General features: G+C 71.5%; 43 protein-coding genes and 1 pseudogene (2 of these 44 only partly in view). 21 read left to right on the top strand and 23 right to left on the bottom strand.

Features of this window, described 5'->3' with window-relative positions; all coding sequences use genetic code 11:
* Positions 1–320: pseudogene (locus ACQP2F_RS21020) on the top strand (IS110 family transposase) (its annotated part extends 553 nt beyond the left edge of the window); the annotation flags it as partial.
* A gap of 115 nt (positions 321–435) precedes the next feature.
* Here ACQP2F_RS21020 and ACQP2F_RS21015 read toward each other — a convergent pair.
* Together ACQP2F_RS21015 and ACQP2F_RS21010 are read right to left on the bottom strand one after the other, a co-directional pair.
* Complete coding sequence (locus ACQP2F_RS21015) at positions 436–4,917, bottom strand: DUF4082 domain-containing protein (RefSeq protein ID WP_433306521.1); 4,482 nt, start codon at positions 4,915–4,917, stop codon at positions 436–438.
* Positions 4,918–4,931: 14 nt separating this feature from the next.
* Positions 4,932–8,141, bottom strand: coding sequence for a N,N-dimethylformamidase beta subunit family domain-containing protein (locus tag ACQP2F_RS21010; protein WP_433306519.1), 3,210 nt, complete (start codon positions 8,139–8,141; stop codon positions 4,932–4,934).
* Between the two features lie 397 nt (positions 8,142–8,538).
* On the opposite strand from ACQP2F_RS21010, the gene ACQP2F_RS21005 reads away from it, so the two are divergent.
* Positions 8,539–9,471, top strand: coding sequence for a glycosyltransferase family 2 protein (locus ACQP2F_RS21005; protein ID WP_433306517.1), 933 nt, complete (start codon positions 8,539–8,541; stop codon positions 9,469–9,471).
* A gap of 61 nt (positions 9,472–9,532) precedes the next feature.
* Here ACQP2F_RS21005 and ACQP2F_RS21000 read toward each other — a convergent pair whose 3' ends face one another.
* From ACQP2F_RS21000 to ACQP2F_RS20990, 3 genes are read right to left on the bottom strand one after another with little or no spacing between them, the layout of a single operon-like run.
* A complete protein-coding gene (locus ACQP2F_RS21000; RefSeq protein WP_433306515.1) occupies positions 9,533–10,186 on the bottom strand; it encodes a polysaccharide deacetylase family protein in 654 nt (217 codons plus the stop codon).
* The gene (locus tag ACQP2F_RS20995; protein ID WP_433306513.1) at positions 10,183–11,049 is read right to left on the bottom strand and encodes a glycosyltransferase; all 867 of its coding nucleotides are present in this window, start codon (positions 11,047–11,049) and stop codon (positions 10,183–10,185) included. The genes ACQP2F_RS21000 and ACQP2F_RS20995 overlap by 4 nt, the downstream gene beginning before the upstream one ends.
* On the bottom strand, positions 11,049–12,329 hold the full coding sequence (locus ACQP2F_RS20990; RefSeq protein ID WP_433306511.1) for a glycosyltransferase family 4 protein: 1,281 nt from the start codon (positions 12,327–12,329) through the stop codon (positions 11,049–11,051). Before ACQP2F_RS20990 ends, ACQP2F_RS20995 begins: the two co-directional genes overlap by 1 nt.
* A gap of 447 nt (positions 12,330–12,776) precedes the next feature.
* On the opposite strand from ACQP2F_RS20990, the gene ACQP2F_RS20985 reads away from it, so the two are divergent.
* The 11 genes from ACQP2F_RS20985 to ACQP2F_RS20935 all read left to right on the top strand — a co-directional run bounded on the left by ACQP2F_RS20985 (position 12,777) and on the right by ACQP2F_RS20935 (position 27,395).
* The gene (locus ACQP2F_RS20985; RefSeq protein WP_433306509.1) at positions 12,777–13,727 is read left to right on the top strand and encodes a hypothetical protein; all 951 of its coding nucleotides are present in this window, start codon (positions 12,777–12,779) and stop codon (positions 13,725–13,727) included.
* The gene (locus ACQP2F_RS20980; protein ID WP_433306507.1) at positions 13,724–15,103 is read left to right on the top strand and encodes an O-antigen ligase family protein; all 1,380 of its coding nucleotides are present in this window, start codon (positions 13,724–13,726) and stop codon (positions 15,101–15,103) included. The genes ACQP2F_RS20985 and ACQP2F_RS20980 overlap by 4 nt, the downstream gene beginning before the upstream one ends.
* Positions 15,104–15,358: 255 nt before the next feature.
* Positions 15,359–16,213: a hypothetical protein gene (locus ACQP2F_RS20975; RefSeq protein WP_433306506.1), complete on the top strand. Its 855-nt coding sequence runs from the start codon at positions 15,359–15,361 to the stop codon at positions 16,211–16,213.
* Between the two features lie 29 nt (positions 16,214–16,242).
* Positions 16,243–17,799 carry an acyl-CoA ligase (AMP-forming), exosortase A system-associated gene (locus ACQP2F_RS20970; RefSeq protein WP_433306505.1) on the top strand — a complete coding sequence of 519 codons (1,557 nt, stop codon included), beginning with the start codon at positions 16,243–16,245 and terminating at the stop codon, positions 17,797–17,799.
* Complete coding sequence (locus ACQP2F_RS20965) at positions 17,796–19,001, top strand: pyridoxal-dependent decarboxylase, exosortase A system-associated (protein ID WP_433306503.1); 1,206 nt, start codon at positions 17,796–17,798, stop codon at positions 18,999–19,001. The genes ACQP2F_RS20970 and ACQP2F_RS20965 overlap by 4 nt, the downstream gene beginning before the upstream one ends.
* Before the next feature lie 20 nt (positions 19,002–19,021).
* The gene (locus ACQP2F_RS20960) at positions 19,022–19,279 is read left to right on the top strand and encodes an acyl carrier protein (protein ID WP_433306501.1); all 258 of its coding nucleotides are present in this window, start codon (positions 19,022–19,024) and stop codon (positions 19,277–19,279) included.
* Positions 19,280–19,463: 184 nt separating this feature from the next.
* On the top strand, positions 19,464–23,171 hold the full coding sequence (locus ACQP2F_RS20955; RefSeq protein WP_433306499.1) for a DUF4082 domain-containing protein: 3,708 nt from the start codon (positions 19,464–19,466) through the stop codon (positions 23,169–23,171).
* Between the two features lie 66 nt (positions 23,172–23,237).
* Entirely contained in the window at positions 23,238–24,350 is a 1,113-nt protein-coding gene (locus tag ACQP2F_RS20950) for a glycosyltransferase family 2 protein (protein ID WP_433306497.1), read from the top strand.
* A complete protein-coding gene (locus tag ACQP2F_RS20945) occupies positions 24,347–25,357 on the top strand; it encodes an ABC transporter ATP-binding protein (protein WP_433306495.1) in 1,011 nt (336 codons plus the stop codon). Before ACQP2F_RS20950 ends, ACQP2F_RS20945 begins: the two co-directional genes overlap by 4 nt.
* Positions 25,354–26,184, top strand: a complete 831-nt coding sequence (locus ACQP2F_RS20940) for an ABC transporter permease (RefSeq protein WP_433306493.1) — start codon at positions 25,354–25,356, stop codon at positions 26,182–26,184. The genes ACQP2F_RS20945 and ACQP2F_RS20940 overlap by 4 nt, the downstream gene beginning before the upstream one ends.
* Entirely contained in the window at positions 26,181–27,395 is a 1,215-nt protein-coding gene (locus ACQP2F_RS20935) for a rhamnosyltransferase WsaF family glycosyltransferase (protein ID WP_433306491.1), read from the top strand. The genes ACQP2F_RS20940 and ACQP2F_RS20935 overlap by 4 nt, the downstream gene beginning before the upstream one ends.
* Before the next feature lie 53 nt (positions 27,396–27,448).
* Here ACQP2F_RS20935 and ACQP2F_RS20930 read toward each other — a convergent pair whose 3' ends face one another.
* From ACQP2F_RS20930 to ACQP2F_RS20885, 10 genes are all read right to left on the bottom strand, one after another.
* Positions 27,449–29,215: a hypothetical protein gene (locus tag ACQP2F_RS20930; RefSeq protein WP_433306489.1), complete on the bottom strand. Its 1,767-nt coding sequence runs from the start codon at positions 29,213–29,215 to the stop codon at positions 27,449–27,451.
* Positions 29,216–29,245: 30 nt separating this feature from the next.
* Complete coding sequence (locus ACQP2F_RS20925) at positions 29,246–30,313, bottom strand: hypothetical protein (protein ID WP_433306487.1); 1,068 nt, start codon at positions 30,311–30,313, stop codon at positions 29,246–29,248.
* 98 nt (positions 30,314–30,411) lie between these two features.
* Entirely contained in the window at positions 30,412–31,434 is a 1,023-nt protein-coding gene (locus ACQP2F_RS20920) for a TolB family protein (protein WP_433306485.1), read from the bottom strand.
* Positions 31,431–32,687 (bottom strand): MFS transporter, encoded by a 1,257-nt coding sequence (locus tag ACQP2F_RS20915; RefSeq protein ID WP_433306483.1) that lies wholly within the window; start codon positions 32,685–32,687, stop codon positions 31,431–31,433. The genes ACQP2F_RS20920 and ACQP2F_RS20915 overlap by 4 nt, the downstream gene beginning before the upstream one ends.
* Before the next feature lie 119 nt (positions 32,688–32,806).
* The gene (locus tag ACQP2F_RS20910; RefSeq protein WP_433306481.1) at positions 32,807–33,913 is read right to left on the bottom strand and encodes an acyltransferase family protein; all 1,107 of its coding nucleotides are present in this window, start codon (positions 33,911–33,913) and stop codon (positions 32,807–32,809) included.
* Between the two features lie 29 nt (positions 33,914–33,942).
* Positions 33,943–35,052 carry a DegT/DnrJ/EryC1/StrS family aminotransferase gene (locus ACQP2F_RS20905; protein ID WP_433306479.1) on the bottom strand — a complete coding sequence of 370 codons (1,110 nt, stop codon included), beginning with the start codon at positions 35,050–35,052 and terminating at the stop codon, positions 33,943–33,945.
* A gap of 5 nt (positions 35,053–35,057) precedes the next feature.
* Positions 35,058–35,711 carry an acetyltransferase gene (locus ACQP2F_RS20900; protein WP_433306478.1) on the bottom strand — a complete coding sequence of 218 codons (654 nt, stop codon included), beginning with the start codon at positions 35,709–35,711 and terminating at the stop codon, positions 35,058–35,060.
* Entirely contained in the window at positions 35,708–36,820 is a 1,113-nt protein-coding gene (locus ACQP2F_RS20895; RefSeq protein WP_433306476.1) for a DegT/DnrJ/EryC1/StrS family aminotransferase, read from the bottom strand. The genes ACQP2F_RS20900 and ACQP2F_RS20895 overlap by 4 nt, the downstream gene beginning before the upstream one ends.
* A 20-nt stretch (positions 36,821–36,840) precedes the next feature.
* Positions 36,841–37,806, bottom strand: coding sequence for an NAD-dependent epimerase/dehydratase family protein (locus ACQP2F_RS20890; protein ID WP_433306474.1), 966 nt, complete (start codon positions 37,804–37,806; stop codon positions 36,841–36,843).
* On the bottom strand, positions 37,803–38,867 hold the full coding sequence (locus ACQP2F_RS20885; RefSeq protein ID WP_433306472.1) for a Gfo/Idh/MocA family protein: 1,065 nt from the start codon (positions 38,865–38,867) through the stop codon (positions 37,803–37,805). The genes ACQP2F_RS20890 and ACQP2F_RS20885 overlap by 4 nt, the downstream gene beginning before the upstream one ends.
* 264 nt (positions 38,868–39,131) lie before the next feature.
* Here ACQP2F_RS20885 and ACQP2F_RS20880 point away from each other — a divergent pair, with 264 nt between their 5' ends.
* Complete coding sequence (locus ACQP2F_RS20880; RefSeq protein ID WP_433306470.1) at positions 39,132–39,725, top strand: acyltransferase; 594 nt, start codon at positions 39,132–39,134, stop codon at positions 39,723–39,725.
* Here the strand turns inward: ACQP2F_RS20880 and ACQP2F_RS20875 are convergent.
* The 5 genes from ACQP2F_RS20875 to ACQP2F_RS20855 all read right to left on the bottom strand — a co-directional run bounded on the left by ACQP2F_RS20875 (position 39,713) and on the right by ACQP2F_RS20855 (position 48,580).
* The gene (locus ACQP2F_RS20875) at positions 39,713–41,305 is read right to left on the bottom strand and encodes a methyl-accepting chemotaxis protein (RefSeq protein ID WP_433306468.1); all 1,593 of its coding nucleotides are present in this window, start codon (positions 41,303–41,305) and stop codon (positions 39,713–39,715) included. The genes ACQP2F_RS20880 and ACQP2F_RS20875 overlap by 13 nt on opposite strands.
* Positions 41,306–41,377: 72 nt before the next feature.
* Positions 41,378–42,580 (bottom strand): MFS transporter, encoded by a 1,203-nt coding sequence (locus ACQP2F_RS20870; RefSeq protein ID WP_433306466.1) that lies wholly within the window; start codon positions 42,578–42,580, stop codon positions 41,378–41,380.
* Positions 42,577–43,125, bottom strand: coding sequence for an ArsR/SmtB family transcription factor (locus ACQP2F_RS20865; protein ID WP_433306465.1), 549 nt, complete (start codon positions 43,123–43,125; stop codon positions 42,577–42,579). The genes ACQP2F_RS20870 and ACQP2F_RS20865 overlap by 4 nt, the downstream gene beginning before the upstream one ends.
* A 67-nt stretch (positions 43,126–43,192) precedes the next feature.
* Positions 43,193–44,917 carry a hypothetical protein gene (locus ACQP2F_RS20860; protein WP_433306463.1) on the bottom strand — a complete coding sequence of 575 codons (1,725 nt, stop codon included), beginning with the start codon at positions 44,915–44,917 and terminating at the stop codon, positions 43,193–43,195.
* 144 nt (positions 44,918–45,061) lie between these two features.
* Positions 45,062–48,580: a choice-of-anchor D domain-containing protein gene (locus ACQP2F_RS20855; protein WP_433306461.1), complete on the bottom strand. Its 3,519-nt coding sequence runs from the start codon at positions 48,578–48,580 to the stop codon at positions 45,062–45,064.
* A 273-nt stretch (positions 48,581–48,853) separates the two neighbouring features.
* Between ACQP2F_RS20855 and ACQP2F_RS20850 the strand changes: the two genes are divergently transcribed.
* Genes ACQP2F_RS20850 through ACQP2F_RS20840 form a run of 3 tightly spaced genes read left to right on the top strand, consistent with a single transcriptional unit; the run spans position 48,854 to position 51,939 of the window.
* Positions 48,854–50,812: a right-handed parallel beta-helix repeat-containing protein gene (locus tag ACQP2F_RS20850; RefSeq protein WP_433306458.1), complete on the top strand. Its 1,959-nt coding sequence runs from the start codon at positions 48,854–48,856 to the stop codon at positions 50,810–50,812.
* Positions 50,813–50,828: 16 nt separating this feature from the next.
* The gene (locus ACQP2F_RS20845; RefSeq protein WP_433306457.1) at positions 50,829–51,572 is read left to right on the top strand and encodes a class I SAM-dependent methyltransferase; all 744 of its coding nucleotides are present in this window, start codon (positions 50,829–50,831) and stop codon (positions 51,570–51,572) included.
* Between the two features lie 52 nt (positions 51,573–51,624).
* Positions 51,625–51,939 (top strand): hypothetical protein, encoded by a 315-nt coding sequence (locus tag ACQP2F_RS20840; RefSeq protein ID WP_433306455.1) that lies wholly within the window; start codon positions 51,625–51,627, stop codon positions 51,937–51,939.
* Here ACQP2F_RS20840 and ACQP2F_RS20835 read toward each other — a convergent pair.
* Positions 51,936–52,079 carry a hypothetical protein gene (locus tag ACQP2F_RS20835; protein WP_433306453.1) on the bottom strand — a complete coding sequence of 48 codons (144 nt, stop codon included), beginning with the start codon at positions 52,077–52,079 and terminating at the stop codon, positions 51,936–51,938. The genes ACQP2F_RS20840 and ACQP2F_RS20835 overlap by 4 nt on opposite strands.
* Positions 52,080–52,127: 48 nt before the next feature.
* Here ACQP2F_RS20835 and ACQP2F_RS20830 point away from each other — a divergent pair, with 48 nt between their 5' ends.
* Together ACQP2F_RS20830 and ACQP2F_RS20825 are read left to right on the top strand one after the other, a co-directional pair.
* Positions 52,128–52,520: a DUF6841 family protein gene (locus ACQP2F_RS20830; RefSeq protein ID WP_433306451.1), complete on the top strand. Its 393-nt coding sequence runs from the start codon at positions 52,128–52,130 to the stop codon at positions 52,518–52,520.
* 96 nt (positions 52,521–52,616) lie between these two features.
* A complete protein-coding gene (locus ACQP2F_RS20825; protein ID WP_433306449.1) occupies positions 52,617–53,378 on the top strand; it encodes an enoyl-CoA hydratase/isomerase family protein in 762 nt (253 codons plus the stop codon).
* A 129-nt stretch (positions 53,379–53,507) separates the two neighbouring features.
* Here the strand turns inward: ACQP2F_RS20825 and ACQP2F_RS20820 are convergent, their stop codons facing one another.
* Positions 53,508–54,449, bottom strand: coding sequence for a helix-turn-helix domain-containing protein (locus ACQP2F_RS20820; protein ID WP_433306447.1), 942 nt, complete (start codon positions 54,447–54,449; stop codon positions 53,508–53,510).
* A gap of 72 nt (positions 54,450–54,521) precedes the next feature.
* Between ACQP2F_RS20820 and ACQP2F_RS20815 the strand changes: the two genes are divergently transcribed.
* Together ACQP2F_RS20815 and ACQP2F_RS20810 are read left to right on the top strand one after the other, a co-directional pair.
* Positions 54,522–55,475, top strand: a complete 954-nt coding sequence (locus ACQP2F_RS20815; protein WP_433306446.1) for a saccharopine dehydrogenase NADP-binding domain-containing protein — start codon at positions 54,522–54,524, stop codon at positions 55,473–55,475.
* A gap of 53 nt (positions 55,476–55,528) precedes the next feature.
* The gene (locus ACQP2F_RS20810) at positions 55,529–56,170 is read left to right on the top strand and encodes a response regulator transcription factor (RefSeq protein ID WP_433306444.1); all 642 of its coding nucleotides are present in this window, start codon (positions 55,529–55,531) and stop codon (positions 56,168–56,170) included.
* Positions 56,171–56,190: 20 nt separating this feature from the next.
* On the opposite strand, the gene ACQP2F_RS20805 is transcribed toward ACQP2F_RS20810, so the two are convergent.
* Positions 56,191–57,671: the 3' portion of an alpha/beta hydrolase gene (locus tag ACQP2F_RS20805; RefSeq protein ID WP_433306442.1), read on the bottom strand. The gene runs 148 nt beyond the window's last position; only the last 1,481 of its 1,629 coding nucleotides appear in the window; its start codon lies beyond the right edge, outside the window; it ends in the stop codon at positions 56,191–56,193.

Raw genomic sequence — 57,671 nt, 5'->3', positions numbered from 1 at the left:
GCGGCGGGCCAGCTGGGCTGCGCAAAGCCGGCCGTTCCAAGCTGCTGGAGATCGCGTCGAAGAACGCCCCACGCATGGGTGAACGCCTTGTCGATCAGATCCTGGCTGTCCTCGACGAGCAGACCGTGACCGTCCCCGGCACAACAGCGGCGGAGAAGATCCTGCCCCGGCTGGCCGACAGCCTCCGCGACATCCTGCAGCAGCCGGATCAGGTCGCGGGTGAGGTCGAAGGAATCCTTGATGCGCACCCTCTTGCCCGGGTGCTGACCTCGATGCCCGGCATCGGCGTCAGGACCGCAGCCCGGATCCTGCTCGAAGTCACCCCCTCGCCGTTTGACGAAACCCATAGGGACACCCCCCCCGCGGCTACCGACCCGCACGCGGAAGCGCCCGCCGCGGCCAGGCCGCGGCGGGCGCTTCTCGTCGTGCTTCGGGCTAGTGCCCGGTCTCGGTCGGGTGGGTGATGAGCTTCCCGTTCGACGTGATGCCCACGCCCTGCAGGACCGGCGTCCGGCCGCCGGCGCCGCCGGTCAGCTCGACCCGGTACTGCACGTAGCGCGAGCTCCCCGAGACGCGTCCGCCCTGGCCCACGGCCGTCCAGGCCGACCAGCTGGCGTCCGCCGCCGAGGTGCTGCCGGTCCGGACGTAGATCCGCACGCCGGCGCCCGCGGGCACGGCCGCCTGGTAGCTCAGCCGGTCCCAGGTGACCATCTGCCCGGCGTCGAGCACCCGGGAGACCAGGCTGCCCGAGCGAGCCCCGGAGGCCAGCCGCAGGCCGTCGGCGGCGACCGCCGTACGGCTGCCCTTGCCGGTGCGCAGGCCCGCCGCCGTGTAGTCGGCCACGCCGGTCGCCGTGGAGACGAACTTCGCCGCCGGCTTGTCGAGCGCCGGCCAGACCGTCACGTTGCCGGACGGGTCGACGCTACGCAGGCGGTAGTAGTACGTCGTCTGCGGCTTCAGGTCGGTCACCACGGCGGTGTGCTGCCTACCGCCGAGGTCGGCCGGCCACAGGGCCAGGCTCGCCGGGCTCGAGCCCACCATCAGCGTCGCCGCCGAGGACTCGTCGGTGGTCCAGCTGATCGCGGCGGTGCCGTCCGGCCGCGGCACGGCGGTCACCGCGGAGGTGCCGGGTGCCCGCCGGTCGACGGCCGGGGTGGTGAGCAGCTTCAGCGACGAGACGGTGGACTTGCCGTTCGGCGCGGTGACCCGCACCCGGTACCAATAGGTGGTGCCGGGCTTGAGGCCGCTGAGCCGCACCGTGCGCTTGGTGGCCTGGGTGCCGTCCACGACCTTCGCGGACAGCGTGCTCGCCGCCGGGCCGTACTCGACGGTGGTCTGGCTGGCGGCACTGCCGGTCAGGGTCACGCTGGCGGCGGTCGACTGCGTCGAGAGCACCGTGGCGCTCACCGCCGGCGCAGCGGCCGAGGCGGCGCCGTACCCGGCCACGTACGCGCCGGGCGCGGCCGTGAACATCGCGTACTCGACGCCCTTGATGGTCGTCTTGGTGAAGCTGACCGGCGTGCCGCCGCGGGTCAACGTGCTCAGCGTCCGGCCGCCGGGGCCGGCCGTCGGCACCATGCCGGTGAGCCCGTTGGCGCCGGTACCCACGTTGACGGTGAACGACAAGTTGTTGCCGGCCCACGAGATGCCCGAGTACGACGAGGCGTTGCGCCCGTCGAGCCAGGTCAGCATCTGCTTGGCGCTGACCAGCGGCACGCCGCGAGCCAGGGCCGAGGACAGGATCTGGTCGCTGGCGAACGTCGTGGCGGCGTCCGTGTGCATGTTGACCGTGAAGGCCCCGTAGTAGCCGGTCGAGCCGAGGGCGTTGTCGAGCAGCGTGTTGATCGTGAACGGCTCGCTCTGGCCGGACTCGTCGGTGATCTGCGTCGCCGCCTGGTACACGTCGATGAGCCCGCCGGTCTTGGTGGAGAACCGCATCGGCATGCCGGAGCCGGTCATGAAGCCGGGCCGGTCGGCGACCCAGGTGTCCGGCCAGTAGTAGTAGTTCGTGTCCAGACGCATGCCGTTGGCGCCCTCGGTGGTGGGCTCCGTCGACCAGTCCGACCACACGATGCAGTGCGTGCGGTTGGTGACCGGGGACGAGAGCCCGGTGTACTTCTGCTTCCACACCGCGAGCTCGTTGGTGATGTAGTCGGACAGCGAGGCGGCGGTCCAGTCGGCGCAGCCGGTGTTGACGTGCAGACCGACCTCGAAACCGCGCGACTGGTACGCCGTCGCCTGGCTGTTGCTCAACGGGGTGTCCGGGAAGATGTACGAGGTGAAGCGGGCGCACTGCCAGTCGTCCACCACGCAGTTCGCCGGGCTGTTCGCGGTGTACTGGTCGAACCGGCCCGTGGTCCCGCCGGTGGCGTGGTCGTCACCGGTGGCCACCACGACCGCCTTGAGGCTCCGCGGGAAGTACCAGAACTTCGGCAGCGGCTTCTTGTCGAGGTCCATCGACCCGATCAGGTTGGCCAGCAGGCGCTGCTGCTCGTCGGCCTGCGGGATGGCGACCTTCGACAGGTTGACCCAGTCGGCGGCCGAGGAGCCACCGAAGTACAGGTCGTCGGACCGCTTCGGCGTCTGGCCGTCGCGCTCCTGGCCGTCCCAGGCCGGGTTGCCCTGGCGCTGGTAGACCAGCGACTGCGGCAGGTCGTAGCTGAACGCCGCGGCCTGGCCGCCGGCGGCGCCCACACTCACCAGCGAGACCGCCGGGCTGGTGGTGGAGGCCGTCGCGGTGGAGTACAGCGAGGCGACCGCCCGCGCGCCGTTGAGCGTGTACCGGTCGGCGGTGCCGTGGTACTGGATCGTCTGGTCGGTGATCCCGGCGCCGGGCGACGCCGTCGTGTCGACCTTGAGGTAGCCCTCGGCCAGCGTGCCGGTGGTCGAGGTCAGCCCGAGCAGGGTCGCCAGCTGCTTGTCCGGCCGGAAGGCGATCAGGTCGCCGCCGCCGTTGACCCAGGTCGTGAACATGCTGACCTGGGCGGCGGTGAGCGGGGTCTGCCCGAGCAGCACCACGTCGTACTGGCTCAGCGTGGTCGCGGTGACCGTCGACAGGTCGGCGGTGGCGAACTCGTTGAGACCCTCGGTGCGCAGCACCTCGGCGAGGAACGGGGTGAAGCCGCTCGCGCCGGTCGCCGTCGACTTAATGACCAGCACCGGCCCGCCGGGGCCCTGGTCGGCCGGCGGCGGTGGCGCCGCGGCCGTGCTGAACGACCAGGTCACCGGCGACATCGTGTTGCCGGCCGCGTCCTTGGCGCCGCTGACGGTCGCGGTGTAGGAGGCCGAGTTCGCCAGGGCGGCGTTCGGGGTGAAGGTCGCGGTGCCGGAGGCGGTGTCGTAGGCGGTGGTTCCCGCGACGGCGCCGGACGGGCCGGTCAGCGACATGGCGACGGTGGAGGCCGTCACCGGCTCGCTGAAGGTGGCCGACACCGTGGTCGAGGTGGCGATGCCGGAGGCGCCCGCGGACGGGGCCTTCGAGGTCACGGTCGGGGCGACGGTGTCGCTGGCCGTGGTGTCGAAGACGACGTCGACCCAGTAGTTGGTCGACTGGTACGTGCCCGACGGGAAGGCGCTCGCACCGTACCGGTAGACGCCGTTGGCGCCGTCGGTGTTGTTGGCCAGGGCGGTGAGCGGGCCCCGCGTCACCGCGGAGGCCAGCCCGTTGGCGTTGGCCGAGTAGAAGCCCGTGTCGGTGTGGTACGAGGCGACGTACGTCGTGTTCGCCGTCACCGCGACCGGGTTCGGCAGCGTGGCGGTCTGCCAACCGGTCGCGCTCTCGCCGCTGAACGTCACGGTGCCCAGCCGGGTGCCGGTGTTCGACCAGAGCGATCCGGTGTGCGTCCCGGTGTTGCCGTTGCCCTTGTAGAACTTGATTCCGGTGATGTAGCCGGACTGGCTGCTGCGGAACCGCACGCCGAGCTCGACCGCGGAGTTGTCGGCGACCGCCGGAGTGGCCGGTGTCGCCGTCGACGCCCAGATCGTGCAGGGACAACCCGATCCGGACGCGGCGCCGGTCGTGAACGACCAGGAGAACGCGGCCATCGTGTTCCCGGCGGTGTCCTTGGCGCCGCTGACGGTGGCGGTGTAGGCGGTGGACGCGGTGAGAGCGGCCGACGGCGTGAACGTGAGGGTACGGGTGCCGGCGTCGTACGCGGTGGCGCCGGAGACCGTCGTGCTGCCGGCCTTGACGGCGATCGCCGCCGTGCCGGTCTGCAGCGCCTCGTTGAACGTCGCGGTCACGGCCGAGCCGGTGGAGACGCCGGTGGCGCCGGCGGCCGGGCTGGTGCTCGTGACGGTCGGTGGCGTGGTGTCGGTCGCGCTCGGGTTGAAGACGACGTCGACCCAGTAGTTCGCCGCTTCCCAGGTGTTGGTGGGGAAGCCGCCGCCGGATCCGTAGCGGTAGACGCCGTTGGAGCCGTCGACGCCGTCCTGCAGCGCGTGCAGCGGCGCGTTGTCGACCCCGGTGCTCTGGAAGTACCGGGTGTCGCCGGCGTAGTGGCCGACCGGCGCGTAGTACGACGCGACGTACGTGGTGTTCGCCGTGATCGCGATCGGGCTGGCGAACGTCGCCGTCTGCCAGCCCGTCGCCGACTCACCGGAGAACGTGACGGTGCCCAGGTTGGCGCCGGCGCTGCTCCACAGGTGACCGACGTGGGTCCCCGTGTTGCCGGCGCCCTTGTAGAAGCGGACGCCGGTCACGAAGCCGTCGGTGTCGGATCGGAACTTGACGCCGACCTCGATGGCGGAGCTCTCGCTGTCGGCCGGGTTGGCCGGCACCGCCGTCGATGGCCAGATCGTGCACGGGCAGGTCGCGGCGGCCGCCGCCTCCGGTGCGGTCAGCAGGCCGGCGACCAGCGCGAGGCATGCCACGACCAGCGGCAGCAGGCGCCGCCTTCGGGTTCTGGTTCGGAACAAAGTCTGCACTCTCCTCAGGCGGCCGGCGCGAACACGACGTCGACCCAGTAGTTGCTCGACTGCCAGGTGTCGGTGGGATAACCACCGCCGGAGCCGTATCGGTAAACGCCGTTGGCGCCGTCCACACCGTTGGCCAGGGCGTGCAGCGGTCCGTTGTCGGCACCGCCCGACGCGAAGTAGCCGTTGTCGGCGGCGTACCGGCCGACCGGGGCGTAGTAGGACACGACGTAGGTGGTGTTCGCGCTCACGGTGATCGGCGTGGCGAACGTGGCGGTCTGCCAGCCGGTGGCCGACTCACCGCTGAAGGTCACCGTGCCGAGGAGGGTTCCCGTGGAGCTCCACAGGTGCCCGACGTGGGTGCCGGTGTTGCCGCTGCCCTTGTAGAACCGGACACCGGTCACCGTCCCGGCCGAGTCGGCCCGGAACTTCATGCCGAGCTCCACCGCGGAGCTGTCCGAGTCGGCCGGTGTCCCCGGCACGGTCGTCGACGACCAGACCGAGTACGTCGTGCCGGTCGGCGGCGTGGTGACGGCCGCCGTGGTGAACGACCAGGACGTGGCGGTCATCGTGTTGCCGGCCAGGTCCTTGGCCCCGCTGACGGTCACGGTGTAGGTGGTGTTCGCGGCGAGCGCGGCGGTCGGCGTGAAGGTCGCCTTGTTCGACGCGGAGTCGTAGGCCACGCTGCCCGCCACCGCGGTGCCGGCCGGGTTCTTGAGGGTCATCGCCACGGTGGCGCTCTGCACCGGCTCGCTGAAGGTGGCGGCGGCCGTGGTGGAGGTCGCGACGCCGGTGGCGCCGGAGGCCGGGGCCCGCGTGGTCACGGTCGGCGCGGTGGTGTCGGGCGGGGCGCTGCCCGGGCTGAAGACCACGTCGACCCAGTAGTTCGCCGACTCCCACGACACCGTCGGGAAGCCCGTTCCGTACCGGTAGACGCCGTTGGTGCCGTCGGCGCCGTCCTGCAGCGCGTGCAGCGGGGCGTTGTCGACGCCCTGGGTGGTGAAGTAGTTGACGTCGCCGGCGTAGTGGCCGTTCGGCGCGTAGTACGACACCACGTAGGTCGTGTTGGCCGCGAGCGTCACCGGTGTGGAGAGGTTGGCCTGCTGCCACCCGGAGGCCGACTCGCCGGAGAAGGTCACGCTGGCCAGCTGCGTGCCGGAGGCCGACCACAGGTGCCCGACGTGCGTGCCGGTGTTGGTGCTGCCCTTGTAGAACCGGATCCCGGTGACCTGGCCGGCGACGTCGCTGCGGAACTTGATGCCGACCTCGGTGCCGCTCCCGTCCGGGTCCGACGGTGTCGCCGGGACGTTGCTGGAGCTCCAGATCGTGCAGGGGCAGCTACGCGCGCCCACCGTGACGGCCACCGACGCCTCCGCGCCGACGTTGCCGCTGTCGTCGGTGGCCCGCGCCTTGATCGTGGTCGCGCCGGTGTTGCCGGGCTTCCAGGTGTAGGTCCAGGTGCCCCGGCCGGTGGCCGGGTGCCAGCTGGCCCCGTTGTCGGTGGAGACCTCGACGCCGCCGACGACCCCGCCGCCGGTGTCCGTCGCCGTACCGCTGACGACGGTCTGCGCGCCGGTCTGCACCGTCGTGCCCGCCGTCGGCGAGGTGATCGTGGCGGTCGGGCCGACGGTGTCGGTGGACGCGGTCGCGGCGGTCAGGCCGGACTGGATCGTCCCCGGCTGCACGCCCATATCGGCGAACAGGTTGACCGTGGCCTGCTTCATCGGGGTGCTCGCCGCGCCCGAACCCCGGTCGTGGGTGCTGTCCAGGCCCCAGGACCACTGCACGGTTCCGGCGCCGAAGACCAGGGCGCCGCTCGGCGCGCGGTACAGCGTCAGGTTGTGGGTGGCGCTGCCCGACGAGTTGTACGTCGAGCCGTAGTCGGTGAGCGTCTCGACGCCGCTCGCGAAGGTGGAGGACAACCGGATCAGGCCCCGTGGCCGGGCGCCGTTGTCGGCGTCCTCGTCCCACTCGTAGCCGACGACCCCGGATCCGATGGTCGCGGTGGCGCCGGCCGCCTGCGTGGCGACCGTGGTGCCGCGCCAGAAGCGCATCTTGCCGTCGGCGGCGGGCACCTGGAGAGCGACGGTGCCGGAGTTGACCTTGAAGCTGGTGCCGGTGAGGCCGTTCTCCGGGCGTCCGCCGTCGGCCGGCGGGCTGAACCGCGGGTCACGCCACGTGCCGGTCCAGGCCGCGGTCGGGTCGATCTTGTCGTTGGCGTGGGTCTCCTTGTAGCAGACCATCGTCCGGTACGCGGTGTTCGAGCCGTCGGTCGAGGCTTCCCAGCGGGTCTTCCAGAACACCTCGTTGCCGCTGAAGAAGGCGAGGTTGACCCCGGCGTCGCGGGCGGCCTCGACGTTCGCCCGCTGAGGCCCCGACCAGTACTCGTCGTGGCCGACGGACAGGAACGCCTTGTGGTTCTTCAGCAATGCGCCGCTGCGGTCGGCGTCGACACCGGCGATGTAGCTGACGTCGTAGCCGTTGGCCTCGAGCCACCGGACCATCGGGTACTCGGCGTTCATCACGTAGTCCTCGGCGCCGGTGCCGCGCGTGGTGATCGGCCGGTTGTAGCTGATCTTGTACGCGCGCCCCGCCGGCGAGCCGACGTAGAGGCTGTTGCCGCCGTACTGGTTGTAGGCCTGCCAGGTCGAGTCGGAGGTCTGGAAGACCATCGCCGAGCGGCTCGCGTCGTTACGCACGACGAACGGGATGTGGCTCGCGCCGGAGGTGCCGTCGGTGCGCACGAGCCGGGCGAAGTAGATGCCGGACACCGCGGTGGTGGGCACCGCCCACGAGGCCGACACCGTCCAGTTGCCGCAGTCGACGAGGCCGGTGCTGGCCTGCGTCAGGCAGCCGTCCTGATCCCTGTTGCTGGCCGGGCTGAACGAGGTGATCAGCCGGGCGCCGTTTCCGCCGTAGTACCCCATCCGGTAGATGTCGACCCGGTATGAGCCCGCGGTGGAGTCAATCTTGAAATTGACCGTCTCGCCCGCGTTCACACTGATCTGTGTGGCGAAGCCCTGCAGCGCCTGACTGCCGGCTCCGGAGACATCCCAGGTGCTCTGAGGTGTGCCGGTCTTGGAGTTCTCACACGCGATCGGATTGATGAGCGGCGTACACGGGTCAGCCGCGGACGCCGGTGACGCGGCAGGCACGAACAGTCCGGCCGCCGCCACGAGACCGAGCACCAGCAGCGAACGCCACCGGAGAGTCCTGGGTTTACGCACGGGAACAACCTCCCCGCCGCGCACGCCCCGCGCGCTGCGGCTGTCGGTGAAAGGTCGGGACGGCCGCCCGGCCCGCGGGTGGCAAGTGCGTGAGCACGCGCACCTGAGCAGATCATCTGAACTAGCCGTGCGCAGTATCTGTCTCCCACCTGACACCGGGAACCAGGGTGGGCGAAGTGCGAAACTAATCAGCCCGGACAGGGGAACTGATCTTGGTCCGCCCGGGTTCCGGACCGGACCGATCAGCCGATGCGCCCGGCCGATCGGTCATCGTCGGGCAGGTCGGGTGCCCCATGCCCGCCGGTTTCCGACACACGCCTCGGCCGTCCGGCCGTACCGGCGCCGCCATGCGGACGGCAGGATGATTTCCGTCCGCGCGACCTGTGGGGGGAACACTTTGGACAGCACGCCCGAGACCGTGGCGGTCGTCGTCGTCACGTACAACAGCGAGCGCCTGTTGCCCGACCTCATCGCCTCGCTCGGGCCCGGATTGGACGGCGTCGACTGGCACCTCACGGTCGCCGACAACGCGTCGGCCGACGACTCGGTGGGTGCGGTGCGCCGGCTCGCGCCGGACGCCACCGTCGTGGAGATGGGCAGGAACGCCGGATATGCCGCCGGAATCAACGCGGCAGTGTCCAAATCGGGCCCGTTCACCGCGGTGCTGGTGCTCAACCCGGACGTCCGGCTCACGCCGGGTTGTATCCGCACGCTGCTGGGCGTTCTGCGCAAGGAGGGCACGGGCATCGCGGTGCCGCTGCTGGTGGACGGCGACGGCGACCTCATCCACACGATGCGCCGCAACCCTTCGGTGCTGCGGGTGCTGGGCGATGCCGCGATGGGCGCGGTGCGAGCCGGGCGTCACCCCGCGCTGGGCGAGATGGTCACCGACGAGCGGCGGTACGCGGCGGAGACCGTCACCGACTGGGCCGAGGGCTCGACGGTGCTGATCAGCGCCGAGTGCTGGGATCGGGTGGCGCCCTGGGACGAGTCGTTCTTCCTGTACTCGGAGGAGACGGACTTCGCGCTGCGCGCCCGCGATGCCGGACTGGTGACCCGATTCACGCCGGCCGCGCGGGCGGTGCACCTGGAGGGCGACTCGAAGGCCTCCCCCGGCCTGTGGGCGCTGTTGACGATGAACAAGGTGCGCCTCTACGGCCGCCGGCACAACAAGGTGGCCACCGCCGCCTTCTGGGCGGCGCTGCTGCTGCGCGAGGCGAGCCGGGCGGCGCTGGGCAAGGCTCCGAGCAAACGGGCGGCGAGGGCCCTGCTGAGCCGGTCCGCGATGCGCGAGATACCCGGCCCGCACACGGTGCACGGCCGGGCGTGACGCCCGTCGGACAAGCGAAAGGCGCCCTCCGCCGGGAGGGCGCCTTCTTCGTCGGAGCCGTCTACCGCAGGCGCTTCACGACGCCGACCGCTTCCAGCTTGAGGCGGCGAAGTGCGCCGGGGCCGTGCAGCGCCTCGGCGCGCAACCCGTGGACGGTGTCGTCGCGGCGCAGGCTGTACCGCGGCTGCAGCCACGATCCGGCCCGGGCCGGGCGGCGGTCGCTGGTGTAGACCCGGGTGTAGCCGAGCCGCTTCATGTGCCCGACCAGCTCGCGGTCGTAGCGGCCGAGCGGGCAGGCGGCGGTGTCGACCGGCACGCCGGCCACCTCGGCCAGCCGCTCGCGGGCGGTGACGAGCTCGGCCTCGCGGGTGTCGGCGTCCATGCCGCGCCACGGCCGGTGCCACATGCCGTGGGTGCCGATGGTCATGCCGGCCTCGTGCAGCTGCCGGACGGCCTTCTCGTCGAGGCTGCCGGCACTCTCCAGGCGTGACGCGAGCACGAAGAAGTCGGCGGTGAGGCCCCGCTCGAGCAGGGCGGGCAGGCCGATCTCGACGTCGGAGGTGTTGCCGTCGTCGAAGCTGATCCGGACCTCCGGCCAGGTGCGGATCTCGTCGAGCACCGCGTGGAACAGCTCCTCGCTGATCCAGTAGCGGTCCTCGCCGGGCTCCATCTCACGCCGCGGCGTGCCGATGCCGTGGAAGCAAATGTTGATCATTGGTTCCGCCCCACTACCTTTTCCTCCGTACGCGAGGACTCGTCCCGTCCCCACGCCGCGCCGCCGTCGCCGGCCCGTTTCGCGGCCACGCCCGCCCACACCGTGATGCCCACGTAGCAGGCGGCAGCCGGGGCGAGCCACGGCTTCGGCAGCACCACATCGCGCAGCCAGGAAAGTCGCGCTGCCGACCGTACCGGAGCCTGGATCTCGCCGTTGGCCGAAGCCGCGCGCATGGCCGCGTTCCCACCGCGGACCCGCACCAGCCGCTTCACCAGGTCACCGGTACGTCGCGGCGTGGCGACCCGGGCGGAGTACGACGTCACGTGCCGTTTCTCCGCCGCCGTGTACTGCGAGTCGAGGAACAGGTCGTCGGCCACCAGCTCGGGGAACCGGTCGAAACGGGCGCGGCCCGCCTCGGAGAGCGCGATCACGCCGCGGCCGAACAGCCCGTCCCGGAAGACCGGCAGCCGGCCGTGCACGCTGAAATAGGCCTTCACCAGCAGGGGACGGCCACCGAGGTCGAGCTGCCGGCCGACCGTGGCGGCGAGCGCGCCGTCCTTCAGCACTTCCACCAGCGACCGCACGGCGGACGTCGTGAGCGTGATGTCGGCGTCCAGGTAGATCCGCGGAAAGCCGACGGCGACCGCATCGCCCTCGTTGAGGGCGTTGGCCTTGCCCGGCTTCGCGAGATCCAGCACGCGCACGCCGTCCCGCTTGCCGGCGACCGCGGCCGTGTCGTCGGTGCAGCCGTTGGCCACGACCGTGATGTCGAACTCCCCGGGCTCGGCGTCGGCGAGCAGCGTGTCGAGGCACCGGCCGATGACCGCGGCCTCGTTGTGGGCCGCGATGACGATGCTGGTCATCACTGCTCCGACGGCGTGGCCGGCTCGGCCTGCTCACTCGCCGGCGCGGTGCGCTGACGCGGGATGACCGGCGTGGCCGGGGTTCCGCGGCCGGCCCGGCGCAGGCGCTTGGCGAGCAGGCGCTCGAAGACCGAGGCGTACGCCGGGGCCTGGTGCTCCCACGACAGCAGCCCCAGGAACCGCTCCCGTCCCAGCTTGCGCATCTGCCGCCGCCGGTCCGGGTCGTCGAGCAGCCCGTCGATCGCCTCGGCGAACTCGGCCGGCGTCCCGTTGGCCACGTACGCGCCGGCGTCGCCCAGGGTGGCCCGGGTCTCGATCAGGTCGGCCGCCACCACCGGGACGCCCCGGCCCACGTATTCGACCGTCTTGGCCATCGTCGAGAGCTGGTTCATCCGGGTCGGCAGGTCGGGCTGGATGGCGACCGTGGCCTCCTGCAGCAGCGCGTCCACCGACGGCCCGTCGAGCCAGCCGGTGAACTCCACGACGTCGTCGAGCCCCTTCTCCGCCGCCAGCTTCCTCAGCGCCGGCATGCTCTCGCCGTCCCCGGCGAGCACCATCTTCCAGCCGCTGCGCCCGCGCCGGCGGGTCAGCTCGTCGGCGGCGAGCACGGCCCCCTCGACGTTGTCCTGGGGCCCGAACACGCCGAGATAGACGACCTTGAGGACTCCGTCGGCCGGTTCGTCACTGTCCGTGTTGTCGACCGCCGCGATCTCATTGATCGACGGGCCGTTGCGGACCACGGTCACCTTGTCCGGGTTCACCCCGCGCCGTACGTCGTTGTCCTTGAACGATTCGTTCGTGGCAATGACCTCGGTCGCCGTACGCAGAGTCATCCACTCGAACGCGGAGAGTACGCGGTGGACCCATTTGTTGGGCGTTCCCACGCGCGATGCGTAAACCTCCGGGCACAGATCGTGGTGGTCGAATACCCACGGCCGCCCGAGGGCCCTGAGCAGCAACGCGAGCGGCCAATAGACGTCCGGCGGATTGCACACCTGAACGGCGTGGGAACGCCCCGCGAATATCTCGCCGACAAGCCTCGTCCCGATGCAGAGAAAGGACCACCCGAATTCGACCGCGAACGAGAACACGCCGCCGCCGGCCACCGGCACCGGGTACGGCTTGAGGCGGGCGTTGCGGCTGCCGGGCAGAGTCTTGAGACGGCGATCCCCGCGCGGCGCGATGATCGTCACGTCGAAGCCCCGGTCCTCGAGCGTGAGGCACTCGCGGATGACACGGCGGTCGCGTTCGGCCGGCAGGTTGGCAATGAGAATGGTCACGTGCGGATTCTTTGGCACCGTCTCGTCCCCCTGGTCGGTGTCGAACTCGGTGGCAAACCTTTCCCGATGCCCGGAGCGCACAGCAATTGGCTGTCCGGGCGAGACACAGTCAGCCGTTCTGCAATGCGCGGATCTTGCCCAACAATGCTAAGAATGCCCGATTTGAGAACTTCTCATGATCCGTTGAGAATGTCCGGAATTGCACGCACGACATTGACACACTTTGCTGGATATCGCGCTTTCTTGTCGGGAATCGGCCCACCGTGAAGGAGCTTGTCGGGTTGGTGACACGCGCCGAGGCGGCAGCCGGTACGGTCCACGAGGCTGGTTGCCAACCGCCCGAATGGCGATGGAAACTGAGCGGGCCGTAGCCGTGTCAACCAGTGCCGTCTCGCACGGGGAGTAATGACGGGCCGCCGCCACGGCCTGTCGACGAGAGGGAAATTCGTGGATCTCTGGGACCTCACCAGGCTGCTTCTGCGCCGGTGGTACTTCGCCGTGCCGATGCTGGTGATCTCGGTTGCGGTGGTGGTCATGGCCGCCAAGACGGTCTCGCCCGACTACAAGTCGACCGGCTACATGCAGCTGATCCCGGCGCCCAGCACCGGCAAGGTGCAGGACCCGAAGGCCAAGCAGCGACCGACGAACCCGTGGAACGACCTCGGCTACGCCGCTCTGGGCAACGCCGCGGTGCTGACCGTCACCGACCAGACGGCCCTCGAGAAGCTCAAGAAGGAAGGCTTCACCGACAGCGTCACGGTCGTCATGGACGAGCGCACGCCGCTGTTCGAGATCGAGGCGGTCGGCAACAGCCCGGTCCAGGCCAGCAGCACCGTGCAGCAGGTCATCAAACTGCTTCAGGCCGACATCGCCGCCAAGCAGAAGCAGTACGGCACGCAGGCCGAGGACACGATCTCGACGCTGGTCATCAACGACGGCACCACGCCGTCAGAGGAGAGCGGCAAGGTCAAGAAGGTGCTCATCGTCGCGGCCGGCCTCGGCATCATCGTGACGACGGCGGCGACCATCGCGCTCGACTACTGGCTCCGCCGCCGCGCCCGGCGCAAGAACGGCGAGGAGGTGCCCGACCTCTCGCCGAAGATCGGCGAGGCCGTGCTCCCCCTCCGCACGACCCTGAACGGCGGCGGCAGCTCGTCCGCACTGCTCGACTCGGCCGAGAAGACCCGGGTGCTGCGCCCGCAGAAGGTGGCGTCCTCCAACGGCAACGTCTATCCCGCCGAGAGGGGCAAGCCCGAGGTCAAGGCCCACACGTCCGCCCGGCCGGTCAACGGCGGCGGCGCACCGCAGGATCCGCCGGTCGACGCCACGGTCGTGCTGCCCACCAACTTCCCGCCCCGGCGTTCGCAGGAGCGGCGCTCGCAAGACAAGAGGCCATGACCGCCTCGACGGTGCACCCGGTCGATCTCGAACCCTCGCTGATCGCCCCTCGCACCTACACGTCCCGGCGCCTGCAGGTCCGGTTGGACGTCGCCACCGCCGTCTGCCTGATGGTCTGCCTGCTGTACATGTTCCCGGCGGCGCTCATCGTGCCGGGCCTGACCTTCGCCGGACGGCCGGCTCTGCTGGTGGCGCTGGGCCTGTTCGCCTGGTGGCTGATCGCCCGGCTCAGCCCGTCGCTGTTCATGGTCGGCCCCCAGCCGATGCGCTGGGCCTGCCTGTTCTACATGGTCTCGATGCTGCTCTCGTACGTGGCCGGGCTGATGCGGGGCCTGCCCACGCTCGAGGCCAACCGGCAGAACTTCACGCTGCTGGTGACGTTCGAGTTCATCGGCCTGGTGCTGATGACGGCCGACGGCATCGCGAACTGGGACCGGCTGCGCCGGGTGCTGCAGGTGCTCGTCTGGGCGGCGGCCTTCATGGCGGTGATCGGCCTCATTCAGTCGATCTTCGCGTACGACGTCGCCCAGCACCTGATCATCCCGGGCCTCGAGGTCAAGACCGACCTGGCCGACTTCCAGAAGCGCGGCGACGGCCTGTTCCGGGTGGCCGGCACGGCGAGCCACTACATCGAGTTCAGCACCGTGCTGGCCATGGCGGTGCCGTACGGGCTGCACTTCGCCCGGTTCTCGGCGACCAAGCGCGGCCGGCGCCTCTTCGGTTTCCTCACGCTGCTGATCGCCATGGCCGTCCCGGTCGCCATCTCCCGCACCGGCGTGCTGGCGGTCGCGATCGCGATGCTGGTGATGTTCGTCGCCGCCTGGAACTGGCGCATCCGCTACAACATGGCGCTCATCAGCATCGCGGTGCTCGGCGCGCTGATGGTCGTGCGGCCCGGCCTGCTCGGCACGCTGAAGTCGATGTTCCTGCTGGCCGACGAGGATCCCAGCATCAGCGGCCGCACCGACGACTACACCCAGGTCGGCCACTGGTTCTCGCAGCGGCCGTGGCTGGGCCGCGGACCGGGCACGCTGATCCCGGACCTGTACATCGTCCTCGACAACCAGTGGCTGCTGACGCTTGTCACCTGCGGCATCATCGGCGTCCTCGCGCTGGCGGTCCTGCACATCACGGCCATCAGCCAGTCCGTCATCGCCCTGCGGCGCTCGGCGACCGAGGAGGACCGGCACCTGTGCGCCGCCCTGCTCTCCACCCAGCTCGTCGCCATGCTCGTCGGCGCCACCTTCGACTCGTTCAACTTCACCACGTTCGCCTTCACGCTGGCACTGACGACCGGGCTCTCCGGGGCGGTCTGGCGATTGACCCATCCCACCCGGATGATCCGCACCTCCACTGTCAAGCGGCTGTTCGAATGAGGCTCGGCCGACACACGGACCGACGCCTCATCCGGTCCGCAGTGCGGCCGGGGACAGTCGGTTCGGACCTATGACAATTAGCGTCACAACGGCAGCGCGGCGACATCGCGACGGGATATCGTCTCCGCGATCCGCGAGACCGCCTGGGAGACAGGCGAATCCGACGCCGCCGTCGGACGACCGCACGGGACAAGTCAGGGAGCACACGATGGCCGAGACGTTCGACGCCGCCCGCTGCCTTCGACCGGGTGCGTGATGGCGATCCGGGTCGAGCCCATCACCACCGCCGACGTGCCGGCGGTGTCGCGGTTCCTGCACGCCAACCTCAACGCGAAGGTCACCGCCGAGGCGTGGGAGGCCGCCGTCGCGGTGCCGTGGAAGGTCTCCGCGCCCAACCACGGCTTCCTGCTGCGGGCCGGCGACGGCGAGGTCGTCGGGGTCTATCTGGCGTTCTACTCCGAGCGCACCGTCGGCGGCGAGACGCGCCGGTTCTGCAACCTCGGCGCCTGGTGTGTGCTTCCCGAGCAGCGCTTCCACAGCCTCAAGCTGCTCAAGGCGCTGCTCGCCCAGGAGGGCTACGTCTTCACCGACCTCTCCCCCAGCGGCAATGTGGTGCCGATGAACGAGCGGCTCGGCTTCACCCACCTCGACACGGCCACCGCCGTCGCGCCCAACTTGCCGTGGCTTCCGGTGCGCGGGCGGCTCACCACCGACCCGGCGACGATCGAGGACCGGCTGACCGGCGCCGACCTGCAGATCTACCGCGACCACGCCGGCACGGCGGCGGCCCGGCACGTCGTGCTGAGCCGTGGCGGACGGCACTGCTACGTCGTCTACCGCACCGACCGGCGCAAGGACCTGCCGTTCTTCGCCTCGGTGCTGTACGTCAGCGACCCCCGGCTGTTCCGCACGATGCGCCGGCGCTTCCAGGCCCATCTGCTGACCCGGCACGGGATCCTGGCCCTGCTGGCCGAGCCGCGCGTGACCGGGCACCGGCCGCGGCTGTCGCGGATGCTCGGCGCCCCGCGCCGCAAGATGTTCCGCGGCGACGGCGTGACCGAGCACGACATCGACTATCTCTACAGCGAGCTGACCTGCCTCAGCTGGTGAGACCGACCCCGCAACAGAAGGTAGACCAGATGCGCATCCGCCTGCACGACCTGCTGGCCGAGGCGGCCGGCCGATCCGGCGACGCCCCGGCGCTGACGTTCCGGGACGACACCCGCACCTACGCCGAGCTGTGGCGTGACGTGCGGGCGGCCGGGGCGGGGCTCGGCCTCGCGCGCGGCGAGCGGGTCGCGGTCTACCTCGACAAGCGCCTCGAGACGGTCACCGCCATCTTCGCCACGTCGGCGGCCGGCGGCGTCTTCGTCCCGGTCAACCCGGTGCTGCGGGCGCGCCAGGTGGCGTACATCCTCGCCGATTGTGACGTGAAGGTCCTGGTCACGACGCCGGAACGGCTGGCGGCCCTGCGCGAGGAACTCGAGCAGGTGAAGTCGCTGGAGCGGGTCGTCCTGGTCGGTGGCACCGCCGACGCGCCCGCCGACGGCCGCTGGAGCGTCTCCTCCTGGGAGGAGGTGGCCGGCGGCACCGGCCGCGAGCTTCCGCCCAGCCCGGCGATCGACGTCGACATGGCGGCGATCCTCTACACCTCGGGCAGCACCGGCAAGCCCAAGGGCGTCGTGCTCTCCCACCGGAACCTGCTGGCCGGCGCCGAGAGCGTCAGCACGTACCTGCGGATGACCGCCGACGACGTGGTCCTCTCCGCGCTGCCGCTGAGCTTCGACGCCGGCTTCAGCCAGCTGACCACCTCGTTCGCGGTCGGCGCGCACGTCGTCCTGGTCAACTACCTGCTGCCGCGCGACGTGGTGAAGCTCTGCACCAAGCACGGCGTGACCGGCCTGACCTGTGTCCCGCCACTGTGGATCCAGCTGGTCGAGCAGCAGTGGCCGGAGGAGACCGGCCGCAAGCTGCGCTACTTCGCCAACACCGGCGGCCGCATGCCCAAGACCACGCTCGATCGGCTGCGGGCCGTCTTCCCCGAGGCGCTGCCCTTCCTGATGTACGGGTTGACGGAAGCCTTCCGCTCGACCTATCTGGACCCGGCCGAGGTCGACCGGCGGCCGGACTCGATCGGCAAGGCCATCCCGAACGCGGAGATCCTGGTGCTGCGGCCGGACGGCACCGAGACCGACCCGGGCGAGGAGGGCGAGCTGGTGCACCGCGGCGCCCTGGTCGCGATGGGCTACTGGAACGACCCGAAGCGCACCGCCGAGCGGTTCAAGCCGCTGCCGGGCGGCGAGGGCGCCCTGCACACCGAGCTGGCCGTCTTCTCCGGCGACTCGGTGGTGCGCGACGAAGAGGGCTTCCTCTACTTCGTCGGCCGGGCCGACGAGATGATCAAGACGTCCGGCTACCGGGTGAGCCCGACCGAGGTCGAGGAGGTGGCGTACGCGACCGGCCTGGTCCGGGACGCGGTCGCGCTCGGCCTGCCCGACCCCCAGCTGGGCCAGAAGATCGTGCTGATCGTGGCGCCGGCCGGCGACGAGCTCGACCCGGCCGCGCTCAAGTCCGCGCTCAAGAAGGAGCTGCCGCTCTACATGGTGCCCAAGGACGTGCTGGTGCGGCCGGAGCTGCCGCGCTCACCCAACGGCAAGTTCGACCGGAACCTGCTGCGCCAGGAGGTGGGGGCGTGACCGGCTTCGCCGAGATCGACGGCGAGCTCGCGGTCGGCGGTGTCCCGGTGAGCCGTCTCGCCGAGCGCGTCGGGAGCACACCCTTCTTCGCGTACGACCGGGGGCTGCTCACCGATCGGGTCCGGCTGCTGCGCGCGACCCTGCCGGCCGATCTGCAGCTGAAGTACGCCATCAAGGCCAACCCGATGCCGGCCGTCGTGCAGCATCTGAGCGGCCTGGTCGACGCGCTCGACGTGGCCTCGGCACTGGAGATGCGGGTCGCCCTCGACACCCCGATGCCGCCGGAGAAGGTCAGCTTCGCCGGCCCCGGCAAGACCGACGCCGAGCTGCGCCAGGCGGTCGCCGCCGGCGTCACCATCGAGCTCGAGTCGGAGAACGAGGCGGCCCGGATCGCGGCGACCGGCGCCGCGCTCGGCATCCGGCCGCGGGTCGCGGTGCGGGTCAACCCCGACTTCGCGGTCAAGGGCTCGGGCATGCGCATGGGCGGCGGCCCGCAGCAGTTCGGTGTCGACGCCGAGCGCGTGCCGGCGCTGCTCAAGGAGCTCGCCGCCACCGACCTCGACGTGCTCGGCTTCCACGTCTTCGCCGGGTCGCAGAACCTGCGCGCCGACATCATCGGCGAGGCCCAGCGGCGCACGGTGGAGCTGTTGCTGCGGCTGGCCGGCGAGGCGCACGACCCGGTGCGGTACCTGAACCTCGGCGGCGGCTTCGGCATCCCGTACACGGAGAAGGATGTCGCCCTTGATCTCGCCCCGATCGGCGCGAACCTGGGCGAGCTGATGGACGAGATCAGGCCGCGGCTGCCCGAGGCGCAGGTCGTCATCGAGCTCGGGCGGTACCTGGTGGGCGAGGCCGGGGTCTACGTGACCCGGGTCGTCGACCGCAAGGAGTCGCGCGGCAAGACCTACCTGGTGGTCGACGGCGGCATGCACCACCAGCTCGCTGCGTCCGGCAACTTCGGCCAGGTGATCCGCCGCAACTACCCGATCGCGGTCGCCAACCGGATCGCCGAGGAGCCGGCCGAGCAGGTGACCGTGGTCGGCTGCCTGTGCACGCCGCTCGACCTGCTCGGCGACAACGTCACGCTGCCCTCGGCCGAGGTCGGCGACCTCGTCGTGCTCTACCAGGCCGGCGCGTACGGCCTGACCGCCAGTCCCACCGCTTTCCTGAGCCACCCGGCGCCCGCCGAGGTGCTGCTGTGAACCCTTCCGGAGGTAACGCCATGGACCAGACCACGACGACGACCGAGGACGTCAAGGCGGTCCTGGTGTCCGTGCTCGGCATCGAGGACCGCGCCGCGTCGATCGACGCCGACACCGAGCTGCTGGGCAGCCTGCCCGAGCTCGACTCGATGGCGGTGCTCGAGCTGGTGGCGGCGCTGGAGGAGCGTTTCGCCATTTCCATCGACGACGATGACGTCACCGCCGAGGTTTTCGAGAACCTGAACACGCTTGCCGCGCTGGTCGACGAGAAGCGCTGACCGCACCGCGGGCGCATAGCGAACACGGGGTTGGCCGAACGGCTGAGTTCCGGCCGCTGACCGTCGTTTCATTCCGGGTCGATGTGGCTTGCGTCCGGATCATGAACGGCATTACCGTCGGGCCGCTATTTAAGGAAGCCATAAACTTTCGTCCCGATCTCGTGCGGCCTGGGGAGTAACTGCGTTGAGGTTCTTGGAAGCGCTGCGGCGGGTTCCCGTCCGGCGGACACTGCATCGCCGCTGGCGGCCGCTGGTCGCGGGCGGGGCGTCGCTGGCCCTGCTGGTCACCGGCGCGATCCTGACGACCCCGGTGTTCGCCTCGACCGATCCCTGCTCGGCCCCGGTCAACCCGATCGCCTGCGAGAACAGCAAGCCGGGCACCCCGGCCGCGGAGTGGGACGACGTCTGGGGCGCCGGCGACGACGCGATCCAGGGCTTCACGACCGACATCAGCGTCAACGCCGGCCAGACCGTCAGCTTCAAAATCAAGGCCGCGTCGGCGTATCAGATCGACATTTATCGACTCGGTTACTACGGCGGTGACGGCGCCCGTAAGTTCGACACGCTTAATCCGCCGCTGGGTGCCGCCCAGCCCGACTGTGTGACGAATGCCTCGACCGAGATCTACGACTGCGGGAACTGGTCGGTCTCGGCGACCTGGACCGTTCCGTCGGATGCGGTCTCCGGCGTCTTCATGGCCAAGCTCTCGCTCAAGAACACCCACGCCACCAGCCAGATCCCGTTCGTCGTGCGCAACGACAGCAGCACGTCGAAACTGTTCTTCAAGACGTCCGACGCGACCTGGCAGGCGTACAACGCGTTCGGCGGCTCGAACTTCTACAACGGCGGCCCGCTCGGCCGCGCCCTGAAGGTCAGCTACAACCGGCCGTTCGCGACCCGCCAGGTCGGCAACGGCCGCGACTTCCTGTTCAGCAACGAGATCGCGATGATCCGGTTCCTCGAGCGCAACGGGTACGACGTCAGCTACACCACCGACGTCGACTCCGACCGCCGTGGTCAGCTGATCAAGAACCACAAGACGTTCCTGTCCGTCGGCCACGACGAGTACTGGTCGGGCAACGAGCGTACGCAGGTCGAGGCGGCCCGCGACGCCGGCGTGAACCTCGCCTTCTTCAGCGGCAACGAGGTCTACTGGAAGACCCGCTGGGAGAACAGCCAGGACGGCTCGAACACCCCGTACCGCACCCTCGTATGCTACAAGGAGACCTGGGCGGGCTCGAAGATCGACCCGTCCTCGGAGTGGACCGGCACGTGGCGTGACCCGCAGTTCTCGCCGCCGTCGAACGGCAACCGGCCGGAGAACGCGCTGAGCGGCACGATGTACATGTCGAACAACACCGATCTGGCCATCCAGGTGCCGGCGGAACAGGGCAAGAACCGCTTCTGGCGCAACACCTCGGTGGCCGGCCTGGCCGCCGGTGACACCGCCACGCTCGCACCGCACACGGTCGGCTACGAGTCGGACGAGGACGTCGACAACGGCTTCCGCCCGGCCGGCCTGATCAAGCTGTCGACCACGACCGGCCCGACCCCCGAGTACCTGCGCGACTTCGGCCTGGTGGTGACGCCGGGCACGACGACGCACAACATGACGTTGTACCGGGCCGCCAGCGGCGCGCTGGTCTTCGGGGCCGGAACGATCCAGTGGGCGTGGGGCCTCGACGAGAACCACGACGGCACGCAGTCCCCGGCCGACCCGGCCATGCAGCAGGCGACCATCAACATCCTCGCCGACATGGGCGCCCAGCCGGCCACGCTGATGAGCGGCATGACCGCGGCGACGGCCTCGACCGACACGGTCGCGCCGGACACCACGATCACCTCGCCGGCCGACGGCAGCAAGGTGACCAACGGCGCCCCGGTGACGGTCAAGGGCACCGCCACCGACGCCGGCGGCGGCCGCGTCGCCGGGGTCGAGGTCTCCACCGACGGCGGCGACACCTGGCACCCGGCCACCGGCACCGCGTCGTGGAGCTACACCTTCATCAGCAACGGCACCGCCGCTCAGGTCGTCAAGGTCCGCGCGGTGGACGACAGCGCCAACATCGAGACGAGCCCGGCGAGCGTGACGCTCGACCTCAGCGGGGCCAGCTCGCTGTTCGGCCAGGCCGTGCCGAAGTCGCCGTCCACCGACGACAGCTCCGACGTCACGCTGGGCGTGAAGTTCACGCCGCAGACCGACGGCACCGTCACCGGTGTCCGCTTCTACAAGGGCGACGGCAACACCGGCACGCACACCGGGGCGATCTGGTCGGCGAGCGGCGATCAGCTGCGCACCGGCACGTTCGTCAACGAGACCGCCTCCGGCTGGCAGACGCTGAAGTTCTCGAAGCCGCTGTCGGTCACCAAGAACACGACCTACATCGCGTCGTACTTCGCCCCGAACGGCCACTACGCCGCGGACGACCGGGTCTTCGCGTCCCTGCCGTACAAGGCCTTCCCGCTGACCGCGCCGCGCAGCACCACCAGCGGCGGCAACGGCGTCTACCGGGTCCACGACGGCTTTCCGGCCGAGAACTCGCCGACGGCCGCGAACTACTACGTCGACGTGACGTTCGTCGACTCCGACAGCTCGGCGCCGTCCGTCCTGAGCACCACCCCGGACGACGGCGACCAGGGTGTCGAGCTGGACGTCAAGCCCACCGTCCTGTTCAGCAAGGCGGTCACGAGCTCGAGCGTCCAGTTCACCGTGAAGAACGCGGCCGGCACGACGATCGCGGGCTTGGCCTCCTATGACAGCGCGACCCGTACCGCGACCTTCAACCCGACGTCCGACCTGGCCGGCAACACGACCTACACGGTGACGGTCACGGCCCAGGACAGCCAGGGCAAGTCGATGGCCGAGCCGTACAGCTGGTCGTTCGGCACGGCCGCGTACACGAACGTCCACACCCTGCTCCCGGCCGGCGGGCTGCCGCAGAACCCGTCCTCGGGCGACCCCGACTCGGTGACCCTGGGCGTGAAGTTCACGCCCCAGGTCGGCGGCAAGGTCGTCGGCATCCGCTACTACCAGGGCCAGGGCAACTCCGGCACGCACACCGGCACCCTGTACTCCGAAGGCGGCGACCAGCTGGCCAAGGTGACGTTCCCGGTCAGCGGCGACACCGGCTGGCAGTCGGCGTTCTTCTCCCAGCCGGTCACCGTGACGGCCGGCACCACCTACGTCGCCGCGTACTGGGCGTCGCACGGCAACTACTCGTACAACAGCGGGTTCTTCAACCAGGCCTACTCCGACGACGACGGCTACCTGAAGGCCCCGGCCGGCGCCAACGGCGTGTTCGCGTACGGCGGTGACCTGTTTCCGGCGAACAGCTACGGCTCGACCAGCTACTGGGTCGACCCGCTGTACGTGCCGTCCGGCCCGCCGCCCTCGGCGCCCACCCAGCCCGCTCCCCCGGTCGGCGCCGCGACCATCCTCGGCAGCTCGACGCCCGCGGTCTCCGCGTTCAGCGACGCCTCGGCCCTCGAGGTCGGCGTCAAGTTCCGGTCGAGCACCGCCGGCACCGTCAAGGGGCTGCGGTTCTACAAGGGCACCGGGAACACCGGCACGCACACCGGAACGCTGTGGTCGGCCGACCAACAGAAGCTGGCCACCGGCACGTTCGTGGACGAATCGGCAACCGGTTGGCAGACAATCCTGTTCGACACGCCGGTCACCATCCAGGCGAACACCGATTACGTTGCGTCGTATCACACGAACACCGGCTTCTACGCGGTCAACGTCAACCAGTTCGCCGACGGGCTGACCAACGGCGCGCTGTCCGTGTCGTCCGGCGGGGGTCTGTACCACTACGGCGCCTCGGCCTTCCCGGACGGGACGACGAACCACAACTTCTGGATCGACGTCTATTTCTTCCCGTCCGGTAGCTGATACCCACCCGGGCGCCGGCCCGGCATATTGACGGTGCCGGCGTCCGAGACCGAGAGAGGTGAGCAGGTGGCCAGGAAGGTGTCACCCCGACCGCTGGAGAGCAGACCACGGGTCACGGTCGTGATCCCCTGCTACAACTACGGCCGATTCCTGGCCCCCTGCCTCGCGAGCTTCATCGACTCCGAGGGGCTCGACGTCGACGTCATCATCGTCGACGACGCGTCGCCCGACGGCAGCGCCGCCGTCGCCCACGAGATCGCCGCCCGGGACCCCCGCGTGCGGGTCATCGAGCACAGCACCAACATGCGGCACATCGCCACCTACAACGAGGGGCTGGCGGCGGCCGAGGGCGAGTACGTCATGCTGCTCTCGGCCGACGACCTGCTCGCGCCGGGCGCGCTGACCCGGTCGGCCGCCCTGCTGCAGGCCCAGCCCGAGGTCGGCATGGTCTACGGCTTCTCCCGGCGTTTCACCGACGGGATCCCGCCGCAGCCCCGCACCGCCCTGAAGTCCTGGTCGATCTGGGACGGCCCGGAGTGGGTGGCCAAGGTCTGCCGCACGGTCAGCAACCCGATCTACACCCCCGAGGTGCTCATGCGCACCTCGGTGATGCGGGAGCTGGTCGGCTACGACGCCCGGCTTCCCCACGCCGCGGACTTCCACCTGTGGCTGCGCGCCGGCACGCGCGCCGGCATCGGCCGGGTCAACGGCGTCGACCAGGCCTTCTACCGGGTCCACGGCGCGAACATGCACACCGAGCAGTACTCGGGTGCGGTCCGCGACATCCAGGAGCGCCACCTGACCCTGCAGATCCTCTTCGACGAGGACGGGCATCTGCTGCCGGACGCGGAGACCCTGCGCGCCGACTCCCTGCGGGCACTGGCCCGGGAGGCGTTGGTGCTCGCCTGCCGGCCGTACGAGCACGGCATGCCGGTGGCGGAGCTGAACCGCCAGGCCGATCAGCTGGACCAGCTCGCCGCCCTGGCGGCCGAGATCTGGCCCGATGCGAAGGAGAGCAAGCTGAGCCGCAAGTATCAGCGTCACGTGGCGCGGGTCCGCGAGGGCAAGGGGCCGGTGGCGACCGCCCCGGTCACCGCTTTCCGCGACCGCGCGGTCGCCCACCTCGGCTGGCGCCGCTGGCGCCGGTCCGGCATCTCCCCCGCGGTGGGTTCCCTGTGACCGACAACCTGACTCCGGGCCCGGACGACATCATCACCCTGTCCGGGCTGACCAAGCTGTACGAGCCGACGCCGCACTGGATGCGGGTCTTCGCCCGGTCGCACATGACCGAGCCGGTCCGCGCGCTGGACGGCGTCGACCTGGTGGTCCGGGCCGGCGAGATCTGTGCGATCGTCGGGCCGAACGGCGCCGGCAAGACCACCATGTTCCGCATCCTGGTCGGGCTCACCACGGCCACCGGCGGCCGGGCGACGGTGCTCGGCTTCGACGCCGAACGCGACTCCGAGCAGGTCCGCCAGGTGGTGGGCTGGATGCCGTCGGAGGACCGGAGCCTGCTCATGCGGGCCACCGCCAAGGAGAACCTGCAGCTGCACGGCCGGCTTCAGGGCATGCCGCGCAAGGAGCTGGCGGAGCGGATCCCGTACGTGCTGGAGACCGTCAACCTCAGCGCACAGACCGAGTCGGTCGTCGCCGGCCTCTCGGCCGGCATGCGCGCCCGGCTGCGGCTGGCCCGCGCCCTGCTGCCGGGCCCCAAGGCGCTGATCCTGGACGAGCCGACCGGCGCCGTGGACCCGATCGCCGCGCACGGGCTGCTCACCCTGATCATGGATCTGGTCAAGCAGGAGCAGCTGGCGGTGCTCATCTCCTCGCACCGCCTGGAGGAGATCGAGGCGCTCCAGTCGCAGGCGCTGCTGATGGACAAGGGCCGGGTGAAGTACTCCGGCGACCTGGACAGCCTGCGCCGCGAGTGGGAGCGGCCCGAGGTGGAGTTCGTCCTCGACAACCCGGCGACCGCGAACCAGCTCGCGGAGAACCTGATCGGGCAGGGCCTGGACGTGACCGTCGACGGCGAGAGCGTGCGCTGCCGGCCGAACAACGCCGAGCCGGTCGGCGCGGTGCTGTCCCGGCTCGGCGACCTGACCGGCGCGGTCCGGCACGTCCGGGAGATCCCGATGCCGTTGCGCGACCTGATCGCCCAGGTCTACAAGCAAGGAGAGTCGCGATGAGCCTGGCCTACCCGAGCGCGGTGCACCGCCGCAGCCGCGCCCGGAAGGTGCGCGACACCTTCGAGGGCTACATCCGCATCGACCTCGTCGAGGAGCGGATGTTCCCGGCCTCGACGATCCTGCGATACCTCGCCGTGGCCTTCCCGGTCTTCCTGTACTACTTCCAGAGCCTGTTCCTGAACATCAGCGACGACCTGTTCATGACGATGCTCATCGGCACGGCGGTCATCGCCGGCCTGCAGGACGCGCTCACCGGCCTCACCAGCCGGCTGAGCTTCGCGATGGAACGCGGCACGCTGGAGACGTACCTGGTCGAGCCCGTCCCGTGGGCGCTGATCCCGGTGGCGATGAACATCTGGCGCAGCTTCACCGGCGCGCTGCTCGCCTGTGCGATGGTCGGCCTCGGCTGCCTGCTGGGCGGCACGATCGCGGTGTCGGCCATCCCGGCCGCCCTGCTCGTGCTGTTCCTCGGCATCGCGGCCTGCAACGCGCTCGGCTCGTTCGCCGCCGCTTTCATCCTGCTCTTCAAGCGGGGCGAGCCGGTCGTGGCGCTCTACAGCCTCGCGGCCTCGGTCCTCGGTGGCGCCCTGTTCCCGATCTCGACGCTCCCGGTCTGGATCCGCTGGGCCAGCTACCTGGTGCCGCACACCTACGTCATCGACGCCGAGCGCCAGCTTCTCATGGGCGACGCCGCCACCGGTCACATGGCACCCAGCCTCGCGATCGGCATCCTGGCCGGGTTCACCCTGGTCGCCTTCGTCGCCGGCCTCTTCGTGTTCGACCGCGCGCTGCGGCTCGCCCGGCGACTGGGGATCCTCAGCATATGAGCTCCATGTTCTCGGCCTCGCGCCGCCGCGAGGCGATCCGCGTCCTGCGCAGCACCGGTCCGCGCGGCCTGGCCCAGCGGGCCGTCCGGGCCGCCTACGACCGGCTCGGCGCGTCCGAGCTGAACGCGAAGCTCGACCTCGACCTCATCACCGACTCCCGCCGCCTGAACCTTCCGGTGCCGGCCCAGCGGCCGGCCCGCGGCACCCCACTCACCGTCGGCTGGATCTGCACGCCGCCGGCCGCGGGCTCCGGCGGGCACACGACCATGTTCCGGATGGTCGAGGGGATGGAGGCGGCCGGTCACAAGTGCGTCCTCTACACCCACGACGTGTACGGCGGTGAGCTCGCCCGGCACGAGCAGGTGATCCGGGACAACTGGCCGGGGATGAAGGCCGAGGTCCGCTCGGTGTCCGACGGGCTCGGCCCGCTCGACGCCTACGTGGCCTCCGGCTGGGAGACCGCGCACGTGCTGGCGTCGCAGACCGGCCTGGCGACCCGGCGGCTCTACTTCATCCAGGACTTCGAGCCGCTGTTCTACCCGGCCGGCTCGCATTACGTGCTCGCCGAGGACACGTACCGGTTCGGCTTCCGCTCGATCGTGGTCGGCCCCATGCTGGCCGACCTGCTGCGGGACAAGTTCGGCATCGAGGCGGCCATCGCCGAGTTCGGCTGCGACACCTCGGTGTACCGGCTGACCAACCCCGAGCCGCGCAACGGCGTCGTCTTCTACGCCAAGCGCGACTACGCCCGCCGCGGCTTCATCGTGGGGGCGCTGGCCCTGCGCGAGTTCCACCGGCGCCACCCCGACCAGGAGATCCACCTGTTCGGCGACTCGACGGCCTCGGTGCCCTTCCCGCACACCAACCACGGGACCTTGCGCCCGGCGCAGCTCAGCGAGCTGTACAACCGCTGCGCGGCCGGCATCGCCATGTCCTTCACCAACCTGTCGCTGGTGCCGGACGAGATGCTGGCTTGCGGCGTGGTGCCGGTGGTCGGCGAGAACGACTACGCCAAGGCCAGCATGGACAACCCGTACGTCCGGTGGGTGCCGCCGACCGGGTCGGCGATCGCCGACGCGCTCAGCGACATCGTCTCCGGCAGTGGCCCGGCACCGGCTCAGGTCGCCGCGAACATCCGGCAGACGCCGTGGGAGGTGGCCAAGCGGGTGACGCGGGAGACGATCGAGGACGAGGTGTACGGGCCGGCCTGACCGGCCCCGGGTTTCGTCGAGGGCGGATGGCCGTGGCCATCCGCCCTCTCGCGTTACGCGGGTTCGCCGACGGCGAGCAGGTTGATGAGGAACGCGACGGTCGTGGCGTCGGCGCCGTGCCCGCCACCGAGGAGACCGTCGAGCCACTCGTGTCGCAGCACCGGCACCGAGTACAGGGCGGCGCAGGCCTTCGGCTCGGCTCGCCAGTGTGTCAGCACCAGCTCGGCGTACTCGCTGGCGCCGAGCTGCGGGCGCCGCCCGCGGGTCAGGCGCTGCCCGACCTTGCGAACGATCTTGCGGGCCTCGACGGTCCGGGTCTGTACCCGGCCGCGCAGCGACCGGGTGCCGAGCTGGGCCGGGACCAGCCCGGTGTCCAGCGGAATCGCGGCGAGCTCGGGGTCGAGCCGGCTCATCAGCCGGCCGAGCAGCTGGGAGTCGCGCTTGTCGGCCGGGGCCACGGCAAGCGCGAGCTCGATGAAGCGCCGATCGAACATCGGGTTGACCAGGTATCGGCGGACCGCCGCCACCGTGCCGTGCACGGCGGCCCACCGGTGCATGCGGTGCAGCAGGTAGAACTCGTCGGTGGCCCGCAGCCAGTCACCGGGGGCGAAATAGTCGTTGAGCCGGCGCAGCGTCGACTCCCGGGCCGCCTCGAGCACGGCCGGGTCGAGCGCCTCCGGTGCCACCGCCTCGTTGCTGAACAGCCGCCAGCGGGCCAGCCGCTCGACGAGGTGCGGCGACGTGGTGGCATGGGTCGGCTGACCGGCGTAGTAGAAGCCGCGGGCCACCTCGCCGCCCAGGCCGGAGAGCCGGTGTCCCTGCTCGAGGTGGCTCTCGGCGAGCAGCAGCGGCGCGAGGGCGAGCGGACTGGCCTGGCACTCCAGGGCCCGGGCCGCCTCCAGCGCCAGCGTGTGCGCCTCGTGCGGCTCGGGCCAGCGCTGCTCGTCCATCCGGTGGATCCGGTGCTTCATCCCGTACTTGCGGGAAAGCTCGGCGGCGATCCGCACGTCCGCGGTCTCGCCGGCGCCGAGCGTCAGGGTCGGCAGGCCGGCCCGCTGCTCCGGCGGCAGGGCGGCGAGCAGGATGCGCGAGTCGTGGCCGCCGGTGAGCTGCAGCGTCGAATCCGGGTGTGCGCCGACGTAGCTCGACTCGAACGTCCGCAGCACGTCGGCCATCTCGGCCACCGCGTCGTCGAGGGCGGGCGCCCGTTCCGGCCGGGCCGGCGGCGCCGCGTACTGCCGGGAGGTGAGACGCCCCTCGTGCAGGGTCACGATGGTCGCGGGCGGGACGGCCCGCACCCCGGAGAACACCGTGGTGTCGCCGATCTGCCAGCCGATCAGCGCCTGGGCGCCGAGGCCCTCGGCGTCGAAGCCGCCGCCGGCCAGCGCGGCCAGCGCCCGGGCGCTGGTCGAGACGGCGGCGACGCCGGGGCCGGTCCACCAGTAGAGCTGGCGGAACCCGAGCCAGTCGCCGGCGACCACGACCGGCGCCCCGGCGGCGGGCCGGTGCGCCGCCGCGAACGGCGGCAGAAGGTCGGTCAGGCCGTCCTCATGGGCCAGCAGGGCGCCCAACTCGGACGTCGGCACGTCGGCCAGCCGGGTACGCACGGTGCGCGCCAGGCGGGCCGTGAAGCCGCCACCGGCCGGGGACAGCAGGTCGTCGGGGTCGGTCCCGGCTCCGGCGATCCAGCCGTCGGCGCCCTCCTCGACATGGTCGACGACGGTGTCCGCGTCGGCGAGGCAGTCCATCGCGGACGGCAGCGGGTGGCGCAGGCGGTCGGCAGCGCCGGGGCCGAGCGACACGCAGAGAAAGGCTCTCATCGGACGGCGATACCTCGCTTAGCAGTTCGGTCAGTTGGCCGGCGGCACCGTGGTGCCGTCTTCCCAGACGTTGTTCTTCCAGACGTTGCCGGGCAGTGCGGTGTTGAAGCTGGTGACCGGTCCGTATCCGCCGCACTTGCGGTTCTTGCCACGGGCGAAGACGTTGCCCTCGAAGACGATCTCCTTGACGCCCGAGTCGTACGCCTTGCCCTTGGCGGTGCCGCCGTAGACGCAATAGGAGATGTCCACGCTGGCGGCGAAGAAGTTGTTGCGGACCGTCACACCGGACACCGGTCCGAAGTCCGGGAAGAGGTTGACGTTGCCGGAGCAGCCGCCGCCGACGCTGTTGGTCTTGGCGTCACAGGCGATGGTGTTGTGCACCAGGGTCACGTCGCTGCGGCCGTTGGCGCCGGTGTCATTGGCCAGGAAGCCGCCGAGGTGCCAGTCGACGCCCTCCGGCATGAGCTGGCCGTGCAGCCACGAGTCCCGGATGTCGCAGTTGGACGAGCAGATGACCGCGGTCGCTCCACCGTGGATGTTCGAGCGCCGGATCGTCATGTTGGTGTTGAGCACGGCCGGCCCCTGCCACATGCCGGCATCGACCTCGGAGTCCTCCAGCGTGAACGAGTACGGCGTGTGCTCGGTCGCGTAGACCGTGCCCTTGACCTTGCTCTTGCTGATGACCACGTTCTGCGCGCGGATCTGGAGCGGGTCACAGTTGACCAGCTTGCCGGTGATCTCGGTCCCGTTCTTGGTGACGGTGCAGGGACCGCTGTAGGTGGCCAGCTGCGTGCCGGGCGGCACGCCGGTGTTGCCGGGGCCGGGGAAACCGCCCGGGCCGCCGGGAGCGCTCCGGTCGCCGGCGAGTTTCGACGTCGGGGAGGCGGAAGCGCCGGCCGAGCCGCTCGCGGACATGCTGGGCAGCGGCGGGATCGAGAACTGAAGCGCGGGCGCGGACGCGGGCGCGGACTGGCCGGCGGCCGGCCCGAGGCTGGTGGCGGAGGAACTCTGCGGCTGGGCGGCGACCGGGTCGGTGCCGCCGTTGCGGTATTCGAGTCCGAGGTAGCCGGCGGTGATCAGGATCGCCGCCGTCAGCACGGCGACAGTCGCCCGCGCTCGCCAACGTGTGCCTCTCCCGCCCGGGACGTCTGCACGTGGCTCGGTCACTGTCCTGCCTTCCTGCTCGGGGGAACTGGCTATGGGGTACGGACGATAGCCGGTGACCAGGCGTCCTTCACCAGCACCTGCGGGGAGCCGCTGCCGTCGGCGGGCACCCGCCAGACGTCGCTCGACGCGGATCCGGCGGCGTCCCGGGGCAGCCCGTAGATCACCGTGGCGTTGTCGAGCCATTCGACCTGGTCGTCGATGCTGTGCTGCTCGGCGAGCAGGGTCTCCTTGCCGGTCTTCAGGTCGTACACCGCCAGGCGCCACCTGCCGGGCGGGAGGTTGCCGTGCTTCTTGAACGCGATGCGGGTGCCGTCGGGCGACAGCGACGGGCACTCGACGTCGCTCCGCAGCGAGGTGACCGTGTGCCGGGACAGGCTGCCCTCGACCAGCCAGGTCTTCTTGCCGGAGGCGGCGGTCGCGTAGAACTTGTCGTCGTCGGCGAACGTGACGCCCCACAGGTTCTTGTCGGCCGCGGTGATCACCTTGCCGTCGGCGGTCAGCTTGAACTTCTCGATGTCGCCGACGACGTCGCCGTCGGTCCGGGTGACCAGCGTACGGGTGGAGAACTGCCCGGGGTTGGCGTAGGAGTCGCCGAAGACGAACGTCGTCGTGGCCGCCAGCGACCCGTCCCGGGACAGGCGGGCCCGGCTCGGGATGCCGGTCAGCGGCAGCTCCCGCGTCTGCTTCCAGGAGCTGTCGAGCAGCGTGGCCTGGTACGTGGTGACGAGGCCCCGGTTGGCGTACAGGCAGATCGCGTCCTGGCCGGTCGCGTACACCCGCTCGCAGCTGGCCGTGGTGAAGGTGCGCGGTCCGCCGGGCGAGGAGAGCGGCACCACGGCCACCTTGCCGTAGCCGGGGCCGAGCGCGGTGCTGCGGAACACCAGGTGCGGCTCGGCCTGCAGGGCGGTCAGGTCGCCGCCCTCGGCCACGGCCGGCGCGCTCGCCAGCTTCCGGTCCTGCTTGTCCCGCTCGCGCAGCACGAATCCCCCGGCCCCCACCAGGGCGAGGACCAGGATCGCGGCCAGCACGATGATCCGCATCCGTGCGGTCACGCGGCGACCTCCGCCTGCTGGTCCCGGTCGATGCCGCGCAGCAGCCAGGCCGCCACCGGCACCATCGCGGCCAGCAGCGCGGTGAACAGCAGCAACGACGTGGCCGGCCCCTGCACGCTCCAGAGCACGCCGAACATCAGCGACGAGGCGAACCGGGCCACCGCCTGCACGGTCTGGGCGGCCGCGATGCCGCTGCCGCGGGCGTCGTCGGAGACCAGGCGGCTGATCAGGGCGGGCAGCACGCCGTCGGTGGCGGCGTAGAAGACGCCGAGCAGCGCCAGCGTGCTCAGCGTGAGCCCGAGGCCGCCGGCCGGCAGCGCCGCCAGCACGTAGCACGCCAGCAGCGCGCCGTGGCCGGCGAGCAGGACCTTGCCGCGGCCGACGCGGTCGGCGAGGCGCCCGAGCGGGATGGCGAGCGTCAGGTACGCAACGTTGGTGCCCACGTACAGCAGCGGGAAGTACGTGGCGGCGAAGTCGTCGCGCTCCTGCAGGGCCAGGTAGAGGAAGCCGTCGCCGACGGTCACCAGGCCGAGCACGGTCGCGGCGATCAGCGGCCCGCGCAGCCGGCGGCCGGCGACCTCGCGCATCACCATCCGCAGCCCGACCCGGGCCGCCGAGGCCGTGGTCTTGAGGTTAGGCACGAACAGCAGCAGCACCACGACGCCGACGGCGGCGAACGCGAAGGACACCACGAAGATGGAATCGTAGCTGCCCGGAACGGCCGCGAGCAGGGCAAACGCCACAAGTGGGCCGATCGCCGCGCCGACGGTGTCGAGCATGCGGTGCACGCCGAAGCTGCGGCCGAGCAGGGCCGGGTCGGAGGAGGTGGCGATCAGCGAGTCGCGGGGCGCGGTCCGCAGGCCCTTGCCGAGCCGGTCGGCGGTGATGACGCCGGTGATGGCGGCGAAGCCGTGGGCGGGCAGCATGACGATCCGGCTGACGGCCGAGGCGCCGTACCCGAGCACGGCGACCCACTTCGGGTGGCCGCCGCGGTCCGAGGCGTAGCCGCCGGCGAGGCGCACCAGCGCGCTCACACCCTGGTAGATGCCGTCGAGGAAGCCGTACGCGACCGGGCTGAGCCCGACCACCGCGGTCAGGTACAGCGGCAGGATCGAGTTGACGCTCTCCGAGGAGACGTCGGTCAGCAGGCTGACCACGCCCAGCAGGACGACCGTCGAGGAGACCCGCTTGACGGTCTTGCCCACCGCCGCCGGCTCGTCGGAGCCGGGACGATCCCGCAGCGTCACGTACACGTGTGCTCTTCCTTCCCGGCCTGGCCCAGGCCCGCGATCACGCTACCGGTGTGCCCGGCCGGGGTCCGTGGCCCGTTCCGCCCGATCTGATGGCAGATCGGGCCGCCCCGCTCCGACGTTCAGGTTGCCTGAGCGGGCTGCGCCGCGACCGGACGGGACGCGGCGCGACGGCCGGCGAACCGGGCCATCGCCGGCTTCTCGACGATGCGGTACAGCGCCCAGGATCCGGCCAGCGCGACCGCCAGCATCACCACGGACAGCGCCATGCCGGCCGGGTCGGACCATTCGCGGTCGCCCAGCGCCCGGTCCACGATGCGGATGGCCAGCTGATGGACCAGGTAGAAGGCGAAGGAGATCTCGCCCAGCCAGATCATGGTGCGGGTGCGCAGGATCGAGCGGCCGGGATGCAGGTCGCTGGTCGCCACCGCCGGGATCAGCAGCGCGAGCGGGACCACCGTGCCGGCGACGTAGGAGAAGCCGAGCGGCAGGTAGCCGGACGCGAAGTAGGCGGCGATCGCCAGGGTGGCCGCGGGAAGCACGCCCCACCGGATCCAGAGCCCCTTCTGGACGATCCGGGCGAGCAGGATGCCGGCCACGAACTCGAGCATCCGGACGGGCGGGAAGACGTACACGAACCAGTAGTGCAGGTCGTCCGGCAGGGCCAGCGCCACCAGCGGCATCGCGCAGACCGCGGCGAACGTCGCCACCGTCGCCGGCCACAGCCCGCGTCGCGGCAGCCGGTCGACGGCCCGCAGCAACAGCGGGAAGCACAGGTAGAACAGCGCCTCGCAGGACAGCGACCAGCTCGGCGTGTTCAGCCCGTAGTACACCTTCTCGTCGGGCACCCAGGCCTGCAGCAGCAGGAAGTTCGTGGAGACGGCCCAGAACGAGACGGCGCCCGCCGCCACCGCCAGCAGCAGGGCGAACAGCGCCGTGACGAAGTGATTGGGATAGACCTTGGCCGCCCGGCGACGCCAGAAGCGCCGCATGGAGTCGCCGGGCCGGGCCGACCAGCACAGGACGAAGCCGCTCAGCACGAAGAAGAACGAGACGCCCGTCGCGCCCTGCCGGAACAGGTAGTCCAGGACGCCGGGGGCGCCGTCCGGGTCGGCGAACAGCTCGATCACCGAGATGTGGAACCCGAAGACGGCGAACGCCGCGATGAACCGCAGGCCCGTCAGTGAGGGCAGCCGGCGATCCCCGCCGGAGAGCTGCGTCGACACCATCCCGGGTTCCTCCTCTCGGTCTCGTGTGGTCAGCGGAGGGCGGCGGCCAGCGCCTCGGCGACGCGCTCCTGCTGCTCCGGGGTGATCTGCGGGTAGATCGGCAGCGACAGGATCTCGGGGGCGATCTGCTCGGCGTTCGGGAACGAGCCGCCGAGGTGGGCGAACGCGCCGGTCCGGTGCACCGGGAACGGGTAGTGGATGGCGGCGCCGACGCCGGCCGCGTTCAGCTTGGCGATGATGTCGTCGCGGCGGGCGCCGGTCGGGTCGCCGGGGACGCGCACGCAGTAGATGTGCCAGACGTGCTCGTTGCCCTCCAGCGTCACCGGGGTGATGACGTCGAGGCCCTTCAGCAGCTCCTCGTAGCGGGCGGCCACCGCGCGGCGGCGGTCGTTCCAGTCGGCGAGGCGGGCCAGCTTGGCCCGCAGCACGACCGCCTGGAGGCCGTCGAGGCGGCTGTTCACGCCGATCAGGTCGTGGTGGTACTTCTTGAGGCCGCCGTGGCTGCCGAGCGTGCGGACCGTCTCGGCCCACTCGGCGGAGGCGCTGACGACCGCGCCCGCGTCGCCGTAGGCGCCCAGGTTCTTGCCGGGGTAGAAGCTGGTGGCGGCGATGCCGTCGACGCCGGCCTGACGCCCGTTGCGGGTGGCGCCCTGGCTCTGCGCGGCGTCCTCGACGATGGCGATGTCGCGGCCGGCGAGGCCGGCGCGCAGCCGCTCGACCGGGGCGAGCTGACCGTAGAGGTGCACGGGCGCGATCGCGCGGGTGGCGGGGGTGACGGCGGCGAGCGCGGCCTCGACGTCGATGAGGTACGTACGCGGGTCGCAGTCCACCAGGACGACGGTGCCCCCGGCGCGGACCACGGCCTCGGCCGTCGCGATGAAGGTGTTGGCGGGCAGGATCACCTCGCTGCCCGGGCCGACCCCGACGGCGCGGAAGGCGAGCTCGAGCGCGTCGGTGCCGTTGGCCACGCCGATGCAGTGCGGCACGCCGGTGAACGCGGCGTACTCCTGCTCGAAGGCGGCCACCTCGGCGCCGCCGACGAAGGCCGTGGCGGCCAGGATGCGCTTGAAGCCGACCTCGACCTCCTCGGCCACCTCCGCGTGGGCGGCGGCCAGGTCGACGAGCGGGATGCGGGTCATGGTTCTTAGCTCCTCAGGGACGCCGTCAGGTCGGCGCTGCGTAGTTTGCGGGCCGGGCTGCCGACCCAGATCTCTTCGGACGGAACGTCGGTCAGCACGACGGAGCCCATGCCGACCAGCGACCAGGCGCCGACCGTGACGCCCTCGCGGACCAGGGCGCCGGCGCCGACGTACGCGCCGGTCTCCAGCACCGCCCCGCCGCCGAGCCGGACGCCCGAGGCGACGGTCGCGTAGTCGCCGACCACGTCGTCGTGGGTGAGCACGGCCTGGGGCATGACCGCCACGTGCGCCCCGACGGTGACGTCGGCGGTGAGCACGGTCCCGGCCAGCAGCACGCTGCCGGGCCCGACGACGCTGCCGGCGCCGATCGAGACGGTCGGGTGCAGGACCGTCGCGTAGCGCTCGGCGGGCAGGGCGAGCCGCTCGACGATCTGCCGGCGGGCGGTGTAGTTGCGCGGGTTGCCCACGCAGACCACGACCGCCGCCTCCGGCAGGTCGTGCACCATCGAGACCGGGCCGAGGATCGGCACGCCGGAGCGGGTCGTTCCGTGCAGGGCCGGGTTGTCGTCGAGGAACCCGGTCACCCGCCAGGCCAGGCCGGCGGCCGCCGCGGTCTCCCGGGCGAAGCCGCCGGCGCCGACGATGACGAGGTCGTTCACCGGCTCGCCAGGTCGCGCAGGATGTCCACGATGTACTGCTGGTCGTCGCCGGTGAGCGCGTGGTGCAGCGGCAGGATCAGCGAGTCGCGGGTCAGCCGCTCGGTCACCGGCAGCGGGGCCGGGACGACGTCGGCGTAGGCCGGCTCGAGGTGGGCGGCCATGATGCCGCGCCGGGCCGAGACGCCCTTGGCCGCGAGCTCGGACAGCACCTCGTCCCGCCCCACCGGGAAGCCGTCGAGAAGCACCCAGAACGACTGGTAGTTGGTCTGGCCGTAGGCCGGGTCGCGGACCGGGACCAGGCCGTCGATGCCGGCCAGCAGCTCGTGGTAGCGGGCCGCCAGCTCGCGCCGCTGGGCGACCAGGCCGGGGAGCCGGCCGAGCTGCACCAGGCCGACCGCGGCCTGGATGTCGGTCATCCGGTAGTTGTAGGCGGTCTCGAGGTACGCCTCGAGGACCGGCTGCTTGCTGGCGTGCCGGTCGGCGGCCGACACGTTCATGCCGTGCTCGCGCAGCCGGCGCAGGCGGGCGGCCTGATCGGCGTCGTCGACGGTCACCATGCCGCCCTCGCCGGTCGTGATGACCTTGCGGGGGTGGAACGACCAGGCGGCCACGGCGGCGCCGGCGCCGGCCGGCTGGCCGTAGGCGGTGGAGCCGGCCGCGCAGGCCGCGTCCTCGACCAGGCCGATGCCCCAGCCCTCGGCCGCCTTGCGCAGCCCGACCGTGTCGAACGGCACGCCGCCCTGGTGCACGGCGATGACCGCGCGGGTACGCGGGGTGCGCACGGCGTCGATGGTCTCGACGGTCAGGTTGCCGGTGGCCAGGTCGACGTCGGCGAAGACCGGCGTCGCGCCGACGTAGCGGACCGCGTTGGCGGTCGCGATGAACGACAGCGACGGGATGACGACCTCGTCGCCGGGGCCGGCGCCGAGCAGCACCAGGGCCAGGTGCAGGCCGGTGGTGCAGGAGCTGACGGCGACGCCGTGGCCGGCCCCGACCAGGGTGGCGAACTCCTGCTCGAACTGCGCGACGCGGGGGCCCTGCGCGACCCAGCCGGAGCGGACGGCCTCGGCCGCGGCCTGGGCCTCCTCCTCCCCCAGCATGGGGATCATGACCGGAATCTTGCGTTCCGTCACTTGGACGACCTCCACCAGTCCACGAGGCCCTGCAGGCCCTCCTTGAGGCCGAGCTCGGCGCGGAAGCCGAGCTTCTCCTCGGCGGCCGCCGTGCTGGCCAGGCGGCGGGTGACGCCGTTGACGGCGCGGGCCGGGCCGTGCTCGGGGGCGAGGTCGGTCTTCATCACCTCGCTGAGCGCGGCGGCCAGCTCCTTGAGGCTGGTCTCCTCGCCGCTGGCGATGTTGAAGACCTCGTCGGTGACGTCGGCCTTCGCTGCCAGGATGTTGGCGCGGGCGATGTCGGCCACGTGCACGAAGTCCATCGTCTGCAGACCGTCGCCGAGGATCAGCGGCGGGGTGCCCGACTCGATGCGCTCCATCCAGCGGATCAGCACCTCGGTGTAGAGGCCGTAGATGTCCATCCGCGGGCCGTACACGTTGAAGTAGCGCAGGGCGACGTAGTCCAGCCCCTTCATGGCGTGGAAGCTGCGCAGGGTGGCCTCGTTGAAGGCCTTGGCGGCGCCGTAGAAGGTGTCGTTGTTGTACGGGTGGTGGCGCTCGGTCGTCGGGAACTCTTCGGCCAGGCCGTAGACCGAGGCCGACGAGGAGGCGATGAGCTTCTTGACGCCCGCCTCGGCCGCCGCCTCGACGACGTTGAAGGTGCCGTCGACGAGCACCTCGTTGGCCAGCCGCGGCTCCTCGGCGCACTGGGTGATCCGGATGGCGGCCAGGTGGAACACCAGGTCCTTGCCGGCGGTCACCTCGCGTACCAGCTCCCGGTCGCGGATGTCGCCCTCGACCAGCCGGACCGGGCCGTTCGCGCTCGCCCAGGCCAGGTTGTCGCGCCGGCCGCGCACGAAGTTGTCGAGGACCACGATCTCGGCGGCCCCGCCGCGGACGAGTTCGTCGACGACGTGCGAGCCGATCGTGCCCGCTCCGCCGGTGACGAGGGCGCGAGTGCCCTCGATCTGTACGCCAGTCACGCCATGTGCCCTTCGTCGAGCTTGATCATCGTTCCGCCTTCGGCCAGGCTGCGCGAGGCGGCCTGCAGGATCTCCAGCACGCGCAGCCCGGCCCGGCCGTCGGTCAGCGCCGGCGTACCGGTGCGGATGGCCCGCGCGTATTCGTCGACCATCGTGCGCAACGCCTCGCGCTCGGTCAGCGCGGGGGCCACCATGTCGCCGGAGCGGTAGGAGACGAGAATGTCGCGCCGCTGCTCGTCGCCGAGCTCGTCGGGCGAGGCCACGTCGACGCCGCGGTCGTAGACGGCCAGCCGCTGGCTGGGGTTCAGGTCGTCCCAGACCAGGGTCCGCTTGGAGCCGCCGATGATGGCGGTGCGGACCTTCACCGGGCTCAGCCAGTTGACGTGGATGTGCGCGATCGCCCCGGTGCTCAGCTGCAACGTGAGGTAGGCCACGCAGGCCCGGCCGGCGCCGATGCCGTCGGCGCCGTGTGCGGCCACCGCGACGGGGCGGACCGACGGGGGCAGCACGAAGTCCAGGATGGACAGGTCGTGCGGGGCGAGGTCCCAGATCACGTCGATGTCCCGCTGCACGAGACCGAGATTGATCCGTACGGAATCCAGGAAGTGCAGTTCGCCCAGCTCGCCGGAGTGCAGCATCTCGCGGATCCGCAGCACCACCGGGGTGTAGCAGAACGTGTGGTCGGTCATCAGCGTCAGGCCGCGGCGCTCGGCCTCCTCGACCAGCTGGATGCCCTCTTCGCGGGTCGCCGCCAGCGGCTTCTCGACCAGCACGTGCTTGCCCGCCTTCAGCGCGGCCATGGCGACCGGCAGGTGGGTGCCGGCCGGCGTGGCGATGGCGATCGCGTGCACCTGCGGGTCGGCCAGCACCTCGTCGAGGTCCGCGGTGACCTGGACGGTCGAGTACCGGCCGAGCACCTTGCGCGCGCGGTCGACGTCGAGGTCGCACAGCCAGCGCAGGTGGAACTCCTGCGAACCCTGGAAGTTACGGACGAGGTTGGGGCCCCAGTATCCGGCCCCGACAACGGCGATCCCGATCGGCTCTTCAGAAGTCACAAGCATCCGTTTCGTTGGGAAGCCGTTGAATCGACGGCTTCGTCGGCTTCGTCGGGGGGAACAGGAGCGGTCGACGGCAAGCTATCGATCCCGGCGGGTGCGCCGCCAGATCACTGACGGAAATCAGGCGGAAGCCGTGAGGTGGCCGCGGTACCTTCGGTCGCCGGCCGTGCGACTGACGGTCAAGCCCCTCAGCCCTTCGGTCAGATCGGGCGCGGACGTCGATTTCGCTACAGCCGATCGGGCCTCCCCCCGCTAGCCTGACCCCCCATGAGCGAACCGACCATCGCGCCGACCGCCGACGTCGACGAGCGGGCCACGATCGGCGACGGCACCCGGGTCTGGCACCTGGCCCAGATCCGTGAGGAGGCCACGCTCGGCGCCAACTGCAACATCGGCCGCGGCGCGTACGTGGGACCGGGCGTCACCATCGGCGACAACGTGAAGCTGCAGAACTACGCGCTGGTCTACGAGCCGGCGCGGCTGGGCGACGGCGTCTTCGTCGGTCCGGCCGCGGTGCTCACCAACGACGAGTACCCGCGGGCCGTCACGCCCGACGGGCGGCTGAAGACCGGCGACGACTGGCACGCGGTCGGCGTGACCATCGGCGAGGGCGCGGCGATCGGCGCCCGGGCGGTGTGCGTGGCACCGGTGACTGTCGGCCGGTGGGCGCTGGTCGCGGCGGGCGCGGTCGTCACCAAGGACGTGCCCGACCACGCGCTCGTGGTCGGGGTGCCGGCACGCCGGATCGGCTGGGTCGGCAAGGCGGGCCGCCCGCTGGTGGCCAAGGGTGACGGCGTGTGGGTGTGCCCGGAGTCCGGCGACGAGTACGTCGAGACCGACGGGGTGCTTCAGACCCGGTAGGCGGCCACCGTCGCCTGCAGCTCGGCGGCGGTGCGGGCGAGCTCGCTCGCGGTCTGCTGGGTCTCGGTGGCGCTGTCGGTGACATGCTTGGCCGCTTCGGCCACCCCGGCGATCGTCTCGGCGATCGCGGACGAGCCGTCGGCGGCCCGCTCGACGCTGCGCGAGATCTCGCCGGTGGTCGCGGTCTGCTCCTCGACGGCGGCGGCGATCGTGGTGGTGTAGTCGCTGATCGTGGTGATGATCCGGCCGATCTCCTGGATCGCGCCGACCGCCGAGTCGCTCTCGGCCTGGATCGCGCCGACCTGGGCGGTGATCTCCTGGGTGGCCCGGGCGGTCTCCATGGCCAGGTCCTTGACCTCGGAGGCGACCACGGCGAAGCCCTTGCCCGCCTCCCCGGCGCGGGCGGCCTCGATGGTCGCGTTGAGCGCGAGCAGGTTCGTCTGCTCGGCGATCGAGGTGATCATCTGCACGACGGCGCCGATCTGGTTCGAGGCCTCGCCGAGCCGGGCGACGCCGGCGTCGGTGGCGGCGGCCGCGCGGGCCGCGTCGGCGGCGACGACGGCCGCCTCGTTGGCGTTGTCGGAGATCTCCCGGATCGAGACGCCCATCTCGTCGGCGCCGGCCGAGACCGCGCGGACGCCGTCGGAGACCTGCCCGGCCGACTCGGCGACGGCGCCGACCTGCACCGAGGTCTCCTCGGCCGAGGCCGACAGCTGGGCCGAGACGGCGGACAGCTCGTCGGAGGCGTCGGCCAGCAGGCTGGAGCTGGCGTTGATGCGGCCGACCATGCCGGCCATGGCCTCGGCGGTGCGGTTGAGCGCGGCGGCCATCCGGCCGACCTCGTCGCGGCTGCCGACCTCGACCCGGGCGGTCAGGTCGCCCTCGGCGATCCGTCCCAGCGCGCCGGCACAGCGGTTGAGCGAGGTGACGATGAGCCGGGCGATGCCGGCGGCCAGCGCGAGGCCGGCCACCAGGGCCACGCCGAGCAGGGCGCCGACCAGCCACTTGGTGCGCTGGTAGCGGTCCTCGGCGTCGGTCTCCTGGGCCGCGCCGGCCTGCACGGTGAGGTCGCCCAGCGAGACCAGGTCGGCGTGCAGCGTGTCGACGGCGGCGGCGACCTCGCCGGCGCGCAGCCCGGCGAGCCCGGAGCGGTTGCCGGCCTCGGCCATCGGCATCAGCCGGTTCTCCAGCAGATCCCGGTAGGCGGCCCAGTGGGTCTCGAAGCCGGTGATGGCGGCCGCCTCGCCCGGGGCCAGCGGGTACGACCGGTAGGTGGCGACCGACCGCTCGACCTGGGACTGGTTGGCGGCGATGGCGGACGTGGCGGTGGCCTGCTCGGCGGCGGTGTCGGCGAGCTGGTAGTCGTCGGCGCCGAGCCAGACCTTGTTCGCCGCGGCGCGCAGGTTGCCGATCGCGGCGAGCTCCTGCTCATGCACGTAACCGGCCTTGACCTGGTCATTCGTGGTGCTGAGGCTGTCCAGCGCATAGAGCCCGTCGACCGTGCTGAAGGCCGCGACGATCCCGACCGCCACCATGATCTTGGTACCGACCCGCCGGTCGGTCAGCATCCGGAACGCCACTCTCGCCACCGCCTGTCTCGGGAACCTCGCACTTGAGGGTTCGGCGGCAGCGTAAGTGGGGTGAGGTCTCCGCTAGGTGCGAATCGGGAGTTTGGCCACCGGCCGGGGAAGCCGGGCGTTCCGGAGCGCGGGCAGCGCCAGGCAGACGGCGGCCGCCACCAGCTCGAGCAGTCCCGAGGCGATCATCGCCGGCCCGAGCCCGAACCAGCCGGCCGCCACACCCGTCGCCGCCATCGCGAGCGGCGTCAGGCCCAGGTTCGCCACCGAGCTCACGCCGGCGACCCGGCCACGGTAGGCGTCGCCGGTGACGGTCTGGGTGAGGGCGGACAGCAGGATCCCGGTCGGCCCGCTGGTGAGCCCCGCGACGAAGGTGGCGGCGACGGCGAGCGGAAGGCTTCCGGTGAGCGCGGGCACGACCACGGCGACTCCCTGTACGGCGAAACAGCCGGCCACGGCCGGGGCGATCCGCGAGATCCGGGGCCGCACCATGAGCAGGCCGGTCACGATGGCGCCGGAGCCGAACCCGGCCAGCAGGGCACCGATCCCGGTCGCACCCCAGCCGGCGGCCTCGGCCGAGAGCGCGAGGCCGACGTTCATCGGCCCGACGAAGCCCAGATTGGCCAGCAGCCCGGCCAGCAGGGCGCCGCGCAGCACCGGATGCCGGGCGACGTACCGCAGCCCGTCGCGCAGTCCACATTCCTCCTTTGTGGACGGTCGGAGCGCGGGACGGGGACGCAGCGACCGCAGGGCCAGCACCGAGACGGCGAAGGTGGCCGCGTCGACCAGCAGCGCGGCGGGCAGCCCGCCGGCCGCCACCAGCAGGCCGCCCAGCGGCGCGCCGACGGTCAGCGCCACGCGGTTCAGCGTCGCCACCACGGCGTTTCCGCTCGCGTACCGCTCCGGCCCGAGCAGACGCGGCTGGAGCGCGCCGGCCGCCGGCAGGAACACCGCGTCGGCGACCCCGAAGGCCAGGGCGACGACGACCAGCAACGGGATGCTCGCCTGCCGCAGCGCGACGGCCGCGGCGGCCAGGCACACCACGGCCCGGGCCAGGTCGCTGATCAGCATCAGGCGGCGCGGCTCGGCGCGGTCGACCAGCACGCCCCCGGAGAGCATCAGCAGCAGCCGCGGCACCGCACTCACGGTCAGCAGCACCCCGGCCGTCCCCGGCGACGCGATCCGCACCGCCGCCCACGAGAGGGCCACGTAGTAGACCTGGTCGCCGAGCACCGAGACCGCCTGCCCGCACGCGTACCGGCGGAACTCCGGGTTCACGGCCGCTCCGGGAACGAGTGCAGGAACAGGAACACGTGCCGGCGCTCGTCGTCGACCGGCAGGTCACGGGTACGCGCGGCCCAGCCCTCGACCAGCGCCTGGATCTCGCGGTTGAGCTCGGTCAGCTCGGCCGCGGTCAGCCGCAGGAACGAGTCGCTCGACATCGCGGCCTGCTGCCACTGCGCGGGCCATTCCGCCCGGGTCTGCTCGAAGCGGCGGACCCGCTCGAACTCGTCGATCACCATCTGCGCCTTGGCCACCGATGCGACCTCGGGCATCTCGAGCTGCGACCAGCTGATCGACCCCGGCACCAGCCGCCACCACCGCTCGCGGCGGTCGCGGGCCAGCTCCGGCACGTCCTCGACGAAGCCGCGCTTGGCCAGCTCGCGCAGGTGGTAGCTGGTCTGCCCGGGATCGGTGCCGAGGCGCTCGGAGAGCTGGCCGCCGGTCGCCGGCCCGATCTGGGCGAGCAGGCGGTAGATCTTCTGCCGGATCGGCTGGGCCAGGCCCTTGAGCGTCTCCGGATCGCTGATGGTGCGTGCCATGACCCGAACGCTATGTTCGCCGCCCGCAATCCACAAGGTTCCTACTGGATCTTGCGAACGTCGATGTTCAGTCCCCCAGCAGGCCGGTGACCGGCAGACCGCAGGCGCGCTGCGCCTCCCGGGCGTGGCTGTTGGCCGAGCCGGCGATCGTCATGAGGTCGGCGAAGGCCTTGTCCGAGCTGATCTTCTTGGAGCCGCCGACCAGATCGACGAGCTGGTCGACATCGTCGGCGAGCCCGTTGACGGCCGTCCGCAGGCTTCCGTCGAGCACCAGCATCTTCCCGTTCTGGCGAAGCTCATCGGCGGCGGCCCGCATCGTCGCGAACTCGGCCGCGGTCGGCGTCGCCGACTCCTTGCCGGACGCCTCCCCCGCGAACGCCGAGCCACCCTCGAACTCCGAGCAGACCCGATGCTTCGCGTACGCATTGAGCCCGCCCGCTCCCCCACCGAGAAGAACCGCCAGGCCCCCCACGGCAACGAGCGCTACGACCAGTCCCTTGCGCGTCTTCGGCTTGGCGACGGGCGAGTTGGGGTCCCCGTGCTGCACCATCCACGGCTGAGCCTGCCCCGGCGCCGCGGCCGCCGCCCAGCCGGCCGGAAGCTGTCCGGTCGTGGCGGGCCCGGTCATGACCGGCGCGGACATAGCGGGCACGGCCATGGCGGGCGCGGTCATGGCGGGCGCGGTCATGGCCGGCGCGGACATAGCGGGCACGGTCATGGCGGGCGCGGTCACGGCCGCCTGGCCCGCCGGGGGCTGAGTCCATCCTGGACCCGGCGTCGCCGCCGCGGGCTGCGGGGTGCCCCACTCCGGCACGGGAGCGCTCGTCTGCGGCTGCGTCGCCCACTGCTGAGCGGGCGCGACCGGCGGCGTGCCCCATTGCTGCGCCGGGTCGGCGGGCGGAGCGGGCCATTCCTGCGCGTGGTTGACGGTCGGCGCCGCCCACTCCGGCCCGGGCACCGCCGGCGGGGTGCCCCACTCCTGAGTCGGCGCCGCCTGCGGGGTACCCCACTCCTGAGCGGGCGCCGCCTGCGGCATGGCCCATTCCTGAGTCGGCGCCTGCGGGGTGCCCCACTCCTGAGCCGGCGCCGCCTGCGGCATGGCCCATTCCTGAGTCGGCGCCTGCGGGGTCGCCCACTCCTGAGCCGGCGCCGCCTGCGGCATGGCCCACTCCTGAGCCGGCGCCGCCTGCAGGGTGCCCCACTCCTGAGTCGCCGCCGCCTGCGGAGCGGCCCACTCCTGAGCCGGCGCCGCCTGCGGGGCCGCCCACTCCTGCGCGTGGCCGGCCGTCGGTGCGGCCTGCTGCTGAGTCGCCCAGCTCAACCCCGACGGCGCGCCCTGCGGATCGAACTGCTGACCGCCCTCCGGAGCCGGCCAACCCGGGGCGGCGGCCGGTTCCGCGGCGGGCATGTGCTGCGGACCGGCCCCTTGCGCGCCGGAACCGCCCTGCTGACTGGCCCACGCGGAGGTGATCGCGGTCTGCTGGGTGGCCCAGGCCGACGTGAGCGCCGTCTGCTCGGTGGCCCACTCCGACGCCGGCGCGCCCCACTCCGGCTGCTGCGGCGTTGCCTGGCCGGCCCAGAGCTCCGCGCTCAGCGCCGAACCGGGCACCGCCTGCTCGCCCCATCCCGAGCTCGGCAGCCCCGACGGCGCCGCCGTCGGGTCGGCCGGGGCGGCGTTCCACGACTCCGGCGCCGGATGGCCCGGCGGCGACGGAGGCGCGGCGTTCCCGGCGCCCGGCTCGGAGAACGTCGGGTCCGAAGCCCACTGGTGCGGGTTCTGCTCGGGTTGCATCCGGACGGGCGCCTTTCGCTGGGGTGCGAGGTGTCGCGTTGTGGAATCGGCAGCCGCTGCCCCCTTCTGAGCAAGTTCCCGCAACGGCACAGCGGCCCGGGCGCGCGAGGCAACCCGGGCCGCCGTGGGATCGGCGGGTGACGGTCAGCTGTTCCAGACCTGGAAACCGGAGATCTGGCCGGCCGGCCACCCGGTGTTACCGGTGATGTTCAGGCGGAAATACCGCTGGGTGGACGCGCCGAAGGTGATGGTCACCGTGTTGTTGGCGGACGGCGCGAAGGCGTACCCGGCCGAGGCCTTGAGCGTCGTCCAGCTCGAGCCGTCCGTGCTGCCCAGCACCGCCAGTGTCTCGGTCCGCGCGCCCCAGGTGGCGGGGAGCTGCAGCACCACGCGGCTCGCGCTCTGGGCCGAGCCCAGATCGACCTGCACCCACTGCGGGAACGCGTTGTTCGCGCTCTCCCAGTACGTGTTCTGGTCGCCGTCGGTCACGTTCGACGACGGGTAGACGTCCGTGTGGCTGGACTCGCTGGTCGGCTTGCCGGCGGCCAGGTTCGTGCTGGTCGTGCCGGCGCCGGTGCCGGACAGGGCGACCGCGGTGCTCGAGCCGCCGCCGGCGACCGACAGGGTGCCGGTCCGGGTGCCGGAGGCGGTGGGCCGGAAGGTGACGGTGACGGTGCACGACGCGCCGGCGGCGAGCGACGTCCCGCAGTTCGAGGACTGCGCGAAGTCACCGGACGCCGACACGGTCAGCGACGAGGCCGCCGCGTTGCCACCGTTGGTGATGGTGACCGACTGACCGGCGCTCGTCGTGTTCGGCGCCTGGGTGCCGAAGGTGAGCGAGGCCGGCGACGCGGAGAGCGACGGCGCCGGGGTCGTCCCGCCGCCACTGGGGTAGACCTCGAGCTCGGACACCTGACCGGCCGGCCAGCCCGAGTTCGCGGTGATCGAGACCCGCACGTACCGGGCTGTCGTCCCCGGGACCGTGATCGAGGCGGTGTTGCCCGAGGCCGGGTTGAACGTGTAGGTGCCGGATCCCACCGCGGTGCCGAAGGACGACCCATCGGTGCTGGTCAGGACCGACAGCGTCTGGGTCCGGGTGCCCCACGCGGTCGACGGCGGCAACTTCAGGGTCACCTTCCCGATGGCGTACGCGGAACCGAGGTCCACCTGCAGCCACTGCGGGAACGCGTTGTTGGCGCTCTCCCAGTAGGTGTTGGCGTCCCCGTCGGTCGCGGTCGAGGCCGCCTGGGTCGCGTTCACCTGGGACGAAGCGGTGGCCGGCCGGCCGGCCGCGATGTTCGTCGTCGAGCCGATGCCACTGCCGGACAGCGCGATGACGGTCGGGCTGTTGTTGGCGTTGGACGCGATCGAGACGCTGCCGGTCCGCGTACCGGCCGCCGTGGGTCTGAAGGTGACGGTGACCGTGCAGGAGGCACCCACCGCAAGGGACCCGCAGGTGTTGGTCTGCGCGAAGTCACCGCTCGCGGTGACGCCCGAGACCGTCGCCGCGGTTGTGCCCGAGTTGGTGACCGTGACCGTCTGCGACGCCGACGTGCCGCCGACGATGGTGCCGGCGAAGGACAGGCTCGACGGCGAGGCGGACAGGATGGGCCCGGGCGCGACGCCGCTGCCGGAGAGCGGGATCGTGTTGGTGATGCCGGACGCCGTCACGGTGAGGTTGCCGGTACGCGAGCCGGTAGCGGTCGGTGCGAAGCGGACGCTGACGGTGCACGACCCGCCGGCCGGGATCGACGAACCGCACGTGTTCGTCTGGGAGAAGTCACCGGTGGTCGACACGCCCGAGACCGGGGCGGCGGCCGTGCCCGAGTTGGTCACCGTGACGTTCTGCGCCGCGCTGGTCGAGCCGGTCGCGACCGTCCCGAAGCCCAGGGTGGTCGGGCTGATCGAGATCAGCGACCCGTTGTCCGGGAGATAAGGGGGGAATGTCGGGTTGGTCACCTGAGTACAGGCGGTGGACCCGAAGATCCCGGAGTTCCCGCCACCGTCGGTAAGCGTGAAGCCCACACCACAGTTGTAGACAGCGGCCGGCCCCAACGTCCCGGTAGCGGTCGAGTTCGAGATCGTCGCCGACCCGCCGACCTGCTCCTGCACCACGTACGACCCGGTGTTCTGGATCGTCGCGTTGTTGATCTTCACGTTCGAGATCTGGGAGCCGGAAACGAACTGGATGGCCTCGAACGGCGACTGCTGGATCAGGATGTTGTCGACGTTGGTCAGGCCGGTCATCGCGCCGTCCCGGGCGTCGAACCAGAGCGCGCCCACGCCGAACTGCCAGTTGGGGTCGAGGCTGCCGGACCGGATGATCGTGTTGCGCAGCACGTCCGTACGCCCGAGCGTCGTCGACGCGAAACGCTGCGCGACGTGGATGCCGCCACCCTGGGTGAGGCCCGAGTCGATCACCCGGTTGTCGGTGACGAAGTTGTCGTGACCGCCGTAGATCGCGATGCCGTTGGCCAGGATCGGGTACTGCACCGTGTTGTGGTCGAACGAGTCGTTCGCGTCGGCGACCGCCTCCGACCAGGTGGCCAGGCCGTCGTCGCCGGTGTTGCGGATGTCCGAGTTGGTGACCTTGGAGTTGGTCACTCCCTTGTGGAAGTTGACGCCGTCGGCCGTGACGTTGCGGATCCGCATGCCGGAGAAGACGAGGTTGTCCATCGGCCCGTCCATCCAGGCGCCGACCTTGTCGTGCTCGATCCACAGCCGGTCGACGGTCGAGTTGCTCATCGCGCCGCCGATGCCGTTGACCTGCGCGCTGTCGTTGCGCTCCTGGACGTCACCGAAGATCGCAAAGTCGGCGAGGTGCACGTTCGTGCTCGGGTTCGGCGCGTCGTTGCCGTAGAAGCCGGGCGCGGCGCCGGTCACCGTCGAGCGCCACATGCCGGCGCCCTTGATCGTGACGTTGTTGACGGCGATGTGCCCCGGGATCTTGAAGGTGCCCTCGGGGATCCACACCGTACCGCCGGAACCGGCCGCCTGGATCGCCGCGTTGAACGCCCCCGTCGAGTCCGCCGCGCCCGACGGGTCGGCGCCCTTGCTGGTCACCGAGACCGAGCCGGCCGGCTGCGAGAGCGCACCCGCGACCGACTCGAAGTCCGCGAAGTCGATCGTCGTGGTCGTGGTCGCGGTCAGCCGGAACTTGGTGCCGGCCGGATAGGTCGTCGGGAACAGCCGGTGCGTCTCGTCGTAGAAGTGGTGCGGGTTGCTGCCCGGCGAGTTGGTGAACGGGTAGCCGCCGTAGAACCAGCTGTACGCGTTGGTCAGCGTGAACGCCGAGGAGGCCGTCCCGTTGATCGAGAAGTTGATCGGCGTCGTGTAGACCGAGCCGCCGCCCGAGTCCGGAATGCTGTAGCGGAAGACGATCGAGTTGGTCGCCACCGGGCTGGTGAACTCGACGTACTGGCCCGCACCGAGCGTCACGGCCTTGCGGTACGAGGCCTCGGCCGCCAGCGTGTTGTAGGCGGCCGACGGCCCGACGACCGAGCCGTTGGTGGTGGCGTTCTCCGCCTGGACCTGGACGTACGGCAGGGTCGCGCCCACGCCACCGGTGGCGGCGGCGAGGGCGGGCGAGCCGTACGCGACGGTCAGCGCGGTGCCGAGCAGGGCGGCGCCGGTGAGTGCGGCGCCTAGCCTTCGTCTGGACATCTTGTTGCTCACTTTCGACGAGCGACCGGGGGGTGTCGCCCATGCCGAACTCGGCCTCGAAGGGGACGGGGAGGCCGGGGGCGCATGTGGCGGGGAACACGCTGAGGAACTATGAGGACGTTAACGTCCCGGACATGAACGCGCAATATTGAGACGAGTCTTTGCAATTTTTGAATCAGTGGCGGGAAGAGTCCGAGCGAGGGGGTTTCCGCTCGGTCCCGGCGGCCGGGGATCAGACTGGGCGGGAAGATCGCGGCGAGGAAGGGCGACGACATGACATTCGTGCTCCATGTGGCTACCACCGGCTCGGACAGCGCCGACGGCTCCGCCGAGCGCCCGTTCCGCACGATCGACCGGGCGGCGGCGGTCGCCCGGGCCGGGGACACGGTCGTCGTGCACGCCGGCGAGTACCGGGAGTGGGTCAAGCCGCGGCGGGGCGGCCTCAGCGACACCCGGCGGATCACGTACGAGGCGGCGGCCGGCGAGCACGTCGTCATCAAGGGATCGGAGCGGGTGACGGGCTGGGTCAACGAGGACGGCACGGTGTGGCGGGCGACCGTGCCCAACACGCTGTTCGGCGACTTCAACCCGTTCGCCGAGGAGATCGCCGGGGACTGGATCGTCTACCGCGACGGCGCGCCCCGCAAGCACCTCGGCGACGTCTACCTCAACGGTCTGAGCTTCTACGAGGTCGCCGGCCGCGCCGAGGTGGACGACCCGCCGGGCAGTGCGCACTTCGTCGATGACTGGACGAATGTCCGGGTCGACGCGAAAAACCAGGATCAAACCCGGCTGGTCTGGTACGCGGAGGTGACCGCCGGCGAGACGACGATCTGGGCCAACTTCCAGGGCGCCGATCCCAACGCCGAGCTGGTCGAGATCAACGTACGGCGCTCGGTGTTCTATCCCGAGAAGAACCACATCGACTACATCACCGTCCGTGGATTCGAGCTCTGCCAGGCGGCGTGCCCCTGGACCCCGCCCACCGCCGACCAGCCCGGGCTCATCGGCCCGAACTGGGCCAAGGGCTGGATCATCGAGGACAACGACATCCACGACGCCAAGTGCTCCGCCGTCTCGATCGGCAAGGAGTCCTCGACCGGCCACAACTACGCCACCCAGCGCGGCGACAAGCCCGGCTACCAGTACCAGCTCGAGTCCGTCTTCGCGGCCCGGCAGATCGGGTGGGACAAAGAGCACGTCGGGTCGCACGTGATCCGCCGCAACACCATCCACGACTGCGGGCAGAACGGCATCGTCGGCCACCTCGGCTGCGTCTTCTCCACCATCGAGGACAACCACATCTACAACATCGCGACCAAGTACGAGTTCTACGGTTACGAGATCGGCGGGATCAAGCTGCACGCCGCCATCGACGTGACGATCCGGCACAACCGCATCCACGACTGCACGCTCGGCACCTGGCTGGACTGGCAGACGCAGGGCACCCGGATCTCGCGGAACCTCTACTACGCCAACAGCCGCGACCTGTTCGTCGAGGTGTCGCACGGCCCGTACCTGGTCGAGCACAACGTGCTGGCGTCGCCGGCCGCGATCGAGTCGTTCAGCCAGGGCGGCGCCTACGTCCACAACCTGATCGGCGGGACCGTCCGGCTCGAGGCCGTACTCGACCGGGCCACCCCGTACCACCGGCCGCACAGCACCCAGGTGGCCGGCTACGCGGTCATCGTCGGCGGCGACGACCGGTGGATCGGCAACCTGTTCGTCGGCGGCGACCCCGCGGCCGCCTACGGGCCGGACGCCGAGGGCGAGGGCACGCCGTTCGCCGGAACGGCCGGCTACGACGGCTTCCCGGCCTCGTTCGAGGAGTACATGGCGCGCATCGCGGCTCGTCCGCCGGGCGACCACAAGCGCTTCCTCGGCCTCGAGCAGCCGGTGTACGCGCAGGGCAACGTGTACGCGGCCGGCGCGCGCCCGTTCGCCGGCGAGCCCGCGCCGCTGGTGCTCGAGGGCGGCCACGCGTCGATCGCCGACGAGGGCACCGACGTCTACCTGGTCACCGAGCTGCCGGCGGAGTTCGAGTCGTCCACGGTGCCCGCGGTGACCGGGCGCGACCTGCCGCGCGTCCGGTTCGCGGACGCCGACTTCGAGGAGCCGGACGGCTCGCCCGCCGTGATGGACGTGGACCTGACCGGCGAGCGCCGGACGACCGGCCCGGCGGGCCCGATCGCGGCGCTGGGGTCGGGGGCGGCACGCGTACGCGTCTGGTGAGGTCTACGGTGACGCCGTGGCATCGTTCGACGAGTTGGTCGCCGAGGCGTCGGGCGTGCCGATCGAGGGCTGGGACTTCGCCTGGCTGACCGGCCGCGCGAGCGGTTCCGACCCGTCCTGGTCCTATCCCGGGCGCGCGCTCGCGCTGATCCGCGAGGCCGGCCGCCTGCTCGACGTCGACACCGGCGGCGGCGAGCTGCTGGCCTCCCTGGCGCCCCTGCCGGCGCGGGCGATCGCGGTCGAGGGTTGGGAGCCCAACGTGGCGGTGGCCCGCGACCGGCTCGCCCCGCTCGGCGTCGACGTGCGCTTCGCGCCCTCGCCGGCGCTGCCGGTGGAGGACGGCTCGGTCGACCTGGTGCTGAACAGGCACGGCCGGCTCGACGCGCGCGAGGTGGCCCGGGTCCTCTCCCCCGGCGGCGTCCTGCTCACCCAGCAGGTGGGCAGCGACGACTGCGCGGGCATCAACGAGGCGCTGGGCGCGCCGCCGGCTCATCCGGCGACGTGGAACGCGGACGAGGCGGCCGGCGCCCTCTCGGCGGCGGGCCTGACGGTCTCGGACGTACGGGAAGAATGGCCGTCGTTCGTCTTTCATGACATCGGTGCGCTGGTCTACCAGTTGCGGGCCGTCCCATGGCAGGTCCCCGGCTTCACGCCGGCGAAGTACGACGCGGGCCTGCGCCGCATCGACCGGCGGATCCGCGAGTCGGGCGAGTTCCGCGTGCGCTCGCACCGCTTCCTCATCGAGGCCCGCCGCCGGTAGCGACGGGACGGCGTCTGCTTGGATCGGCGGTCATGCAGAAAGTGGCGCACGCATGACCACCGAGGAGCCGGCCGTCCTGCAGGTCTACTGCCGCATCGAGGTCGTGGTGGGCGACCCCGGCGCGGTGACCGATCTGGCCGTGCGGCAGCTGCGCGAGGCCGACATCGACTGGGCGGCCGAGCCCGACACCCTCGAGGAGGCCGCGGCCGAGCTCGGCGCCAGCCTGACCGTTTCGCTGGCCGCCGTGGTCGACCCCGAGCGCCTGGTCGCCGGCATCCCGGGCGTCGAGGTCCGCCGGGGCCGCTGGTGGGCCGAGCAGGGCCCGCCGTCACCTCATTTCCAGCCCGGCTTCGGCCGCGACGGCTAGCCCGCCGCCTCGACGGCGAAGCCCTGCCCGTCGAGGGCCGGCCCGTCGAGGACCGGCCCGTCGAGGACCGGCCCGTCGACGGCCGGCCTGTCGACGGCCGGCCTGTCGAGGGCCGGCCCGAAGCGACCCCGCCGTGCCACGGTCGCGAACCGCATGCCGGAGGGCGGCCGGGCAGTAGGGTTCGCGATGTGGACGGCGACGACGTCGAGCGGTGGTTCGGCGACTACCTCGAGGCCTACGCGGCGTGCGGGCGCGGCGAGCGCTACGTCGCGTCGATGCTCGCGTTCTACGGGGTGCCGCTGCTGATCACGACCGGGACCGGCTACTTCCCGCTGATCGGGGACGAGCAGGTGGTGGCGGGCATCCAGCCGCAGATCGACGCCATGCGGGCGGCCTCCTACGACCACACCGAGACGCTCGGGCTGGAGGTCACGATGGTCAACGGGACGTCGGCTCTGGTGCGGGGCACGTTCTCGTGGCGCCGGGCGGACCGTGGCGAGATCCAGCGGCTCACGGTGACCTATCTGGTGACCGACGGAGCGGCGGGGCGGCGCATCTCGATGCTGGCGGTGCACGGATGAGCGGCATCTCGATCGATGCCGGCGGTGCGTGGATGAGCCGCATCTCGATGCCGGCGGTGCACGGATGAGCCGCATCTCGATACTGGCGGTGCGCGGGTGAGCGACATCTCGCTGCTGCGGCACGGACCGGTGACCGAGATCCGGCTCGACCGGGCCGGTGCGGGCAACGCACTGTCGACCGCGCTGGCCACCGAGCTGGCGGCGGCGACCGGGGAGATCGGGGACGCGCGGGCCGTGGTGCTCAGCTCGGGGGCGCCGCGGGCGTTCTGCGTGGGCGCCGATCTCAAGGAGCGCGACCGTCTCACCGATGCCGGCTTCATGGCGCAGCGGCCGATATTTCGACAAGCGTTCGCGGCCGTACGCGATCTGCCGGTACCCGTGGTGGCGGCGGTGCACGGATACGCGCTCGGTGGGGGCTTCGAGCTGGCGCTGTCCGGCGACCTTATCGTCGCGGACGAGACCGCCGTCGTGGGGCTGCCGGAGACCCGGATCGGGATCGTCCCGGGCGGCGGTGGGACGCAGCTGCTCCCCCGCCGGGCCGGGGCGGCGGTGGCCGCCGATCTGATCCTGACCGGCCGGCACGTGCGGGCCGAGGAGGCGCAGCGGCTCGGGCTCGTCGACCGGCTGGTGCCGGCCGGGACCGACGTCGAGGCGGCGATCGAGTTGGCCGGGCTGATCGCCGCGAACTCACCGGTCGCCGTGGCCCAGGCCCGCCACGCGATGCGGCGCGGCTTCGACGTCGACCTGGCGGCGGGGCTCGACATCGAGGACTCGGCGTGGCGCGCGGCGGTCTTCTCCGACGACCGGCGCGAGGGCGTGCGGGCCTTCGTCGAGCGGCGGCCGCCGAACTGGCCCTGAGCGGGAGAGCACACGCCCGGCCGGCCCGGCCGGGCTTGCCCCGCGGGCCCGCCCGGCGGCCGCGCGCGGAGGGTGAGCCACGACGGCGCCGGGCCGAACGCACGGGCGTGGTGCGGAAATCCCGTATCGCTAAAGGGTTTGGAAGGTCTTTCGGTAAGTCGCCGGGGAAACGCCTACCGTGCGCTGGAAATGGCGCCGCAGGCTTGTCGCGGTGCCCATTCCGGTGGCGCGCGCGATGGCGTCGATGCTGTCGCCGGTGGTTTCGAGGAGTTCCTGGGCGCGGCGGATCCGCTGGGTGAGAAGCCATTGCCGGGCTGTCGTGCCGGTGGCCGCGCGGAAACGGCGGCCCAGGTGGCGCGTGCTCAGGTTGGCGCGGCGGGCCAGGTCGTCGACGGTGAGCGGCTGGTCGAGACGCTCGGACGCCCACGCCAGCACCTCGCTGAACGGGCGGTCGTGCGGCTCCGGAACCGGCGTGGCGACGAACTGGGCCTGGCCACCGGGGCGATGCGGCTGCACCACCAGCTTGCGGGCTATCGCATTGGCGACCGACGATCCGTGATCGGTGCGCACGAGGTGCAGGCACAGATCGAGGGCGGCCGCCTTTCCGGCCGAGGTGAGCACGCTCCCGTCGTCGACATAAAGGACATCGGGATCGACCTCGATCGAGGGATATCGGGCGGCGAGCGCGTCGGCGTAGAGCCAGTGGGTGGTGGCGCGGCGGCCGTCGAGCAGGCCCGCGGCGGCCAGGACGAACGCGCCGGTGCAGAGGGAGGCGACGCGGGCGCCGGCGGCGTGGGCCTGGCGGACGGCGGCGACCAGGTCGGCGGGCGGATCGGCGTCGAGATCGGCCCAGCCGGGGACGATCACGGTCTCCGCCTCGGCCAGGCGGTCCAGCGGCCAGTCCGGCTCGAGCAGGAAGCGGCCGTCGGCCCGGACCGGGCCCGCGCCGCAGATGACCAGGTCGTACCAGCCGGTCGTGCCCGCCGGCGGCACCGAGGTGAACAGCTCGTAGGCCAGCGCCAGCTCGAACTGGAGAATGCCGTCGGCGACCGCCACCGCTACCGTGCTCATGTCCGGAACTGTACGCATCTCGTCGTTCCGGACACTCGCGGGCCGGTCACGGTCGCCGGGATGATCAAGGGCATGGGATCTGCGGTAGTGGTCTACGGCGCCTCGGGGCACACCGGCCGGTTTGTCGTGGACGAGCTGGTCGCCCGGGGACTTGCCCCGATTCGGGCGGGGCGCTCGGTGCGGGACGGAACCCGGAGGGCTTCCGTCGATGACGCGGCGGCCCTGGATCGGGCCCTGGCCGGCGCGGATGCGGTCATCAACTGCGCCGGGCCGTTCGCGGTGACCGCCGGGCCGCTGATCGAGGCGGCGATGCGGGCGGGGATCCCGTACGTCGATGTCGCCGCCGAGATCGAGGCCAACGCCGACACGTTCCGGGTCTTCGGGCCGCGGGCCCGGTCGATCGTGGTGCCGGCGATGGCGTTCTTCGGTGGTCTCGGTGACCTGCTGGTCTCGGCCCTGACCGACGGCGGCGCCGACGAGGTCGAGGTCGCCTACGGCCTGGACAGCTGGCACCCGACGGCCGGAACCCTGGCCGCGGGCCGGGTCTCGCACGACCGCCGGGACGGCCGGCGGGTCCGGTTCGCCGGCGGCGCGTTGCGGTATCACGACGACCCGCTGCCGACCCGGGCCTGGACGTTCCCCGGGTGGGGCGAGCGGGAGGTCTACGCCGAGTTCTCGATGGCCGACGTCGTGACCATCCCCAGCCATGTGAACGTGCCGGTCGTGCGCACCTCCATGACGACGACCGCGGCCCACGATCTGGCCTCGCCCGCCACGCCGGTGCGGACCGGCCGCTCGGACCAGCGGTTCGTGGTCGAGGCGGTTGTGCGGAAAGGATCGGACGAGAAGCGCGCGGTGGCGCACGGGCGGGACATCTACGCGGTGAGCGCTCCGCTGGCGGTGGAGGCCGTCGAGCGCATCCTGACCGGCCGCGCCCGCGCGACCGGCGTCGCCTCGGCGGGGGCGATGTTCGACGCGCGGGACTTCCTGGCGGCCCTGTCCCCGCACATCACCGTCGCCCTTTGAGGGAAGCGGTTTCCCGTCACCCCGTCCGCTGCCCGGCGCGCTACCGTAGCGCGGTGCGAGTGGTGGTGGCCGAGGATCTGACCTTGTTGCGCGACGGGCTCATCCGCATGCTGCAGGCGTACGAGTTCGAGGTGGTCGCCGCCGTCGGGACCGGGCCCGATCTGCTGCGCTCGCTGCTCGACGAGCGGCCCGACGTGGCCGTGGTCGATGTGCGCCTGCCGCCCACGCAGACCGACGAGGGCCTGCGGGCCGCGCTCGCCGCGCGGGCGCAGGTTCCCGGGCTTCCGGTTCTGGTGCTTTCCCAGTACGTCGAGAGGCTCTACGCGCGGGAACTGCTGGCCGACGGCAACGGCGGCATCGGCTACCTGCTCAAGGACCGCGTCTCCGACATCGGTGAGTTCATCGACGCCGTGCGCCGGGTGGCCGGCGGCGGGACGGCCCTCGACCCGACGGTGGTCGCCAAGCTGCTGGACAGCCGCCGCGTCGTACCGCTGAACCAGCTGACCCCGCGCGAGCGCGAGGTGCTCGCCCACATGGCCCAGGGCCGCTCGAACGCGGCGATCGGCGCCGCGCTGTTCATCACCGAGAAGGCCGTGGCCAAGCACACCAACAGCATCTTCGCCAAGCTCGGCCTGCAGTCCTCGGACGACGACAACCGCCGCGTCCTGGCCGTCCTGCACTATCTGGACCGGTAGGCCAGGACGCGGCGGATCCGTCAGCGCCCGGTCAGTGCGTCACGCACTGCGGGCGGCAGGACCACCGCCGTGGCCGCCGTGGCCGCCGCCGCCTTCGTGAGGGCGGACGGCGGCGCGAACGGCGAGCCCTGCGGCTGGCACACCGTGCCCGCCGGCGGCGTCCGTCCGGTGATCAGGTAGTTCGAGACCTGGTCGTTGACGCAGGTGTTGAACGCGATGAAGTACGCCGCGTGACCCCATCCGGCGTACGACAACAGGCGCGAGTGGGGCAGCAGGCGCGCCGCGGTCTGCGCGCCCTGGTAGCGCGTGGCCGGGTCGAAGTAGTTGCCGACCACCAGCACCGGCGCCGCCGTGCGCGTGGTCCACGGTCCCAGGTGGCGGTCCTGGCCGGCGGCGGACGGCCACGTGCGGCAGGCGCTCCACGTCCAGTTCCAGATGCGGCCGAAGTAGCCGTAGCGCCGCTCGTTCTCGTCGGCCGCCCGCTGCCAGGCGCCGAACGACCGCGGGTTGATCGTGTCGGAGCAGGTCACGCCGGGCGAGCCCTCCACGTCGTTCGGATAGTACGAACCGGTGACGCCGAGGCCGGTCCGCAGGCGGGACAGCAGGTCGCCGAGGACGGCCGGGGACGCGCCCGCCTCCAGCGCCGCCAGGAAGTTCGCCAGGTCGGGCCAGACCGCCGCGGCGTAGAGGGCACCCAGCGTCACGGCGATCAGATGGTTGTAGGTGAACGCGAACGTCGCGCCCGTCTCCGGGTTCTGAACGGTGGCCGGGTGGGCGGTCAGATTGCGGGCCAGTGCGTCGTACCGCCGGCTCGCGTCCCCGGAGAACGCGCAGCCGGCGCCGGCCGCGTCGCACAGCCGGAAGAACTCGCCGAGCGTCGCCCGCGCGCCGTCGGCGCTGCCGATCCTCGTGCCGACCGGCGTCTTACGGGCCTGGTCGCCCCGGCCGGTGGCCCAGGCGATCGGGTCGACCACGCCGTCGATCACGAGGGCACGGAAGTTGTCCGGGAACATGTTGGCGTAGTTCTGGCCGAGCAGTGACCCGTACGAGTAACCGAGATAGCTCAGCTTGCGGTCGCCGAGCGTGCGCCGCAGCAGGTCCATGTCGCGGGCGGCATCGGCGCTGGACATGTGGCCGAGGATCGCGCCGCCGTGCCGGGCGCAGGCGGTGGTGAGTTTGTCGTCCGCGACGCGCTGCAACCGCTCCTGGGCGGGCGTCTGCGGGAACGGCAGCGCCGGCAGCGACGCCACCGCCTGCTGGTAGGAGTCGAAGCAGAGCAGCGGCGAGCTGCGATAGATGCCGCGCGGGTCGAAGCCGACGATGTCGAAGCGCGCCCGGATCGAGGCCGGGAAGTAGGGCGCCGCGATCTGCACGAAGTCGACCCCCGAGCCGCCCGGGCCGCCGGGGTTGACCAGCAGCGACCCGATCCGGTGGGCCGGGTCGGTGGCGGGCAGCCGGGTCAGCGCCAGCGCGATCTGCGGGCCGCGCGGGCGGTCGTAGT

This window comes from Actinoplanes sp. CA-030573 (genome assembly GCF_050951115.1).
GTDB lineage: Bacteria > Actinomycetota > Actinomycetes > Mycobacteriales > Micromonosporaceae > Actinoplanes.
The sequence above is the reverse complement of the archived record's forward strand: the minus strand, read 5'-3'. Positions and strand labels throughout refer to the sequence as shown.

Excerpts from the sequence above, each read along its gene's own strand:
- ACQP2F_RS21000 (WP_433306515.1), bottom strand. The coding sequence starts at position 10,186 with ATGATCAACATTTGCTTCCACGGCATCGGCACGCCGCGGCGTGAGATG.
- ACQP2F_RS20995 (WP_433306513.1), bottom strand. The coding sequence starts at position 11,049 with ATGACCAGCATCGTCATCGCGGCCCACAACGAGGCCGCGGTCATCGGC.
- ACQP2F_RS20980 (WP_433306507.1), top strand. The coding sequence starts at position 13,724 with ATGACCGCCTCGACGGTGCACCCGGTCGATCTCGAACCCTCGCTGATC.
- ACQP2F_RS20975 (WP_433306506.1), top strand. The coding sequence starts at position 15,359 with ATGGCGATCCGGGTCGAGCCCATCACCACCGCCGACGTGCCGGCGGTG.
- ACQP2F_RS20970 (WP_433306505.1), top strand. The coding sequence starts at position 16,243 with ATGCGCATCCGCCTGCACGACCTGCTGGCCGAGGCGGCCGGCCGATCC.
- ACQP2F_RS20960 (WP_433306501.1), top strand. The coding sequence starts at position 19,022 with ATGGACCAGACCACGACGACGACCGAGGACGTCAAGGCGGTCCTGGTG.
- ACQP2F_RS20940 (WP_433306493.1), top strand. The coding sequence starts at position 25,354 with ATGAGCCTGGCCTACCCGAGCGCGGTGCACCGCCGCAGCCGCGCCCGG.
- ACQP2F_RS20935 (WP_433306491.1), top strand. The coding sequence starts at position 26,181 with ATGAGCTCCATGTTCTCGGCCTCGCGCCGCCGCGAGGCGATCCGCGTC.
- ACQP2F_RS20930 (WP_433306489.1), bottom strand. The coding sequence starts at position 29,215 with ATGAGAGCCTTTCTCTGCGTGTCGCTCGGCCCCGGCGCTGCCGACCGC.
- ACQP2F_RS20910 (WP_433306481.1), bottom strand. The coding sequence starts at position 33,913 with ATGGTGTCGACGCAGCTCTCCGGCGGGGATCGCCGGCTGCCCTCACTG.
- ACQP2F_RS20905 (WP_433306479.1), bottom strand. The coding sequence starts at position 35,052 with ATGACCCGCATCCCGCTCGTCGACCTGGCCGCCGCCCACGCGGAGGTG.
- ACQP2F_RS20895 (WP_433306476.1), bottom strand. The coding sequence starts at position 36,820 with ATGATCCCCATGCTGGGGGAGGAGGAGGCCCAGGCCGCGGCCGAGGCC.
- ACQP2F_RS20885 (WP_433306472.1), bottom strand. The coding sequence starts at position 38,867 with ATGCTTGTGACTTCTGAAGAGCCGATCGGGATCGCCGTTGTCGGGGCC.
- ACQP2F_RS20880 (WP_433306470.1), top strand. The coding sequence starts at position 39,132 with ATGAGCGAACCGACCATCGCGCCGACCGCCGACGTCGACGAGCGGGCC.
- ACQP2F_RS20865 (WP_433306465.1), bottom strand. The coding sequence starts at position 43,125 with ATGGCACGCACCATCAGCGATCCGGAGACGCTCAAGGGCCTGGCCCAG.
- ACQP2F_RS20860 (WP_433306463.1), bottom strand. The coding sequence starts at position 44,917 with ATGCAACCCGAGCAGAACCCGCACCAGTGGGCTTCGGACCCGACGTTC.
- ACQP2F_RS20855 (WP_433306461.1), bottom strand. The coding sequence starts at position 48,580 with ATGTCCAGACGAAGGCTAGGCGCCGCACTCACCGGCGCCGCCCTGCTC.
- ACQP2F_RS20850 (WP_433306458.1), top strand. The coding sequence starts at position 48,854 with ATGACATTCGTGCTCCATGTGGCTACCACCGGCTCGGACAGCGCCGAC.
- ACQP2F_RS20840 (WP_433306455.1), top strand. The coding sequence starts at position 51,625 with ATGACCACCGAGGAGCCGGCCGTCCTGCAGGTCTACTGCCGCATCGAG.
- ACQP2F_RS20820 (WP_433306447.1), bottom strand. The coding sequence starts at position 54,449 with ATGAGCACGGTAGCGGTGGCGGTCGCCGACGGCATTCTCCAGTTCGAG.
- ACQP2F_RS20815 (WP_433306446.1), top strand. The coding sequence starts at position 54,522 with ATGGGATCTGCGGTAGTGGTCTACGGCGCCTCGGGGCACACCGGCCGG.